This window comes from Arthrobacter sp. TJ-270, assembly GCF_058269075.1.
The window spans coordinates 457,877-513,813 of sequence record NZ_JBZCNB010000002.1 but is presented as its reverse complement, the minus strand read 5'-3'; the positions used below and the strand labels follow the sequence as shown (position 1 = coordinate 513,813).

The window sequence follows — 55,937 nt, the reverse complement described above, 5'->3', positions numbered from 1 at the left end:
GACGCCGGCGCTCCAGAAGGATTCAGGGCACCGCGTTCCGACGACGCCGCTAGTGCTCGGCACCCGCCGGGATCCGGTCGTCAGCCCCGGTTTCGGCGCTGGCGCTGGCGATGAGAACCAGTGCCGCGGCCATGTCCTGAATCGAGAGCCCAGGCGCGCCATGCACTTCGGCCTGCTCCGTGGAGAACGGGACATGGATGAAGCCGCCCCGCGTGCTCGACCCGTCCCGGGCCAGCAGGTCCATCAGCCCGTAGAAGACGTGATTGCAGACGTACGTACCGGCGGTTTGCGATACGGCGGCCGGCAGTCCGGCCTGCGTAAGCGCGCGCAGGGTGCGCTTGAGCGGAAGGCTGCTGAAATAGGCTGCCGGACCGTCGACCCGGATCGGATCGTCCACAGGCTGGTTCCCTGCGTTGTCGGGGATGCGGGCGTCGTCCACGTTGATGGCGACGCGCTCCAGCGAGACCACGGACCGCCCTCCGGCCTGCCCTACGCAGAGCACAAGCTCCGGCTGGTGGGTACGAACCGCGCCCATCAGAACGTCAATACTCGTGCCGAAGACACACGGCAACCTGACGGCTGCGGCCGGCTTGCCCTCGGCCAGAAGAGTGGCAGCAGCCAGCTGCGCTGCCTCCCAGGACGGGTTGACGGTCTCACCACCGAACGGCTCGAAACCAGTAAGCAGGATCATCCACCAAGATTAGCGCCGTGCCCTGAGCTCGGAGGATGCGAACGTATGTTCTAATAAAAGCATGCGATGGGATGCGCAAAAGAAGACGACGGCGGTCACCCTGGGTGTGCCGGAGCCGCTGTTACCTCTTGCCGGGCTGGTGCGGTCCGTACGGACTCCGGAGTTCGCCGGCATCACGTTCCACGAGGTGCTTGCCAAATCGGCCCTCAACCGCGTCCCGGCAAACTCCGGGATGCCTTTTTCCTGGACGGTCAACCCCTATCGGGGTTGTTCCCACGCCTGCGTCTACTGCTTCGCCCGGAAGACCCACAGCTACCTCAACCTGGACACCGGACTTGATTTCGATTCACAGGTAGTAGTCAAAACCAACATCGGTGAGGTACTTGGGCGTGAGGTGGCCAAGGCTTCCTGGAACAGGGAACACGTGGCAATGGGCACCAACACGGACCCCTACCAGCGGGCCGAAGGCCGGTACCGGCTGATGCCGGACATCATCCGTGCCCTGGCCGACAGCGGGACGCCCTTCTCCATCCTCACCAAGGGAACCCTGCTCAGCCGCGACATCCCGCTGTTGAAGCAGGCCGGCACGCAGGTCCATCTCGGCATGGGTATCTCCCTAGCCGTGCTTGACCCCGAACTTGCGCACGCCGTGGAACCGGGAACACCAACCCCGCGTGCACGCCTGGACCTCATCACCCGGCTGAGGGACGCCGGATTGCCCTGCGGAGTCATGGCGATGCCCATCCTGCCCTGGCTGACGGACAGCGACGAAGCACTGGACGCACTGTTCGGTGCTCTGGCCGCTGCCGGAGCTACCGGTGTGTCGGCCGGAGCGCTGCACCTGCGCCCGGGAGCACGCGAGTGGTACATGGAATGGCTGGCCAAGACACACCCTGGACTCGTTGGACGGTACCGGCGCCTGTATCGCGGCGGCACCTACGCCTCAGGCGAGTACCGCACGTGGCTTTCAAAGCGCATTGAGACGCACCGCCGTCGTCACGGGTTGTCCGCCGGTGCACGCTTCTTCCGTGAGGAAGCGGGAGGCCAGGCGCCGTCGTCGGGCTCGTTAATAGCGAAGGAGGTGACCGCCGAACCGACGCTTTTCTAACCGGGTCCTCTGCTAACAGGGTCTAGGTCAGGTCAGCAACCGGGATTACGGTGTCCAGCAGTGCATCGACGATCGGGCGGTCGGCAGGTATCCAGGGAAGATCTTTGAGTTCGCCGGTGTCCTGCAGGCTCACCCAGCGAAGTTCGTCATGATCTTGGAGCGCGGCCGGCACGCCGGCGGTGATGACCGCGAGCCAGACGCGCATCGCTGCCGAATCGTTGAGAGGCCAGCCGTCAGCTTCCGGACCTTCGAGTTCAGCACCGACCTGAACTTCCACACCCAATTCCTCACGCACTTCGCGCTTGAGCGCCTCGACGTCATCCTCGTCCGGCTCGACCTTACCGCCGGGAAATTCCCACTGCCCCGCGAACTGTTCAGGAGCGGTCCGGCGCGCTGCAAGCAGCCTCGATGGTGCAGTGAGAGAGTCCACAATGGCGGCGCCGACAATCTGTTTGCGCTGGAGTTCGGTCATCCAGCCAGTTTAGGGCGCTCTTTCGCAACTACAGCAAGGGTCAGAAGATCGCGTTGATGCCGTTCCAGCCCGAACCCAGAGGACTGCGCGGAAGCCAGCCGGACCGCCCGTTGCCGGGGTACAGCCAGAGGGCTCCGCTTGCGTCCCGGGCGGCGATGTCGGCGATGCGGTCGCCGTTGAGATCGCCTGCGCCGACGATCGCGGTCATCGAGTTCCAGCCGTGCCCGACGCGGACGCGCGGCAGCCACCCACCAGAGCCGTTCCCCGGATACAGCCACAGGAGGCCTGCGCCGTCCCGCGCGAGGATGTCGCTTGTCCTGTCGCCGTTGAAATCCCCAGGGCCCACGATTGCGGTCATGGAGTTCCAGCTACTGCCCACGCGGACGCGCGGCAGCCACCCACCAGAGCCGTTCCCCGGGTACAGCCACAGTGCGCCAGTTGCCCGCTCCCGTGCCAGCACGTCCATCCGCTGGTCACCGTTGAAGTCACCAGGGGCGACAATGCTGCTGAATCCGTTCCAGCCATGTCCTACGCGGATGCGGGGCAACCAGCCGCCGGTACCGTTTCCTCGGTAGAGCCACAGAACTCCGGTGGCTGCTTCACGGGCAATGACGTCGGAGGGGCCGTCGCCGTTGAAGTCACCGGGCGTCTCCAGGGCGTTGAAGATGCCCCAGCCGTTGCCGATACGCGTCCCCGGGTTCAGTCCGCCGACGCCGTTTCCTGCGTACAGCCTCAGGTCACCGGTTGCACCGACGCGTGCCAGGATGTCATTGCGCCAGTCCCCGTTGAACTCGGCGGTAGAGCCGGTCAGTGTCGAGGCCGGTATGCGCAGCGGGGTGAAGTTGTACGGTTCGCAGGTGCGGTTGTAGTCACGCACGTCGTCGTACCACTGTGAAATGTAGACGCGGCCAGCGGAAAAACTCGGCTGGAAGCAACGGTCAAGCGCTTCCGTCGGATAGTCCAGCCGTCCGGCGGTGGCCCAGACCGGCACACCCCGCAACCGCCAAGGGCCGACAATTTCCTGCCAACCGGCTGTATAGGAGTAGAACCCATAAGAGAACCCGGCGTCACGCAGCCCGCGCATCAGCCCTTCGATGACGTACCTGTTGTCCAGCCGTTGGGCGGCGGTGGCACCCGGCCAGGGCTGCGCAGGACGTGGTTCGACGTCAATCCACACCACTGGCGGCCGGAACCCGACACGGTTCAGACTTTGAACGGCGAACCGCGCTTCGGAGTACCCGACATTGGAGAGCCTGCCTGCGTGGGTTGCGGACGACCACGGCCCCTGTCCGCCGTAGGCGTTGAGCTGAGCGGCCGTAGGGTAGGTGCCCATGGAGTAGCCATGGGCCGGTTTGCGGTTGTTGCGCGCCCAGGCAACCTGGTCGGCCAGACACGGATTTTCGGTGAAGGCCAGTCCGCGGGTCAGCCCGATGATCACGAATTGGGATTCGGGCGGCGGAAGCGGCAGCCCGAATCCGCCCTGTGCCGTGGAGCATTGCGGCCAGGAAATGTCATGCCCGAACAGGGGCGCCGCCTGGGCCGCAGGAAGCGTTGTTCCGAGCATGCCCACAATCAGGCTGACCGTCAACAGGCAGACGGTAGTGACCCTGCGGACGAATGATGGGGGGCCGAGTGACTCACCGTAGTTCCGCCCGCGAGACGAATCTCGAGACGACAAGTCGGGAATTTTCACTGGCTCTGGGGATGTTCCATCCATGGCTCCGCGCTCCTCGTGCCCGTCCAATTTTAGAGCGGATGCCGGCGCCGCGGAATGTTCACAACGGGAGCGATTTGGCGACGATACGGTCTCAAACCCGTAAAGTGGAAAGCAGTGCTCAACGATGCGCGGCTGGAAAACAAGCGCCGACAAGCGCTTCCCGACATCGAAACGAGTCCTGTGTCTGCAACACCCACCCAGCGCCCAACCCGAAACCTGGTGCTGGCTATCCTTGCCCTGGCTATGGGGGGCTTCGGAATCGGAACCACCGAGTTCGCCATTATGGGCCTCCTGCCCGATATGGTGGCTGACCTCGGCGTCGATATCCCCGCCGGCGGACACGTGATCTCCGCCTATGCCCTGGGCGTAGTTGTCGGCGCCCCCCTGCTCTCAACCCTCGGTGCCAGGCTTCCGCACAAACGGGTTGCGTTGGCCCTGATGGCGCTGTTCACCGTAGGGAACCTTTCCTCCTACATCGCCGACGAGTACGGCTGGCTGCTGCTCTCGCGGTTCATCTCAGGGTTGCCGCACGGGGCTTTCTTCGGGGTCGCCGCCGTCATCGCCGCCTCGCTGTCCGCACCGACGCGGCGTGCCCAGGCGGTGGCCATGGTGATGATGGGCCTCAGCGTGGCGAACGTGGTGGGAGTTCCCTTCGCTACCTGGCTTGGACAGCAGTTCGGATGGCGGACCATGTTTGTCCTCGTGGGGCTTATCGGGATCCTCACACTGATCCTGATCGCGCGCTATGTACCGCACCAGACCGTGCGCGACGGCGCGAGCATCACCCGCGAGCTCGGCGCCCTGAAGCGCGGGCAGGTGTGGATGACTCTACTCATCGGCACGGTTGGATTCGGTGGGTTCTTCGCCGTCTATACCTACATCGCTCCCACTATGACCGAGGTGGCGGGTGTATCGGAAGCTGTGCTGCCGATCGTCGTCGCGCTCTACGGACTGGGCATGGTTGCCGGCAACATCGTGGGTGGCCGGCTCGCCGACATTTCGGTGCTCGGAACCATCTACTGGGTGATGGGCAGCATCTCAGCCTGCCTTCTGCTCTTCGCGTTGGCGGTCCAGTGGGCACCGACGGCGCTGCTTTTCGTGTTCCTCGTCGGAGCGATCGGTTCGTCGCTGATTCCCTCGCTGCAGGTGCGGTTGATGGATGTGTCCCCCGACGCACCATCGCTTGCCTCGTCGATGAACCACGCTGCGCTCAACACGGCCAATGCCCTCGGTGCTTTCCTCGGCGGGACGGTCATCGCCCTTGGGTGGGGCTACACCGCCCCGGCGCTCGTGGGTGCCGTGCTCGCGGCGTTCGGTCTGGGAGTGGCGTTGTTGAGCGGACGGATGGACCGCAGAACGGCCGCCACTGAGCCTGTGCCGGCGCCCGCCTCGGTGTGATTGGCAGGAACGCTGCCTGAAGTGGTGCCTATCGGCGCTGGGCGCGCGCGGAGGCGTACAGGCAGACCGTCGCGGCAGTACCGACATTGAGGCTTTCGGCGCTGCCATAGATCGGCACCGACACCCGGTAGCCCGCGGAGTCCAGTACATCCTCCGTCAGTCCCTTGGCCTCGTTGCCGAAGAGCCAGGCGGTGGGAGCCTCCAGGAGAGGCTCCGGGGTGTCCTGGCCATCGGCGCTCACGGGGGACGAGGTGAGACGTCGCGCGGCACTCGCGTCCTGGAGTTCGTCCAGGTTCCAGTCGCCGTAGCCGTCGGCTGCCAGCACTGTCACCGAGCGGTCTGCAAGCTCTGTAAGCAACGTCTGGGTACCGACGCCGAGTACCACGGGCAAGTGGAAGAGCGAGCCGACTGTGGACCGCACGGTCTTCGGATTGTAGAGGTCCACGCTTCCGCTGGTGAAGATTACTGCGTCGGCCCCCGCGGAATCGGCAGCCCGCAGGATGGTTCCAGCGTTCCCCGGGTCGCGTACCTCGACGAGGACGGCGATCAGTCGCGGACGGCGCTCAAGTACTGCGTTCAATGGGGAATCGATGAACCGGCAGACAGCCACGGCCCCCTGCGGCGTCACAGTCGAGCTCATCGCAGCAAGGACCTCGGCGGTCACCATCCGAGGAGGGACCACCGCCCCGAACTCGGGATAACGCTCGAGAGTGTCAGCTGTCAGGTACACGTCGTCGACGACGCCGGTTTCGCCTGCTGCGCGCCGCGCTTCATGGAGGTGCAGCGCTTCGCGCACCGCCTGGGGGCCTTCGGCAAGAAAGCGTTCCTGCCGCAGGCGCGCCGAACGCCCCGCAAGCTTCGCTACTTCCCGGACCCGATCGGCTCGGGGATTGGTCAGTAGCGGTGTCTGGGGGCGTTCGGGTGTGCTCATTAATTTGTTCAACCGGCCCGCAGAGCCGACTGGATGTGCTGGCTAGGCCTGCACCGGCGCAGACGTGTCGGACGGCAATGAGTCCTTCGCGATCTGAACGAGAGCGGCGAATGCGTTTGCATCAGTTACGGCGAGGTCGGCCAGCATGCGGCGGTCAACTTCAACGCCAGCGGCCTTCAGGCCCTGGATCAGACGGTTGTAGGTGAGGCCGTTTGCACGGGATGCAGCGTTGATGCGCTGAATCCAGAGCCGACGGAAGTCGCCCTTGCGCTTGCGGCGGTCACCGTAGCTGTAGACGAACGAGTGGAGCAGCTGCTCCTTGGCCTTGCGGTAAAGGCGCGAACGCTGACCGCGGTAACCTTTGGCGCGCTCGAGGATAACCCGACGCTTCTTGTGGGCATTAACCGCCCGCTTCACACGTGCCACGTGCGTACTCCTTAGATAGATCGTCCGGACGTGTTTCCCCCGCAGCAGTGCAGCCGCTCTTGGGGGTGTCCGAAAGTGGTAGGGGGTGCTGTGTTAGACGCCGAGCATCTTTTTGATGACCTTGGTGTCGGCCTTGGATACGATCTGGTCGCTGGCCAGACGGCGCGTCAGGGTGGAGGGCTTGTGCTCCAGGTAGTGACGGCGGTTGGCCTGCTGGCGCTTGAGCTTTCCGCTACCCGTCAGCTTGAAGCGCTTCTTGGCGCCGCTGTGTGTCTTCATCTTCGGCATGGAAACCGATCTCCTTTGGTCTCCGCCGGCACTTTGCCGGCGGCTCTTGCGGTATCCGCAGCGAACTGCGGTGCTTACGTGTTTGCCTCGCTGCCTGAACGGCAGCTGACTCCTAGCTGGAGCCGGAGGGCTTCGGTCTGCTCGGTGCACCCTTGGCTGGGGCCGCCTTGCCGGTTGGCTTTGGTGTAGCAGGCCTGGGCTTCGGCATTGCCGCCGGCTTGGGCGTTGCGGCGGGCCTCGGCGTAGCTGCCGGTGCCGCAGCTGCAGGGGCCCGCTTCGGTTCCGGTGCCGGTGCCTGCTCCGGTGCTGATGCTTCCGGCTTGGCCTCAGGGGCCTTGCTCTCCGCCTCAACTTCCTTCGCCTCTTCAGGCTCAGGGGCAGCGGGTGCCGGAGCCTCAGTCGCAGGAGTCTCTGCCTCTGAAGTTTCAGGTACTGAAGCTTCAGGCGCTGCGGTTTCAGGTACTGAAGTCTCGGGCGCTGAAGCTTCCGGCGCTGCGGTTTCAGGTACCGAAGTTTCTGTAACGGTTTCAGGAGCTTCGGGCGCTGCAGCTTCCGGGGCGGACGCCGTTCCGGCGGATCGCAGTTCCTCGGGAAGCAGATCCCCGATGCTCTGAGTCAGCGGCGCCTGGCCGGACGTGTCAACCTTGTCCTTCGGCGAGTCGTTCGCCGCCTTGGACTCGGCGCGCTGGGCAGCGCGGCGCGCTTCAGCCTTCGCTTCAGCCTTGTTCTTGACAGGCCCTATAACCATCACCATGTTGCGACCATCGATGCGCGGCGTCGATTCGACGACGCCGACCTCAGCCACGTCCTCCGCGAACCGCTGCAGGAGACGAATCCCCATCTCGGGACGCTGCTGCTCGCGACCGCGGAACTGAATCATCGCCTTGACCTTGTCGCCCGCTCCGAGGAAACGAATGGCGTGACCGCGCTTGGTCTCGTAGTCGTGGGTATCAATCTTCAGTCGGAAACGAATTTCCTTCAGCACGGTATTCGTCTGGTTCTTGCGCGCCTCGCGCGCCTTAACCGCGGCTTCGTACTTGTACTTACCAAAATCCATGAGCTTGGCAACCGGAGGTTTGGCCTGAGGTGCCACCTCAACAAGATCAAGGTCGGACTCAGCGGCGAGTCGGAGGGCGTCTTCAATGCGGACGATTCCAACCTGCTCGCCCGCAGGGCCTACCAACCGCACCTCTGGGACGCGGATACGATCATTGATTCTTGGCTCGCTAATGTGCTGCTCCTGATGTCCGTTGAAAACCTGGACCGCGTGCAAAAGGAGAAGGCCCCCAATTGCATGCGCAATCGAAGGCCTCGGGCATCAGCGCGTAGGGCAGACTGTAGAAGAATGCCTTGGCACCGACCTGAACCCGGCTGCCTGTAGTCGCCTCGGGGGCGACGGCGGCAATCGCGGGTGGGAGAGGACTCCGCTTGCATACTGGTGATCTTTTTCATGCCGTTCCCGGTCATGAAAAATAACGACCCTCAGTCGGTCTGTGACAAGCTTACCAGCATGAGTACAGCAGACAGCAATCCCGACGCCACCCGCCATACCTTTCCGGCCTCAGACGAAGGCGAAGTGAGCGGAACGCACGGCTCCGCCGACCATGTCCGGGATATAGCGGAGGTTCCGGCCGTCGAGGTCATCACAACATCGGCGGTCCATCTGATGAGCGCCGCGGCCGTCAAATGCGGGCTGGCCGAGGGATCCGATGCGGAGACCTACAAGGACCTCGACGAGGCACGGAAGCTGATTACCGCACTTGCAGGATTCATCACTGCAGCCGCACCGGAAATCGGGAGCCAGCATGCAGGTCCCTTGCGCGATGGACTGAGGTCGCTGCAGCTCGCGTTCCGCGAGGCGTCGATGATTCCCGATGCACCCGGCCAGGGACCCGGCGAGAAGTTCACCGGTCCCGTCAACTGACTGTCGCCGCCAGCGACTATACCTGCATCATCAGGCGGAGCGCCGTCGTCGTACCTGTTGCGCACCCAGGCACAGCAGGCTCATGGCGGCGGCAGCTGCCCCCACCGCAACGAAGCCGCCCCAGGGCCCCACGGAGTCGATCATCAGGCCCGCCAGCGGCGCACCCAGCGCCACGCCGGACGTAAGAGCCGAGCCGTACCAGCCCATGGCCTCTCCCCTGCGCTCCTCGACGACCAGATACGCAATCCGTTCCGATGCGGCTGAGAGCACCGGCGCGCACAGCAGTCCCGGAGCGATCGAAAACAGCGCGAGCATCGGGGTGCTGTCAGCAAACCCCATCGGGATGGTTAGTACGCTCATCAGGAGCAGAAGAACCAGAGGCGAGATCGGCCGGTGCATTGCACCGTAAACAAGCCCGCCGACCACAGAGGCTGAACACCAGGCGAGGAAGACCCACCCCAGCTCGAACGCCCTGTCATTGTTCTCGAGCACCGCGATGATACCGACGTCGGTGCCGGCAAGGACGAGTCCTGCTCCCGCTGCCACGATCATGACCACTGCCACAGGGAGCGTGAGCCATGTGAAGCTCTGTGCGAAACGCGCGCGGGCCCTTGCCGTCCTGGCGGGCCGCGCTCCGGGGACAAGTTCAGCCGATGCCTCGCTGACGCGCGCGGGCGCGGACGCCACCATCACTTCGACGGCCGCGGCATCGTCCTGGGCGGCGGACGGCGTGGCACCGGCAGCACCCGGCTGCGTGCTTCGGGTGGGCGGGTTGAACCACATCAGGAGCAAACCTGCGACTGCGGTGGAAAGCCCGACAACGGTCAGCCCGAATACCGTGGACACTTGCGTTGCGAGCACCGCACCGAGTGCCGGACCGCCCATGAAAATCACTTCGGTGCCGACCGCGTCAAGAGTGAACGCCGTCCGGCGCGAATCACCGGTGACCAGGACACCCAGGGATTGCCGGACCACAGAGAAGACGGGAAGCGTGAAAACGCCGCCGATGAGAGCCGCGATCAGCAGCCACTCGTAGGACAGGTGGGGTGCCACCGACCAGATGACTGCCTCCGCAATCACTGAGGGAATAAGCGCTACCCGCAGGCCGGCCATATCCACCCGTCGCCCGCGCCACGGCGCACCTACAGCAATGCCGATGGTCATTACAGCCGCAACCGCTCCGGCTTCGGCATAGCCCCGCTCCAGAGTCTGTACCACGTGCAGGGTGAGCAGCACCCCCGCAGCCGAATGCGGAAAGCGGGCGATCATGCCCACGATCAGCAGGCGGCGAACCGGGACAACCCTCAGCAGCTCCCGGTAAACAGCAAAGTTCAACGTTCGTCATCTTTCACGCGGGCTCCCCCGCGTGAAAGATCAACGAGTGAGCCGAATTTCGAGCGAGTCCACCCGCTCGACAAACTCCTGCAGATTCTGGAGGCGGTTTTGGAAAGCCGCCGTCGCTGAGCGGACATCCTCCTGCGAGAGGCCCGACTCCAATACGAGGGTCAGGCGCAGTTCCGGGCCGGCACCGCCGCCGCGGACCACTCTACCGTCAGCGGTACGGCTCGAGACACCGGGGCCGGGCGACAGCTCGACCCTGCGGATGGTGCCATGTTCGACGATGGCTTCGCTTACGAGGCGGGCCAGGTCGGGGTCCGCGTACGACGGCGTCCATTCCCTCTGCTGGGCCAGCGCCCACAGCGCGGGGCGGCGGATGACGAAAGTCACCTCTGCGCCGGGATCCACGACCATGAGTTCGGCATTCTCGGACACGGCCGCAAGGGCTGCGCGTGGCGCAAAGACCGCGACAGGCCGCGCCTCCGGATGCCAGCTTTCGAGGCGGGCTGTCGACGTGAACACCGGCAGGACACTTCGCCCGTCCGGCGCCTTCATGGTGACCAGGGCCATGTCCGCCTCCTTGTCACCCTCATGGTGGCGGTGCCCGGCCACTGCGGCTTCCTCCGCAAGTGCGTCCTGGCCTCCGAGCTGGGCGACCACCGGCACGAAGACCCTGACTCCGGCCAGCACGCTCACGACTGCCGTCTCGTCTGCGGCACCGTTCACCAGGTCGCGGACGGCGGCATCGTATGCAGCCGGCACCGCGCCATCGTCCTTGTCGAAGGCGTGAAGCGGGTTCCCGTCACCGGACAGGTCCCTGCCCTTCCAGGCACGCCCGGCCGAGTCAGCAACGTTGTGGTTGAGCGCCGCCTCGATATGGGCAGGGAGCCTCCGCTCGGTCATGCCTAGCGTTCCGGGTGTCCTGCGATGTCCAGCGCCTGCGGCAGCGTGAAAGCCCCCGCGTAGAGGGCCTTTCCGACGATGGCGCCCTCGAGTCCGTCGACGACGAGCTGCCGGAGCGCGGCAAGGTCATCCAGGCTGGAGATGCCGCCGGACGCGACAACGGGACGCTGGGTCTTCTCCAAAACGTCGCGGAGGAGCTGAAGGTTGGGGCCCCGCAGGGTCCCGTCCTTGGTCACATCGGTTACCACGTACCGTGCGCAGCCGGCATCGTCGAGGCGGGCGAGTACCTCCCAAAGGTCGCCGCCCTCCTCGGTCCAGCCGCGGGCAGCCAGCGTGGTTCCGCGAACGTCGAGACCGACGGCTATGGCGTCACCGTATCGAGCGATGGCGCTGGCAGTCCAGACCGGGTTTTCCAGTGCTGCGGTCCCGAGGTTGACGCGCTCGGCGCCGAGCTCGAGTGCCTGCTCCAGGGAAGCATCGTCACGGATCCCGCCGGAGAGTTCAACCTTGATATTGAGTTCCTTGACGACACGGGCGAGCAGGTCGCGGTTCGATCCGCGACCGAAGGCGGCGTCGAGGTCCACGAGGTGAACCCACTCGGCGCCGTCGTTCTGCCACTGCAGGGCAGCGTCCAGGGGGTCGCCATAGCTGGTCTCGCTACCGGCCGCACCCTGGACCAGACGGACGGCCTGGCCGTCCGCTACGTCGACAGCAGGGAGCAGCTCAAGGATGGGAGATTCGGTGAAGGGGCTCATACACGTCCTTTTGTTCAGGTGTTCGTGCCGGCACAGGTGGACGGCTTACGGGGTCAGGGTCAACAGGTAGGCAGCGAGCAGGGCCATCGCGGCGAGGACGCCGAAGCCAATGGTCAACGCCCTCGGCATCTGCTGGCGGTGGAACGAGACGACGCCGCCGATCAGCAGCCCCGCCAGCCCCATGAGGATCAGGCTCCACATCGGTCAGCGAAGACTGCCGGTCCAGTTGCGCAGCAGTTGGGCTCCGGCATCTCCGGACTTTTCGGGGTGGAACTGTGTGGCGGAAAGCGGGCCGTTTTCCACTGCCGCAATGAAAGGAGCGCCGTGGGTGGACCAAGTGACCAGTGGGGGGCGCATGGCGGGCTGGGTGACGTCGAAGTTCCATTCCTGGACTCCGTAGGAGTGCACGAAGTAGAACCGCTCGTCAGCCAGTCCCTCGAAGAGCACCGAACCGGCCGGCGGCTCGACTGTATTCCAGCCCATATGAGGAACCACATCAGCTTTGAGGCGCTCAACCGTACCCGGCCATTCACCCATGCCCTGGGTGCGCACGCCGTGCTCCACGCCCTCCTCGAACAGCACCTGCAGCCCGACACAGATGCCAAGAACCGGACGCCCTCCTGCAACCCGGCGCCCGATCATTCGCAGGGCGTCGACATCCTTCAGACCCTGCATGACTGCAGCAAAGGCACCGACACCGGGCACAACAAGTCCGTCGGCGTTCAGGACATCGTCGGCAGCCGCACTGAGTGTGACCTCAGCACCCACATGTTCGAGCGCACGCACAGCAGAGCGGATGTTCCCCGACCCGTAATCGAGCACGGTCACTTTCGGCGCACTCACAGCGCACCCTTGGTCGACGGGATGCCGGTGACGCGGGGATCCGGCTCAACTGCCGAGCGAAGGGCCCGTGCAAAAGCCTTGAACTGGGCCTCCACGATGTGGTGCGGATCCCTGCCCCCAAGGACGTTCATGTGAAGGCAGATCTGCGCATGCAGGGTGATGGCTTCGAAAACGTGGCGGGTGAGCGAACCGGTGAAGTGTCCGCCGATGAGGTGGTATTCCTGGCCGGCCGGCTCGCCCGAGTGGACGAGGTAGGGACGCCCGGAGATGTCGACGACAGCGTTCGCCAGAGCTTCGTCCAGCGGCACGGTTGCCTCGCCGAAGCGGCGGATTCCGGCTTTGTCACCGAGAGCTTCGCGCAGCACCTCGCCGAACGTGATTGCCACGTCCTCGACAGTGTGATGTACGTCGATGTGCGTATCACCGGTTGCCCTGACCGTGAGGTCGATCAGCGAGTGCTTCGCCAGAGCGGTCAACATGTGGTCGTAGAACGGCACAGAGGTGCTGATTTCAGAGCGGCCGGTGCCGTCGAGATCGAGTTCGACGAACACCGATGATTCGCTCGTGGTCCGCTCGCGTCGGGCAGCGCGTTGGACGGTAGCTTCCGCGGTCATGGGTTGTCCTTACGGTTGTAACGGCAACAGACGGGCAGTCGGCCCGTACGTGCATCCCCGTCTAGTTTAGGAGACGCTGGGCCGGATCAAAGATTCGAGGGTGTCAAGGAAGATGGTGGTCTCCTCCTGTGTACCGGCAGTAACCCGCAAGTGGTGCGGTATGCCGACGTCACGAATGAGGACTCCGGCATCAAGGAGGCCCTGCCACACTGCGCGCGGATCCTCGATGCCTCCAAACAGCACGAAATTGGAGTCCGACGGGGCAACAGGTAGACCCATGGCGGTAAGGCCGGACACAATGCGGTCCCTCTGCCGCTTGATCTCATCGACGTTGGCGAGCAGCTTCCCGGAGTGCGTCAGCGCCGCCACCGCCGTCGCTTGGGTGATCGCCGAGAGGTGGTACGGGAGGCGTACGAGCCGGAGGGCATCCGCGATTTCCGGCGCCGCGGCCAGGTATCCGAGGCGCGCTCCAGCGAGAGCGAACGCTTTGCTCATGGTGCGCGAGACGACAAGCCGTTCCCTCCCGGGCAGCAGATCGAGTGCACTGGGTGTGCCTGTGTGGGCGAACTCCGCGTACGCCTCATCCACAATAATGATCGCCTGGGCTGCTTCGCCTGCATCGTAGACCTCGGAGACAACGTCCAGGGAGAGGGCGGTGCCGGTCGGATTGTTGGGGCTGCACAGGAACACAATGTTCGCTCCTGTTGAAGCCACCTGCTCAGCGGTCGAGCGAACATCCTGGTCAAAGTTGTCCTGCCTCGTGCCTGCCAGGTACTCAGTCCCCGTAGACCCGGCCAGCAAGGGGTACATGGAGTAGGTGGGAGGGAAACCAAGAGCAGTTCGACCGGGGCCGCCGAAAGCAAGCAGGATGTGCTGGAGAACCTCGTTCGATCCGTTCGCTGCCCAGATATTGTCTGCGGTGAGGCCGTGCCCCAGATAGCTGGCGAGGTGCTCTCGGAGAAGCGTGAACTCGCGGTCGGGGTAGCGGTTGAGCCCTGCTACGGCTTCCTGCACCGCCTCAACGATCGCGCTCCGAACGTCCTCCGGGACCCCATGGGTATTCTCGTTGACGTTCAACAGGATGGGTACGTCTATCTGCGGAGCGCCGTACGGCTGGAGTCCGCGTAGGTTCTCTCGAATCGGCAGACGGCTGAGGCGTTCAAGCTGGTCGGTCACTACCAGAGTTTAAGGCCGTCGGATCCGCATTGAAGAATCCGTCGCGGGAGTGGAGCACTATTACGCAGTTCCGCACAAGCCTTTCACTCGTCATAGTCAAGATCTTCACCGGCTTCCGACAGGGATGTGGAGGGACTGGCCAGCCTGCACGGTGGAGGAGGCCAGAGCGTTCAGTTCGACGATCTCCTCGACTACAGCACGCGGATCCCGGTCAGGTGCATACTCTGCGGCGAGTGCCCATAGGGTCTCACCCGATGTCACATTGACGCGCACGGTGTTGGTGACTTCGCCCGCGCCTCCCGCGGCCTGTGCCTGCGAGGTGAAGAACGAACTGATGATGAGCAGCGCTGCGGCGAGAAGTGCGAGGGGTAGAGCGATCAGAACGATCCACCCGCGGCGCGTGAGATGCAGGCCGGATGGTGCGCCGTTTCCGCGGTTCGAACGCATTTCCAGCCGGAATGCTGGAACTGATCCTGCGATATGGAGCGTCGACATGGCGTCCACCTTTCTCGTTGTTTGGATGTCCCAACAGCTTTTTTCGAAGCTGTGTTCTATTCCTATCTGTTTATTCTTAGCATCTGTGCACTAATATTGTCGAGACTCGCTCGAACAAATGTTTGAAAAGGCGCGCCCCGTCCCATAGCGTTGCTGGCAAGGGTGACGGTCCGGCCGCTTCGAAAACCAGCTCATCACCCACCACTGACAAAACAGGTTGGCGAGCCGGCAGTCCGGGTCCAGCCAGAGGAAAGGGATGCATTCTCGTGGCAGATCTCAGTGCGGCGGAGGACATGACAGAGGTGTCTGATCCAGACGCCAAGCGCGGACGCGGGCGTCCGCGGGGCCGTGCCACACCAAAGGGAATGACACCCCGGCAGAAAAAGATTCTCGAGACCATTCAGCGGAGCGTCGCAGCGCACGGTTACCCGCCGTCCATGCGCGAAATCGGGGACATCGTCGGGCTTGCCAGCCTCTCAAGCGTCACGCACCAGCTCTCCCAGTTGGAGCGCATGGGCTACATCCGTCGCGACCCCAAGCGCCCCCGTGCCATGGAGATCCTGCTTCCCCTCACCCTCGGAGACGATGTACCGCGCATCCTGCCTTCCTCCGCTGAGGAAGAGGAACCAGCGCCGGTTTCGGCCGTTGACGCCGCCATGGTTCCGCTGGTCGGACGCATTGCCGCCGGCGGTCCTATCCTGGCGGACCAGCTGGTTGAAGACGTCATGCCGCTTCCCCGTCAGCTCGTCGGCCACGGAGAGCTTTTCATGCTGCGGGTGTCCGGCGACTCCATGATCGACGCCGCGATCTGTGACGGTGACTGGGTAGTGGTCCGCCGTCAGAGCAACGCGGAAAACGGAGACGTGGTGGCAGCGCTTCTGGATGATGAGGCCACTGTGAAGACGTTCCGGCAGCGGGATGGCCACACGTGGCTCCTACCGCAGAACACCAATTACGAGCCGATCCTCGGCGACCATGCCACCATCATGGGCAGAGTCGTTTCGGTGATGCGCGCCCTCTGACCGGCTCGCGAGCTAGACCGGTTGGGTAGCAGCAAGCCGGGAGAGAATCGCCAGCGCCGTCGCCCTGTCTGTCGTGGGCCAGAAAGGCGGGAGCGCGGCCCTGAGGAAGCCGCCGTAGCCGGCGGTTGCCAGGCGCGAGTCCAGTACGGCCACCATTCCCCTATCGTCCTGGGCGCGGATGAGCCGGCCCGCTCCCTGGGCAAGGCGGACCGCCGCATGGGTGGCGGAGACATGCATGAAGCCGTTCCCGCCAGCCTTCGCCACAGCACGGGTTCGCGCCGTCATGAGCGGATCATCGGGCCTTGGAAAAGGTATGCGGTCGATGGTGACCAGACGGCAGGAGGTTCCCGGCACATCGACGCCCTGCCATAGCGTCATCGTGCCGAAGAGACAGGTGTCGGGTTCCTCCGCGAACTGCTTCACCAGCGCGGACATTGAGGATTCGCCCTGGCAGAGGATTTCGACGTCGACCCTCTCCCGAAGCGCCTCAGCAGCATCTTCTGCTGCGCGCCTCGACGAGAACAGTCCGAGCGCCCCCCCGCGGGACGCCTTGATCAGCGCTTCGAGCTCGTCCAGCTGCTCCTCGGAGGTTCCGCGTCCTGGCTTGGGCAAGTCCTTGGCGACGTACAGAACGCCCTGCCGGGGATAGTCGAAAGGACTTCCGACGTCGACCCCGGTCCATGAAGGGGCGCCCTCGCCGGTGAGTCCCAGGGAGCCCGCGACCGGCCCGAACTCGGAACCGATCGCGAGTGTCGCTGACGTGAGCACGACGGTGTGATCCTCGAACAGGCCCCGCCTGAGACGCCCCGCAACGGAAAGTGGCGCGATGCTGATGGTAGCGGGTGAGGAATCGTCTGCTGCGGAGTATCCGGAGCCGGGGGTGAACGTGCTCGGACGGCTGGCCCACAGCACCTCTCCGGCGCCACCGGCTGCAACCATTCGCTCTGATAATTCGAGCAGCATCAGCAGACGCGAACGGGCCATCTGCCGACCGCCGTCCGCCGATTGCGCGGACCCGTCGGAGCTCGACTCGGATAGAGCCAGCCTGCAGGCTTCACGTAGTTGGACGAGCGCGAGTTCCTGCTGCTCGTCGAGCCCCCCGGCCATCAAACCGGTGGGTTGAGCGTCGAACGCGCTCTCGAAGGCGCTTTGCGCGGCATGCAGTATGTCAGCGTTCGTGCCCAGATGGCGCCGCGCCGCGGAGGCTGCCGCTCCGATCAGCGCTCCCGAGAGTTGGCCGGACACCGCTGAGGTTACGCGGTCGTGCAGCTCGTGTGCCTCATCGATGACCACCACGTCGTGCTCTGGGAGCACCGCGAGCCCCTCGAACGCGTTGATTGCCAGCAGGGCATGATTGGTGATCACGATGTCCGCCTGCCCGGCTTTCTCCCGTGCCCGCTCGCTGAAGCATTCATCGGCAACGGGACACTTCTGGGCGCCGAGGCATTCCATCGAGGAGACGGAGACCTGCCGCCAGGCACGGTCACTGACTCCGGGGAGGAGTTCATCGCGATCACCGGTTTCCGTATCCTCGGCCCAGTCCCGCAACCGGACGATCTCCCGGCCAAGCGGGGTGGACGGTCCAGCTGCGGGGTGCGGTGACGCGGTGTCGCCGTCAAGAGAAAACAGCGCTCCTGAATCATCTTCCTCAGGGAACCCGCCGTCAGTCTTGTGCCGGCATACGTAGTTACTCCGCCCCTTGAGTAACGCAACGTTCACGGTCCGCGGGAGTGAGCCGTGCAGGGTGTCGAGGAGTCTCGGCAGATCGCGGTTAACGATCTGCGCCTGCAGTGCCAGGGTGGCGGTCGAAACGATGGAGGTCGTGTCGCTTTTCACCGCATGCGCAATCAAGGGAAGCAGGTATGCCAGCGACTTCCCGGTACCGGTGCCGGCCTGCACCAGCAGATGGGTGCCGGTGTCGATCGCTTCCTCCACCTGGCGCACCATCTCATGCTGTCCGCTGCGCTGCTGACCGCCCATCGCTTCCACGACATGGTCAAGCAGTTGAAGGGGACTTACGTTCCCTTCAGCCATGCCTGACGAATGGCTCCAGTTCCGCGGCCAGTCCTTCCCGGACCATCACGTCGACCTGTGTACCGTCTTCGACGTGCTCAAGGCGGAGGATCTCCGCATCCGGCTGGTGCAGACGGCTGACGACATCGCCCCGCTGGTAGGGCACGAGCAGGGTTAGTTTGACGCTGGGCCGCGGGATGGCCTGACTGATCAGTTCGAGGAGCTCTGCGATCCCCTGGCCGGTGCGGGCTGAAACGATCGCGTGGCGGGGTTCCCTCTGGCGGAGCCGTTCGAGCACGAAGGGATCAGCCGCATCCGCCTTGTTCAGGACCACAATTTCCGGCACCTTGCGCGCGTCGACCTCTGTGAGCACTTCGCGTACCGCGGCGATCTGCCCCTCGGGATCAGGGTGCGAGGCATCCACGACATGCAGGATCAGGTCAGCGTCCGCGACTTCCTCAAGCGTTGATCGGAACGCCTCGACCAGCTGTGTGGGAAGGGAACGCACAAACCCGACGGTGTCCGCGAGTGTGAACTCAAGCCCGTCAGGAGTCTGCGCACGCCGAATCGTGGGATCCAGCGTGGCAAAGAGCGCGTTCTCAACCAGGACGCCTGCGTCGGTCAGCCGGTTGAGCAGAGACGATTTTCCGGCGTTGGTGTACCCGGCAATAGCAACTGATGGAACTTCGTGACGACGCCGGTTTGCCCGCTTGGTCTCACGGGCAGGCTTCATTCCGGCGATCTCACGGCGGAGCTTGGCCATACGGGTGCGGATCTTCCGCCTGTCGAGCTCGATCTTGGTTTCACCGGGCCCACGGGAACCCATGCCTGCACCCGCACCGCCGACCTGGCCACCGGCTTGGCGGGACATCGAGTCACCCCAACCGCGAAGGCGAGGGAGCAGGTACTCGAGCTGCGCGAGCTCGACCTGTGCCTTGCCCTCGCGCGACTTGGCGTGCTGGGCGAAGATGTCAAGGATAAGCGCCGTCCGGTCGATGACCTTGACCTTGACGATGTCTTCGAGTCCGCGGCGCTGCGACGGAGCGAGCTCACTGTCGACGACCACGGTGTCTGCACCGGTTGCCATCACGATGTTCTTCAGTTCCTCGGCCTTGCCCGCTCCAAGGAAGGTTCCAGGATCCGGTTTCAGGCGGCGCTGGATGATCCCGTCCAGCACTTCCGATCCGGCCGTTTCCGCGAGTGCAGCGAGTTCGCGGAGAGAGTTCTCCGCCTCTTCGACTGTGCCTTCGCCCCAAATGCCCGCCAGCACCACGCGTTCAAGGCGCAGCTGCCGGTACTCGACTTCGGTGACATCCTCGAGTTCCGTTGACAGGCCAGCCACACGCCGGAGAGCACGACGCTCCGCGAGGTCCTGCTGTTCGCCGTCGTACTCGGTATGCTCCTCGTCGAGTTCCGAAAGAGCCTGGGCTCGGCCGCTGGGGCCGTTATTGAAACGGCGGGGAACGCCGTTGGACGACGATGCGGGGTCTTTGGCAAGTATCCGGTCAATAACAGCCTGGATCTCATCCGGGCCCATTTCCGGCTCGGGCGTTGCCGACGCTCCGTGATGTGTGGTCATACTCTCCCTTGGTAACTGTCTTTCCATGGTAGTCCGTTGCCCCAACTGCGTGGGCAAGGTTCTCTCAGCGCGAAGACCGGCGCAGAACCGATCGACCGAAGCGGCGTCGTGGGTTGTATGTTGCCGACTCTATGTTCGCGGGCCGCGAGGAGCGCACTAGGCTTGAATACTATGGATTCGCAGCACTACTTCAGCGCCGCCCCTTCGGGACCGGATCGCCGCCGGCCGCTCCGCGTGACCCTTGCGGGCAGTGAGCGGGAGCTGGTGACGTCAGGCGGTATCTTCAACCCGGACGGCGTGGACAAGGGCACTGCGATCCTGCTGTCCGAGGTCCCGCCCCCAACAGGCTCAAACCTGCTCGACCTTGGCTGCGGATGGGGGCCGATCGCCCTGACCATGGCGCTTCAGGCGCCGCAGGCGAACGTCGTCGCAATCGATGTAAATGAGCGTTCGCTGGAACTGACCAAGGAGAACGCACGCCTGCTGGATCTGGCCAACGTCACCGCCGTCCTGCCCGACGACGTCAGTCCGGACATCTCCTTCGACACCATCTGGTCCAACCCGCCGATCCGGATCGGGAAAGACGCTCTCCACGAGCTCCTCCTGCGGTGGCTTCCGCGGTTGGCACCGGGCGGGATCGCTTGGCTGGTGGTGCAGAAAAATCTTGGTGCGGACTCACTGCAGCGGTGGCTTGCTGCCGAACTTCCCGCCGATTACGACGTCCACCGGGCAGCTACGTCGAAGTCCTTCCGCATCCTGCGGGTGGCCCGCAGAACCTAGGCGAAAGTACCGCTGGCTACAAGCACGGCCGGTCCGCTGAGGTGGACGTGCTCGGCTCCCCCTGGACTGATCGAGAAACGGACGCCGACAGTCCCGCCGGGGACTGTGACGCTCCAGACGTCAGGGGCGTCTTCTCCTGCCCAATAGCGCGTGGCGACTGCGGCCGCACAGGCGCCGGTACCGCACGAGAGCGTTTCTCCCACTCCGCGTTCGTGGACGCGCATGCTTAGCTGCCCCACGCCGTCGTGCATGAGGGGGTCGTGCGGGACGACGAACTCCACGTTTGTTCCGTTCGGCGGAACCGGATCGACGGAAGGTGCATCGAACAGACGGGTGGCACGCAGTTCGGCAATCTCAGCAAGGGCAACGACCGTATGCGGGTTGCCCATGCTGATCGACAGGCCCGGCCTGGCGACCTGCAGTCCGTCGGCCTCCACCAGGGAATCGGTTGCGCGCGCGGCGGCAGCATTCGGATAGATGAATTCCCAGGGACCCATGTCAACCGAGTACCCGTCGGCGGACCGCTCGACCAGCTTGATTCCGCCGCGAGTGCCAATGGCGACGGCAGCGCCCTCTGCCAGCTCGATCAGGCCGTGGCTGATCAGGAAATGGACAAACACACGGACCCCGTTACCGCACATCTCCGATAGTGAGCCGTCCCCGTTGCGGTAGTCCATGAACCATTGCGCGTTCGGATCCTGTTCCAGCAACGCCCTTCCCTCCGGCAGGAACGACGACGGCACCGCACGGATCAATCCGTCAGCTCCGATACCGCGGTGACGGTCACAGGCGATCGCGACGTCCGTTGCCGTCAGGTCCACGGAGCCGTCAAGGTCCGCAACGAGAATGAAATCGTTGCCGGTGCCGTGCCCCTTGGTAAAGGAGAGACCGGACAGTCCTGTACGGGCGGGCGATGCTGCTTGGGCGCGTGTACTCACCGTTCTAGGATAGGGGTCCGTGGCTGCGGACAATGCTCTCGGCTTTCGCGACAAGCTCCGGATCGCGCCAGTGGAGCCAGTGGACCCGCTGGTCGGCCCGGAACCAGGTCAGCTGCCGCCGGGCGAAACGCCGCGTAGCCGCAATGGTGTCTTCCGCTGCCTCCGCCGGTGACCATTCGCCGTCGAGCACGCGCAGGAACTGGCTGTACCCCAGGGCGCGTGCCGCCGTACGACCTTCTCGGAGACCCTGCTTATCGAGCGTGCGTACCTCGTCCAGCAGCCCACGCTCAACCATGGCATGCACGCGCTCGGCAAGCCGATCCTTGAGGATGTCCCGGTCGACCTGCAGGCCGATCTGCACGGCGGGCTGGTGATATATACGCTGCGGCATGTAGGAGCTGAAGGGTCTGCCGGTGATTTCGTGCACTTCAAGCGCGCGGATCACGCGGCGGTCGTCTTCCAGGCGCTCTGCTGAAACGGGATCGACGGCGGTGAGTCGCTCCCGCAGGGCAGCTGACCCGTACACTTCGTACTCGGATTCGAGGCGGGCGCGGACCAGGGCGTCAGTCGGCGGAAATTCAAGCTCGTCGAGGGCTGCGCGGATATACAGGCCCGAGCCGCCCACGAGGATCGGCACGTTGCCCCGGGAACGGACTTCCGCCATCACCTCGCGGCTGTGCTCCTGGTAGCGGGCAACGCTTGCTTCGTCCTGGACGTCGAGGATGTCGAGGAGGTGGTGCCGGACGTCTAAGCGATCCTCGACTGACAGCTTTGCGGTTCCGATGTCCATGCCGCGGTAGAACTGCATGGAGTCAGCGTTGATGACCTCGCCGCCGAGTGCCTGCGCCAGCGCGATGCCCAACTCTGATTTCCCCGACCCGGTGGGTCCGACGACGGCGATGAGCGGCAGCGTTCCCGCCGCTTCCGTCCCGCTCATCTCAGTGACGGCGGACGGGAAGGGAGGGCATGCCCAGTAAGACACCCTTGCCGCCGATACCTGCAGCACCCGGTGCCGGTGCCCCACAGGACTCTGCCTGTGCCCGGTCCCAGGCATCACCGGCACGTGACCGACGCAGGTGGTAATCCTCCGCCGAAGGGTCGGCGATCAGGTGGAAGGCGGCCGCCGCGGTGATGGGTACCGTGACGAGATCCCCGGGCCGCGGAGCCTCAGCGCCCTCCGGCACCGAGAAATGCACGAGCCGCTGGTCGCGGGCACGCCCGCTCAGGCGATGGGTCTCGTGCGCTTTGCGACCCTGCTGGGCGGTGACCATCACCTCCACCCGCCGGCCAACCTGTGCCGCGTTCTCCTCACCCGAAATACGGTCCTGCAAAGCCGTGAGCCGCTCGTAGCGCTCCTGTACAACTGCCTTCGGAAGCTGGTCGGGAAGATCCGCGGCGGGCGTACCGGGCCGTTTGGAGTACTGGAAGGTGAAAGCAGTGGCGAACCGCGACTGTTCCACGACGCGAAGCGTTTCCTGGAAGTCCTCCTCGGTCTCCCCGGGGAATCCGACGATGATGTCCGTCGAGATCGACGCGTACGGCATGCGCAAGCGGACCCGGTCGAGGATGCCGAGGAACTTCTCCGATCTGTAGGAGCGCCTCATCGCCTTCAGTATGCGGTCGGAGCCGGACTGCAGGGGCATGTGCAGTTGCGGAGCAACGTTCGGCGTCTCCGCCATCGCGTCGATGACGTCGTCGGTGAACGCGGCGGGGTGGGGGCTCGTGAAGCGCACCCTCTCGAGTCCCGGGATGTCGCCGCAGGAACGCAGCAGCTTGGCGAATGCGCCCCGGTCCCCGAACTCAACCCCGTAGGAATTTACGTTCTGGCCCAAAAGCGTGACTTCGATGGCCCCGTCCGCAACCAGTGCCTCAATCTCGGCAAGGATGTCGCCGGGACGCCTGTCCTTCTCCTTCCCTCGCAGGGAGGGCACGATGCAGAACGTGCAGGTGTTGTTGCAGCCGACGGAAATGGACACCCAGCCCGAGTACACCGCATCGCGTTTGGTCGGCAGGGTGGAGGGGAAGACATCCAGCGACTCGAGGATCTCGAGCTGTGCTTCGTCATTGTGACGGGCGCGTTCCAGCAGCGCCGGCAGGGCTCCGATGTTGTGTGTTCCGAAGACGGCGTCCACCCACGGCGCCTTGCGGAGGATGGTCTCACGGTCCTTTTGGGCGAGGCATCCACCCACGGCAATCTGCATGCCGGGCCGCGACTGCTTGACCGGTGCGAGCTGACCCAGGTTTCCGTACAGCTTGTTGTCCGCGTTCTCCCGCACCGCGCAGGTGTTGAAAACGACGACGTCGGCCTGGCCTCCAGCGGCGGAGACGTAACCGGCGTCTTCCAGGAGCCCCGCGATTCGTTCGGAATCGTGCACGTTCATCTGACAGCCGAACGTGCGCACTTCATACGTGCGCTGCTGGGCAGACACATGCTCTACCGGCTGTGCTGGGGAAGGGAAGGCAACTGTGGAACTCACCTGTTAAGGGTACGGCCCACCGCTCCCAGTCCCAATCCGACAGGGCGGCCATGGATGGTCGGCGGACGCGCGGTCCCACTACTGGTCCAGGAAATCCTGCTCGACGGAATCCTGCTCAAGCAAATCCTTGACGATCGAGAACGCAAGGGACGGGGCGTAACCCTTTCGCGCGAGCATTGCTACCAGTCGGCGCACTTGTTTATCGCGCTCGGCGCGGTCATTCGGATCAGCGAGCGGCCGCAACTTCCGGCGTACAAGGTCTTCGGCGGCAGCACGCTCGTCCTCATCAGTGCGCTGGGACAACGCCTCTTCAGCCAACTCCCCGGTGATGCCCTTGTCCGCGAGCTCTCGCTTGATAGCCGATCTGGCCAGTGACCGGGTTTGCGCTCGGCTTCTCACCCACATATGGGCGAACTCCGCGTCGTCAATCAGCTGGACCTCTTCGTAACGGTCCAGGATTTCCCCCGCTACCTGCTCGGACACACCCCGCTCGAGGAGCTTGGTGAGGAGCTGGCGACGGCTGCGCGGTGCCATGGAGAGCTGACGCAAGACGATTGAGCGTGCAACCTCGTGGGGATCCGCTTCCGCGGTGAGGTCAGCAGGTGAACCCGGCTTGGGGGCCTGATTTCCGTTCCTCCTGCCTGAACGTCCGGCGCCGCGTCGGGTCGCGGCGCCGGACACTGCGGAAAAACCACTCATGGACGGTTAGCCGGCCTCGCCACCGACGGCCTTCAGTTTGGGAGCATCCTGTTCCGGTGCGGGTTCCACCGCACCTCCCACTCCCAGCTTCTGCCGGATCCGCTGCTCCAACTCGTCAGCAAGATCGGGGTTGTCTATCAGGAACTTGCGGGCGTTCTCCTTGCCCTGCCCCAACTGGTCTCCGTCATAGGTGAACCATGCACCGGATTTCTTGACGAGGCCGTTCTCCACACCGACGTCAATGAGTCCACCTTCACGGGAGATCCCGAAGCCGTACAGAATATCGAATTCAGCCTGCTTGAACGGTGGAGCCATCTTGTTCTTGACGATCTTGGCCCGCGTCCGGTTACCGACCGGGTTGGTGCCTTCCTTGAGCGTTTCGATACGCCGCACGTCGATGCGCACGGACGCATAGAACTTCAATGCCTTGCCGCCTGTGGTGGTTTCCGGGCTGCCGAAGAACACGCCGATCTTCTCGCGAAGCTGGTTGATGAAGATGGCGGTTGTCTTGGTCTGGCTCAACCGGCCCGTGATCTTGCGCAGAGCCTGGCTCATCAACCGGGCCTGCAGACCCACATGGCTGTCTCCCATTTCGCCCTCGATCTCGGCGCGGGGAACGAGAGCGGCAACGGAGTCGATAACGACGATGTCGATTGAACCTGAACCCACGAGCATGTCCATGATTTCGAGTGCCTGCTCACCGGTGTCCGGTTGGGAAACCAACAGTGCGTCAGTATCCACGCCGAGCTTCTTGGCGTATTCAGGATCCAGGGCGTGCTCGGCATCGATGAACGCTGCAATACCACCATTCCGCTGGGCATTGGCTACCGCGTGCAGCGCCACCGTGGTTTTACCCGAAGATTCCGGACCATAGATTTCGACAACCCGGCCACGCGGCAAACCGCCGATCCCGAGCGCCGCATCGAGTGCGATGGAACTGGTGGAGATAGTCTCAATAGGCGCACGGATCTCGTCGCCCAGCCGCATGACTGAGCCCTTGCCGTACTGCTTGTCAATCTGGGCCAGCGCGGCCTCAAGAGCCTTTTCACGATTTGCTGGTACGGCCATAATTCACCTCGGTTTATTCGTGGCCACCTAAGGCCCGTTTTACTGTTCCTCTTGACCGTAACGTCCCCCTCCGACAGTTTGTCCGGCGGAGCGGCCGATGTGGACATCCTGCGCTGTTCAGCGGTTATGTGGAGGACGTGTGGCAGGGAATGTTTCTGGGTTCAGCATAGCCCGGTCCGAACACATATTCGATTGATTCGACCGGCGTGTTTGAGTCCCGGCTAACGGGGCTTGACGTCCCGCCCAAGCCGGCGATACTCGGGCACATCCTGCATTTCGCATACCGCCAGCCATATCGCCTTCGGATCGATTCCCGCCTTCAGGGCATGCGCGGGCGTCCGATCCCCGAGGCCGGATAAGTGAAGGGTTTGGGCCAGCGTCCGTGAGTAGGCCGGCCCGAACTCATCATCCATCAACCGCCAGAAGTCACTTGTGCGCATGCTACGCCCTCCTTCTCCTGATAACCCTAGAATGAAACGCATGACTGTAGACCGCCAGGAACCCGATGCTGCCGTCGATGCTGCCGTTCAGGCGCTGGAACAACAGCTCAGTATGCTGTGGCGGCGTGCACGGTCAAACTCCTACAAAGTAGCGCGGCGTGTCCACCCCGACATGGAGCCGGCCGCCTACGGGCTGCTGGTCATCTTACAGCGGGAGGGTTCCATGCGCCTGACTGACCTGGCGGCAAGTATCGGGGTAGGCAAACCATCCGTCAGCAGGCAGATCGCTATGCTCGAGCAGCTCGGCCTGGTCCAGAAGACAGCCGATCCCCTTGATGGCCGCGCGCAGTCCATCAGTCTCACCGACGATGGTTCAAGACAGCTTTCCGCCGCGCAGGAGGCCCGAAAGGAAGCTTTTCACCAATTGATGGAGGACTGGAGCCTGTCGGACCTTACGACACTCGGAAACCTCATTTCCCAGCTCAATCAGACCTACACCAAGGACAACTGGTAGCAGCAGAAAAAGAAGAGGCCCGCCGCATTCGGCGAGCCTCTCCTCAACACGTTGAGTTGAATTATGAGTTTGTACAGAATCAGTTCTTGGTGCCAGCAAGGCCCCGGCTGAAACCGTCCGTGAAGTCCTCAGGCATATCGCCGCCGAACTGCTGGGCGAATTCCTGGGGAACCGTGTCGGGAACGGCGACTCCTTCAGCTTCTGCCAGACGATCGCTGACCTCTCGCAGCATCAGTGACAGCGGCACATCAAGTGCTGAGCAGATTGAGGACAACAGCTCCGAAGACGCTTCCTTTTGACCTCGCTCGACCTCGCTGAGGTAACCGAGGGAAACCCGGGCGCTGTGCGACACTTCCCTGAGCGTACGGCCCTGGCGCTGGCGGACGTCCCGCAGGACGTCTCCGATCTCGTGGCGTAAAACGACCATCTTGCGCTCCTTCGGCTTACGTTGCGGATCTTCTGCCAAACCCACATCCCGCCAACGGATAACACCGTTCACGGATACGGGTTGCTTTACCATGTGGATCGCCTAACTCCCTTGTGCTGGTTGCTGTGCAACCATCTGATTTAAGCCTAGCCCGTCTCAGGTCTACGTGCTGGATACTATTGATAACTATTGCGGAACTCCGTTTGTTCCCCCGGTTCGCCTTGAAGCGTCTCTACCAGCAGTTTCACTGCCGCGTCACAGGTCGATTCCCGGATCTCCTCCCGGGTGCCGTCGAACCGGAATTCCCGGACTACACTACCGTCAACCGTAGCAACAGCAACGATGACGGTGCCCACCCCTTTGCCTTCATGAGGCTCCGGGCCCGCTACACCGGTCGTAGCCACGCCGACGTCAGCACCGCAGGCAAGCCTTGCCCCCCGCGCCATCTGCTCGGCTACTTCACGGTCGACGGCGCCCACGCGCGCAAGGAGCGCCGGGGAGACTCCGAGCAGGCCTGCCTTGACCTCCCGGTGATAGGAGACCACACCGCCCCGCAGGACTGCCGAAGCACCCGGGACCGTGGCCAGCGCGGCGGCAACCATTCCGGCGGTCAGCGATTCTCCCGTAGCGATGGTCAGGCCGCGTTCACGAGCAAGCGCGACTGCCTTTTCAAGACTCGCGGGACGGGCCTGCCCGCCGTTCGACCGGCAGTCCGCTGTTGTTGGCTGGTCTGCCTTCACAGCGGTGGGTTGGGTGCCGTGCGACGAAGACGGACGGCCTGCATGACGTAGTCGACGCCAGTCACCACGGTGATGGCCAGAGCAGCCATCATGACGACGACGGCAGGCCACCACGCCCAGGCCCCGAGGGCCGGCACCAGCAGGTAAAGGAAGATCGCGAGAGTCTGTACAACTGTCTTGAGCTTTCCCCCGCGCGAGGCCGGCATGACCCCGTAACGGATAACCGCAAACCGGAGCAAGGTGATGCCGAGCTCACGAACGAGGATCACTATGGTGACCCACCACCACAGCTCCCCGAGCACGGAAAGCAGGATCAGCGCGGAGCCGATGAGCAGCTTGTCCGCGATGGGGTCGGCTATCTTACCGAAATTCGTGATGAGGCCGCGGCTACGGGCGATATCTCCATCAAGCTTGTCGGTGTAGATGGCGACTGCGAACGTTGTGACAGCGAGCCAGCGGAACATGCCGCCCTGGCCTGCATCGGCCAGGAGGAACCACACGAAGAACGGCACCAGCACGATTCGCACGACCGTCAGCACGTTCGCGACGTTCAGGACTGGTACCGCTCCGGCGTCAGAGTTGCTCACGGATAAAGGCTACCTGCCTGTCAGCGACCAAGCGTCTTCCGAGCCGTCTTCGTCGTCGTCATGGTAGTCAGCTGCCTGCGCACGGGAGGCCAGATCCTCCGCGACCAGATCGGTGCCGCCACCGGGCGGGAAGCTCTGATCAGCTTCGGGCTCCGCCGCCGCTGCTGCGGGCGGATCATCGCCCCGCATCGCAGCGAGGACCGGACCGAGGTCATCAGGCTTCACCAGAACATCACGCGCCTTGGAACCCTCCGAGGGGCCAACCACTCCCCTCGATTCCAGCAGATCCATCAGGCGTCCGGCCTTGGCGAAACCAACGCGAAGCTTGCGCTGCAGCATCGACGTGGAACCGAACTGCGTGGTGACGACCAGTTCCGTGGCCTGCAGCAGAACCTCGAGATCGTCTCCGATGTCATCATCAATCTGCTTCTTGGGCGCCTCCACCGCAACGTCATCACGGTAAACCGCTTTCAGCTGTTCCTTGACGTGCTCCACCACCCGGTGGATCTCGGACTCAGTCACCCAGGCACCCTGAACGCGCATCGGTTTGGAAGCACCCATGGGGAGGAAGAGGGCGTCGCCCTGTCCGATCAGTTTCTCGGCGCCCGGCTGGTCAAGGACAACCCGCGAGTCGGTTACCGACGAGGTGGCGAACGCCATGCGCGACGGTACGTTCGCCTTGATCAGACCTGTCACGACGTCGACCGACGGCCGCTGGGTTGCAAGAACAAGGTGGATGCCCGCGGCACGCGCCAGCTGGGTGATACGGACGATGGAGTCTTCGACGTCCCTGGGCGCAACCATCATCAGGTCCGCGAGCTCATCGACGATGACCAGCAGGTACGGGTAGGGCCGCACAACGCGCTTTGAGTCCGGCGGTGGCACGACTTTCCCGTTCCGCACCGCCTTGTTGAAGTCATCGATGTGCTTGTAGCCGTAGTTGGCGAGGTCGTCGTAGCGGGTGTCCATCTCGCGGACAACCCACTGCAGGGCCTCAGCAGCCTTCTTGGGGCTGGTGATGATAGGGGTGATGAGGTGCGGCACACCTTCATAGGCCGTCAGCTCAACGCGCTTCGGATCGACCATGATCATCCGCACCTCATCGGGGGTAGCCCGCATGAGGATGGACGTGATCATTGAGTTCACGAAGGAGGACTTACCCGCGCCGGTGGCGCCCGCAACAAGAAGGTGCGGCATCTTGGCGAGGTTCGCGACGACGAAGCCGCCCTCAACGTCCTTGCCGACGCCCATGACCATGGGATGGTCCGTCTTCCGGGCGTTTCCGGAGCGCAGGACATCGCCCAGCGACACCGTCTCGCGGTCGGTGTTCGGAATTTCGATGCCGATAGCGGACTTGCCGGGAATCGGAGACAGAATCCGCACGTCCGAACTGGCGACCGCATAGGAAATGTTTTTGGACAACGCGGTGACCCGCTCTACCTTGGTGCCCGAAGCCAGTTCGATCTCGTAGCGGGTAACTGTAGGTCCGCGCGAGAAGCCGGTCACCTTCGCGTCGACGTTGAACTGCTCGAGGGTATGGGTAAGCGCCGCGACGACGGCGTCGTTGGCCTCGGAACGCTCCTTCGGCGGAGTGCCGGCGGGCAAATAATCTGACGGCGGGAGCGTGTAGGTCACGTCCCCGGCGAGGGAGAGTTGCTCGGTCCGCTGTGGAATCGGCGTTGCGGGGGCCTGCGGCTGGACGGGGTTCGATGGAACGTGGACCGGCTGGGCGGCGGGTGCGCTGGTCTGCGGCAGGACCGCCATTGCCTCGGTGGCCGGCTCTGCCTCTTCCAACCCCTGGTTGCGCTTGATCTTCTCAGTGGCAAGCTCCTGCTGGGTGGGACGACGCACGCCCGGAGGGATGGCCGGCGGCGCAGGGACGGGGTCGCCGTCGTCGTCGAGTACAGCGCGTTCGAAGGCTTCGTCCCCGACGTAGCCGTCCAGGTCCTCTTCCTGCTTCGAGTCCTTCTTCCCACCGAAAAGGCGCGACTTCTTCTTCTTCGGCTTGGCCTCCGCTCGTTGGCGGTCCGACAGGTAGCTCTGGTCGTGCTCGTCGCTGTGCTGGCCGCCGCTGTCTTGGCCGCCGTCGTTCAGGTCCTGACCCATGAGGTGCTCGTAGAGCTTGCGCAGGCGGGTCGGGATATGGCGAAAGGGCGTGGCAGTGACGATGAGAATGCTCACGAACAGCAGGAAGGCAAGCACAATAGCCACGGGCCAGGCGGAGAGTATTGCAGCGGCAGGCCCGGCAACGAGATACCCGACCACGCCGCCGGCCCGCCACAGGGCGTCGAGACCCGCGGCAAGTTCGGGTTGTCCGCCCACCAGATGCGCAATGCCCGCACCGGCGAATGTAAGAACGGTGAGGCCGATCCCAATGCGGTTATTGGCGCGGGGGTTTTCCGGGTAGCGAAACAGGCGTACCGCCCCGATCAGCAGAATGAAGGGCAACAGCAGCGCCATCCAACCCACGGAACCACCGGCGACAGCATGCACGACGTCGGCTACCGGACCCGTCAGCGCCCACCACTCAACCGTTGCCACCGCGGCTGCGCAGAGGAAGAGGAAGAACCCCGTACCGTCCCTGCGGAGGTCTTTCTGCGGCTGCACGTCGTGACCGAATTTTCGGATGGCGCCGGCGACCAGGTGGGCCAGCCCCATCCAGAACCCACGAACGATGCGCATGGGCCACGGAAGTTTTTCTTCTGTCGCAGCCTCCGGCTGGGCCTTGCTCGAACCGCGGGCGGTCGATCCCCGGCCAGCGGCAGTCGATCCCCGGCCAGCGGCTGAGGTGGTGCGGGTGCGCGGCTGTTGCGAACCTCGCGGCTGTTGACCCCGCGAAGAAGGAGGGGAAGTACGAGTCGCCATACTCGCTACGCTACCCGATGGTGCCCCCGGATCCCGGGATTAGCGCGCCCGCTAGGCCTCGAGGACGACCGGGATAATCATCGGGCGGCGGCGGTGACGGCGGTTGACCCAGGTACCCACCACGCGCCTCACCACCTGCTGGAGCTGATGGGTGGTGTGGTCCTTGTTGCTCATGACTGCTTCGGCCAGAGCTGCGCTGATCTTCGGCTTGATGTCGTCGAATACCGAATCGTCCTCGGCGAAGCCACGGGCGTGGATGTCCGGCCCGGAGACGATCGTTCCTGTGCTGCGGTTGACCACGGTGATGATCGAGATGAAGCCTTCTTCGCCGAGGATGCGGCGGTCCTTCAGGTCAGCGTCAGTGATCTCGCCGATGCTGGAGCCGTCCACATACACGTATCCGCATTCCACCGCTCCCACAATCCGGGCCACGCCGTCCTTCAGGTCCACGACGGAGCCGTCGTCGGTCTGGAGGACGTTCTCACTCGGGATGCCCGTCTGGATCGCAAGGTTCCCGTTGGCGATCAGGTGCCGCGTCTCGCCATGGACGGGCATGACGTTCCTCGGCTTGAGGATGTTGTAGCAGTACAGCAATTCACCGGCGGCTGCGTGGCCCGATACATGCACGCGGGCGTTGCCCTTGTGGATGACATTGGCGCCCAGTTTGAGGAGCCCGTTGATAACCCGGAAGACGGCGTTCTCGTTGCCTGGGATGAGGGAGGAAGCGAGGATGACAGTGTCCCCCTTCCCGACCGTGATCGGGTGGTCTCCGTTCGCCATCCGTGACAGCGCCGCCATCGGCTCACCCTGCGAGCCGGTCGACATCAATACGACCCGGTCATCGGGCAGGTTGTCCACGTTCTTCACGTCAACCAGGATCCCGTCCGGCACACGCAGGTAACCGAGTTTGGCGGCGATCGACATGTTGCGCACCATCGAGCGGCCCGCGAAACAAACGAACCGGCCGTGGGCTGCCGCGGCGTCGAGGACCTGCTGTACGCGGTGGATGTGGGAGGAGAAAGAGGCAACAATGACGCGCTTCTTGACCTGGCCGAAGAGCCGGTCGAGCTCGGGGCCGATCTCACGCTCCGCCGTCGTGAAGCCGGGCACGTCCGCGTTTGTGGAGTCAACCATAAACAGGTCCACTCCCTCTTCACCCAGCCGTGAGAAGGCACGCAGATCCGTGATGCGGCCGTCGAGGGGCAGCTGGTCCATCTTGAAGTCGCCGGTGTGCAGCACCGTACCGGCTTCGGTGCGGATGAATACAGCAAGCGCGTCTGGAATGGAGTGGTTGACTGCGACGAACTCACATTCGAAGGGGCCGAACTGCTCAATCTGGCCCTCGGCAACGGTGAGGGTGAAAGGCCGGATCCGGTGTTCCTGGAGTTTCGCCTCGATCAGTGCGAGCGTCAACTGCGACCCGATCAGCGGGATGTCATTCTTGAGGCGCAGAAGATAAGGCACCGCACCGATGTGGTCTTCGTGCCCATGGGTCAGCACCAGGCCCACGACGTCGTCCAGCCGATCCTCAATGTAGGAGAAATCCGGCAGGATCAGGTCGACGCCGGGCTGCGTCTCCTCGGGAAACAGAACCCCGCAGTCCACAATCAGCAGCTTTCCGCCGATCTCGAAGACGGCCATGTTGCGGCCGATCTCACCGAGACCACCCAGTGGAACAACCCTGAGGGTTCCTTCGGCTAGTGGTGGAGGCGGAATGAGTGCGGTTCCTGCGAGTTCTGTCATACGTCGGCCTTTCGGATGCTAGCGGTCGGTGCTCGCGGAAAAGTCCCAGCCCGCTTCGGCGAGGTCCGCCAGTACCGGTTCCATCTCGACAGCGGTGGGATCAACCAGCGGCAGCCTCACCACGGAGTTGGAAAGTACGCCCTGCAACCGCAGGACTTGCTTGGCCGAGACTGCACCGGGGATGTGCGTCATGACAGCGCGCACAACCGGGTCCAGTTCGAAGTGAATCTTCCGCGCTGTGACAAAATCTCCGGCAGCCGCTGCGTCGACGAGGGCACGGAATTGCGCGGTGGCCACGTGTGCACTGACGCTGACGACGCCGACGGCACCGGCTGCCATCCATGGCAGCGTCAGTCCGTCATCCCCTGCATAGACATCCAGCGTTGTGTTGGCGAGCACGCGGGTCACCTCCGCGTAATCCGCCTTGGCGTCTTTCAGAGCAAGGATCTTCGGGTTGTCGGCCAGACGGATCATGGTCTCCGTGCTGATCGCGATGCCAGACCGGCCGGGGATGTCATAAACCATGATGGGCAGGTCCGACGCACCGGCCACCGCGTCGAAATGCGCCAGAACACCAGCCTGCGTCGGCTTGTTGTAGTACGGGGTCACTACCAGCTGCGCGTCCGCGCCGGCTCGCTGGGCCCGCTTCGCCATCTCCACGGAGTGTGAGGTGTGGTTGGTGCCGGTGCCGGCAATCACTTTCGCCCGTCCGCCGACTGCCTCTGCGACAACCCGGAAAAGGTCTTCCTTCTCCTGGTCTTCAAGGGTGGATGTTTCGCCGGTCGTACCGGAGACTACGAGCCCGTCACACCCGTCTTCGACGAGACGGACGGCAAGCGCGGCCGTCGCTTCGAAGTCCACAGCGCCGTCGGCGGTGAAAGGCGTCACCATGGCGGTGACGAGAGAGCCGAACGGGAGCGGGCGAATTTCGGAGGCAGCCATAGGTCAAACTTACCCGTTGCAGCGGGCGTGAGAACATTCCATCATGGCCACCACACAAAGCTCGGGCCGGCTCAGCGGCATCGACGCAGCCCGGGGTATTGCTCTCTTCGGGATGATGTCCACCCACATCTTCCCCCTCTATGTGGAGGGCACCTCGGAGGCGTCGTGGATAGGGGCCACCTTCTCGGGACGGTCGTCTGCCCTGTTCGCACTCGTCGCAGGTATTGGACTGGCGCTGTTGAGCGGCGGCAACAGGTTGCACGACCAGGTCGGAATCTCCCGCGACCGGCGCGGGATCGCAGCACGCGCCGTTGTCATCGCGATGGTGGGGCTGATGCTCGGAGGACTCGAGACCAACATTGCGGTGATCCTCTTCCACTACGCCGTCCTGTTCCTGATGGCATTGCCCTTTGTCAGCCTGCCATTACGGCAGCTCGCCTGGTGGGCGGTCGGATGGACCCTGCTGTCCCCGGTCGCAGCTTTCCTTCTGCGGCCGTGGATTGAGGCAACTGTCGATCCCTCAAATCTGGACGGCAACCCCGCGCTTGAGCACTTTGGGCAGCCCGTGACACTTCTCGCTGACATCCTCGTGACCGGCTTCTACCCCGCGCTTCAGTGGTTGAGCTATCTGCTCCTCGGCATGCTGATCGGCCGCCTGAACCTGCGGGCGTTGGGTGTACAGATTGGCCTGCTCCTTGCCGGAGTCGGGGTCGCAGGTTCGGCCAAGTTCATCAGCGCTCTACTCCTCGGGCCACTCGGCGGAATGGCCGTACTGCTCGAGACTCCGGAGGGACGCGGCCATGACATTGAAGCGATGCTCACGGTCATCCTTACGGGTATCGACCAGAGCGGCACCTGGTGGTGGCTGGCGGTCAGCGCGCCGCACTCGGGGACGCCGCTGGATCTGGCGCACACAGCGGGAACTGGCGCCGCCGTCGTCGGGCTCTGCTTTCTTGTGGGCAGGCAGCTGCCGTGGCTGCTGCTGCCGCTCTCTGCTCCCGGTGCCATGACACTGACCCTTTACTCGCTCCATATCTGGATCATGAGCATCGTCGATCAGCAGGACGTTCCACTGGACCCGGCACTGGTCTACTGGGTGCAGGTCGCGCTATTCCTTGCGGTCGGGTTGCTGCTGTGGAAACTCAACGCCCGCGGTCCGCTCGAGTATGTGGCGTCCGGCGCAAGTGACGTGGCCCGGTCGACGGGAACGGTGCGGAAGCGTTAGCTAGTCGGCGTGCCCGCGGAACAGCTTCGCTGCGTGCCGCATGGAGCGGCGTGCGCGGGTGCGGTCCCCAGCGGCGTCATACGCGCATGAGAGCCGGAACCAGGAACGCCAGTCGCCGGGATTGGCTTCTGCCTCGGCCTGATAGGCCGGGAACTGGGCGTCCGCTGCCTCCCGCACGATCCGGCCGGCAGGTGTCCGCGGCAGGTCATCGACCGGCAGCCCGCCCTCAGCATGCAGCGTGGTGGCCATCCGCTCTGTCTGGGCACCGAACGACAGTTCGCGAACCAGCGCCCATGCTCCGATCGCCGGAAGCAGCAGGTATGCGACTCCGAGTGCTTTCGCCACGGGATCCGGATCGGTCAGCAGGATGACGCTCCGTTGCAGGGCGACAACGAGCCAGAAGGCGAGCAGGACAGTGACGAAGATTACGCCGATTTTTACGCGATATTTCTTCACTATCTCCACGGCGTTCCTCACGCCTGCAGGTCCAGGTAGCCGTCCAGGCCAACAGTGAGTCCCGGGCGGGAACCGACCTCCCGGACACCGAGCAACACACCGGGCATGAAGGACTCACGGTGGAAGGAATCGTGGCGGATGGTCAGCTGCTCTCCGACGCCGCCGAACAGGACCTCCTGGTGCGCCACCAGACCGCGCAATCGCACGGAGTGAACCCGCACGCCGTCGATATCGCATCCCCGGGCGCCGTCGCGCGACGTACGGGTAGCATCAGGGCTCGCCGAAAGACCGGCTTCCCTGCGCGCTTCGGCGATCAGCTCGGCCGTTCGCTCGGCGGTGCCGGACGGGGCGTCCACCTTGTCCGGGTGGTGCAGTTCGATCAGCTCGACTGATTCGAAGTACTTCGCTGCGCGCGCGGCGAAGGCTGTTGCCAGGACCGATCCGAGCGCGAAGTTCGGCGCGATCAGAACGCCCACCTCAGGGTTCCCGGCAAGCAGCTCCCGGAGCCGGGCGAGCCGCTCCGCATCCCACCCGGTGGTACCGACAACAGCGTGGATACCGTGTTCGACGGCGAATGCAACGTTCTGTACCGTGCTCTCCGGCACCGTGAGGTCCACGACTACCTGCGCCCCGGCTGCCACCACATCGTCAAGGGAATCCTGCCTGCCCAGCGCAGCGACAAGCTGAAGGTCATCGGCTGCGTCGATTGCCTTGACGGCCTCGGAACCCATGCGTCCGGACGCGCCAAGGACGGCGACGGAGGTCAGTTGTGTCATGGCTCCAAGGGTACTGTCAGCCATCCACACCGACCCATTCCACAGTGCCGTCGGAGAAGAACTGTTCCTTCCAGATCGGAGCGCGCGCCTTCACGGTATCCACAAGTTCAGTGCAGGCAGCGAAAGCCTGGCCCCTGTGGCCGGACGCGACGGCCGCGACAAGGGCCGGATCCCCGATCTCCAGCGGGCCGGTCCGGTGCGCCACCCAGATCCGCACGCCGTCGTACTTCTCAGCGATCTCCGTGGCGATCTCCGCGATTACGCCGCTGGCTGAGGGGTGGGCGCTGTAACCGAGACGATCAACCTGGCGGCCGCCGTCGTGATTGCGAACGACTCCGCCGAAGCCCACCACCGCGCCGCAATCGGCAGAACCGACAACGTCCAGGGCATGGTTCAGGTCGAGCGGCTCGGTGGAAACTCCCGCGTGCAGGACGGTGCTAGTGCTCATGTCTTCCCTCTAGTTGCGCGCAGATGTGGTCGAGAATGGGTTCCAGGACGGCCAGGCCGTCCTGGACTGCCCCCGGTGAGCCGGGGAGGTTGATGACGAAGGTGGAGGCCGAAACCCCGGCGTACCCCCGGCTCAGCGCGGCCATGGGTGTTTTTGCCGCACCTGCCCGGCGTACTGCCTCCATGATCCCCGGCAGGGAGCGTGTGAGGAAGGGCTCGGTGAGTTCGGGGGTGACGTCGTCGGCGCTCAGGCCGGTTCCTCCGCTGGTGATGAGCACGGAGGGCTTTCCGTCGAGGCACCCGGCAAGGGCGTCGCGCACGGCGTCCCCATCGGGAACCACTTCGGCGCGCTGAACGGCGTAACCTTTACCGGCCAGCCAGCGCTGAATGAGCGGCCCGCATTCGTCCTCGTAGACGCCCGCTGCCGCGCGGGTTGACGCAATAATGAGAGCTGCCGTTCTGGGCGTACTCATGCGACCCAGTCCCCGCTCTTCCCACCCGATTTGACCAGCACGCGGATATCGGTGACGACGGCGTGTTTGTCCACGGCCTTGATCATGTCGTACAGGGTGAGGGCAGCGACGGACGCTGCGGTCAGCGCCTCCATCTCGACGCCTGTCACCGCAGTGGTCTTCACCGTTGCGTTGACGACGACGGCGTCACCCTCAGGTTCAAAATCGATGGTCACCTTGCTCAACGGCAGCGGATGACAGAGCGGGATCAGCGTCGAGGTCTGCTTCGCCGCCATGATGCCAGCGACCCGGGCAACAGCGAGAGCATCACCCTTGGGGAGGTCCCCGTCCGCGATAAGCGCGATGACATCCGGTCTTGTCCGCAGGATGCTCTGTGCTGTGGCCTGACGCGCAGTGACAGACTTCTCAGACACGTCCACCATGTGGGCGGAGCCGTCGTCGCGGACGTGGGTGAGCCGGGAATTGGATTCGGTCATGTCAGCGCCTCTCGGTTGGGGTTGCTGGGATGAAGAGGCTGAATGCCTCCACGGAGTTCGGTGAGCAGCCACACGGCGACCGGGGTTCCTGCCTCCACGTTTCCGGTGCCGACAGGCAGGTGCACGAGCGCATTTGACCCGGCGAGGGCGTGCAGCAGGTGGGAGCCGGGGCCGCCAAGGAGTGTGACGTCGCCAATTCCCTCCCCCTGGCCGGAGCGGTCGGTGTAGACACCGCGGCGGACCTGGTGCTTGTTCTCCGGTGACTGGATGTCTTCGGTGAGCCGTGCCGGCAGGCAGACCCGGTTACCCGGTATCCCGGTGACCGTACTGAGCGCCGGGCGGAGGAACATCTCGAACGAGACCAGCGCACTCACCGGATTGCCGGGGAATCCCAGAAAGGGGACCCCGTTGATGGTGCCGATTGCCTGCGGTCCACCCGGCTGCATCGACACAGACAGGAATTCCACGCTGCTGTCGGCCAGCGCCTGCTTCACGACTTCGTATGCACCCTGGCTGATGCCGCCGGTACTCAGGATGAGGTTGACGGGCCGGCCTATGGACTGGAGCGCCCGCCGAAGCACCTCAGGGTTGTCCGCCACGATACTGTGCAGCTGGACCTCGGCTCCCGCCTCTTCCAACGCCGTCGTCAGCAGTGTTGTGTTGGCGTCGAAAATCCGTCCGGGAGCGAGCTCAGTGCCGGGTTCCTGAACCTCATCGCCCGTGCTGAGCAGCAGCACAAGGAATCGCGGACGCACGCGTACGGTCGCCAGCCCGCAGGCAGCGATCACGCCAAGCTGAGCAGGTCCCAGTAGTGTGCCCGCTTCGAAGGCAACGCTTCCCATCACCAGGTCGCTGCCGGCAGGCCGGATGAACAGACCTTCCTCGACCACCGGCAGTTCAACGGTGAGGGATTCCTCGTCGCGGTACCGGTCGGCGGTGGGAAACAGCGCGGGCACAGCCCTCTCAATGGGCACGACGGCGGCGGCCCCCTCCGGGATCATCGCCCCGGTCATAATCGGGGCGGCGTGGCCGGGCTGGAGGGCGGCAGGCTCCGTACCGGCCGGCACCGGCCGGGACACAGCCAGACGCAGCGGGCCGGCGCCCGCGAGATCATCGCGGTGCACCGCATAACCGTCCATCTGGGAGTTGTCGAACGGGGGCAGGCTCACCGGCGTCGTCAGGTCCTCGGCGAGCACACGGCCGCGGGCTGCTGCCAGCGACAGGGTCTCGGCCGGTCCGTCGGCGAACGCGCTGCTGTAGCGCAGGAGCCCGAGTACGGCCTGCTGATGTTCCTCAACTGTTCGTGTCATTGTGCCCCGTTGTATCAGCCCGCCCCGACATTTCATGTGTTGCGGCATCGAATGCTGCAGCTACCAGCCTAGTCGGGCTTCGCCCGTCATCTCACTGCACATGTGGTGGCAACCGATAGAGTCACCGGGGCAAAGGGCGTAACCTCGAACTATGGCAATCCGACTTGGCAGCCCAACCTTCCGCGCGGGCGCGTCCGCACCCCATGCCGGGCTGCTTGACTCCTACGGCCGCCGGGCCACGGACATGCGGCTCTCGCTGACAGACAAGTGCAATCTGCGCTGCACCTATTGCATGCCTGCCGAGGGTCTTCAGTGGCTGCAGAAGGACCAGGTGCTCTCGCGCGAGGAGATCGTCAGGCTCGTCGCCATCGGAGTTAGTCTTCTGGGCATCCGCGAGCTGCGGCTGACCGGTGGTGAGCCGTTGGTGAGAGCGGACCTCGTGGACATCATCGCCGATATCCGCGCACAGCACCCGGACCTGCCGGTGTCCCTGACAACGAACGGTCTCGGTCTGGACAAGAAGGCGCAACGGCTCAAGGACGCAGGCCTGACCAGGATCAACGTCTCGATGGATTCGCTTCACCCGGATACCTTCGCGCAACTGACGCGTCGCCCGTTCCTGGACCGGGTGCTTCGCGGCATAGAAGCGGCTGCCGCCGTCGGGCTTGGACTGGTGAAAATCAACGCCGTGCTGATGCGGGGCATCAACGACCACGAGGCGCCGGATCTGCTTGAATGGGCTGTCTCGCGTGGCTTCGAACTGCGTTTCATCGAGCAGATGCCCCTTGACGCCGATCATGGCTGGACCCGTGAAGGGATGATCACCGCGGCGGAAGTTCGTGAGCGCCTTTCCGAACGCTTTGTGCTCACGCCGGACCCCCGGAACCGGGACGGTGCCCCCGCTGAACGGTGGGAGGTGCGCCGGCCGGAAAAGCCCGACGTCGTCGTCGGCACTGTCGGCATCATCGCCTCCGTCACGGAGCCATTCTGCTCCGATTGCAAGCGCACCCGCGTCACGGCCGAAGGCAAGATCATGAGTTGCCTTTTCTCCCGGGAGGAGACGGACCTGAGGGACCTGCTCCGGTCAGGAGCCGACGACGCCGCCATAGCCCTGCGCTGGCAGGAGGCTATGTGGGCCAAGCCCAAGGCGCACGGCATGGGTCATACCGGGCTGGGAGCTGCCGACTTCGTACAGCCCGACCGCTCCATGAGCGCGATCGGCGGCTGAGGTGCTCGTTCGATACTTCGGCGCGGCCCAGGCGGCCGCGGGCGTCCCTGAAGAACGCCTTGAACTGGACGGCGTGGGTCTGACAGCGGTTCTTGAGGAGATCCGCGAGCGACACCCCGAGGGTGACCCATCGATGGCACGGGTGCTGGAGCGGAGCAGCTTCCTCCTGAACGAGGTAGCGCTGCGTGACCGGAGCGAGCCGATCGGCCGTGACGACGTGCTCGATGTCCTGCCGCCGTTCGCCGGAGGCTGAGGCGGCAGGACATTCACCCCGGACTACAGTCCCAGGTCGGCTTCGCTGTCGAAAGGTCCGACGACGGTAGTTGTGCGCGGGGCGTCGGCCAGTTGCCGTGCGAGGCGCTGCACCTGCTCGGCCGTCACGGCCCGGACCCGCTCAAGGGTCAGGTCCAGCCCCAGGAACTCACCGCTGACGAGCTCCGCCCGGCCCAGCCGGGTCATCCGCGAACCGCTGTCCTCAAGTGAGAGCACCATGCCGCCGGACAGCTGACCCACGGCGCGCCGCAGTTCCTCGTCACTCACTCCATCCGACGCCAGCCGTTCCAGCTCTGCACTGAGCAGGCTGATGACCTGGCCGGTCTTCGCCGGACTGCACCCTGCATACATGGCGAAGTAGCCTGCGTCGGCGTAGGACGCCGAGAAGGAGTAGGTCGAGTAAGCGAGTCCGCGCTTTTCCCGAATCTCCTGGAAGAGACGTGAGGACATCCCTCCGCCGAGCACCGCGTTGAGGACGCTCATCACGAACCGCCGGTCATCGGTGGCAGTCAGCGCAGGACAGCCAACCAGTACATTCGCCTGCTCGACGGCTCGACGGATGACCTGCACTCCCCCGGCAGCCTTCAGCACGGCCGGCTCGGGTGCGCGCCTCGGCACGGGCGCTGCGTCCGCCGCCAGGGCCCACCCTGCCCGTTGAAGCGCCTGAATAACGAGCGAGCACACGACGTCATGATCGAGGCCGCCGGCCGCAGTGACTACCAACTCTTCGGGGCGGTAGTAACGGCGGTAGTGCTCGAGAACCGAGTCACGCGACACAGATTTGATCGCCTCGGGCGTTCCTCCGATGGGACGGCCCAGCGGATGTGAGCCAAGCACGGCTTCCACGAAGTTCTCGTGTGCCACGTCGGAGGGATCGTCGCTGTCCATCGCGATCTCCTCAAGAATGACGTGCCGCTCCTGCTCCAGCTCCTCGGGATCGATGACAGCCGAGGTCACCATGTCCGCGATGACATCGATCGCCATGGGCAGGTCTGAGTCGAGAACCCTCGCGTAGTAGCAGGTGTTCTCCTTGGCCGTCGCAGCGTTCGATTCGCCCCCGACCTCGTCGAAAGCGGCGGCGATGTCCAATGCAGTCCGGCGCTGCGTCCCCTTGAACAGCAAATGTTCAAGGAAGTGCGTCGACCCGTGCTCCCCGTCAGCTTCGTCACGGGAGCCGACCCCTACCCAGAAGCCGATGCTTGCCGAGCGCTGGCCCGGCATCGCCTCCGTTAGCACACGAACACCACCGGGCAGCACCGAGCGTCGGACCACTGCTCCGCCCTGCGTTCCCGCAACCAGCATGGACGAATTTTCCAAGCCGCCCGGCGTCAGCGGGAGCACTACGGGTGAACCCTGAACTGTTTCAGTCATATCCTTCTCCTCAACGCCAGCGGCTCCACGGCGAACTCTGTTCGCCGTGGAGCCGGTGGATTGTGCTTGTGAGCGTGTGCGCTAGTTGTCGTCGCCCTCAGCGGAATCCTGGGCGTCGGCAGGCGAAGCGTCTTCGGCAGCTGATTCGCCGGCTTCCTCTGCGACCACCGGAGAGAGGGACAGCTTTCCGCGGTCGTCGATCTTGGTGATCTCAACCTGGACCTTCTGGCCTACGGCCACGACGTCATCGACGTTGTCCACCCGCTTGCCGCCGGCGAGTTTGCGCAGCTCCGAGATGTGGAGCAGGCCGTCCTTGCCCGGAGTCAGCGAGACGAACGCGCCGAAGGTGGTGGTCTTTACGACGGTGCCCACGTAGCGCTCGCCGATTTCAGGAACCTGCGGGTTGGCGATCGCGTTCACCGCGGCGCGCGCGGCCTCGGCGGACGAGCCGTCCGTGGCGCCGATCAGCACAGTACCGTCGTCTTCGATCGAGATGTCGGCGCCGGTGTCTTCCTGGATCTGGTTGATCATCTTGCCCTTGGGGCCGATAACCTCGCCGATCTTGTCGACAGGGATCTTCACCGAGATGATGCGCGGAGCGAACTCGGACAGCTCATCCGGAGTGTCAATCGCGGCCTCGAGCACACCGAGGATGTGCAGGCGTGCTTCGCGGGCCTGCTTCAGGGCTGCAGCCAGCACCGAAGCGGGAATGCCGTCAAGCTTGGTGTCCAGCTGGATCGCGGTCACGAATTCCGAGGTACCTGCAACCTTGAAGTCCATGTCACCGAACGCGTCTTCCGCACCGAGGATGTCGGTGAGGGCTGCGTAGCGGGTCTGGCCGTCGACCTCGTCGGAAACGAGGCCCATGGCGATACCGGCAACCGGAGCCTTCAGCGGGACACCGGCGTTGAGCAGGGAAAGCGTGGAGGCGCAGACGGAGCCCATCGAGGTGGAACCGTTGGAGCTGAGCGCCTCGGAGACCTGACGGATGGCGTACGGGAACTCCTCGCGGCTTGGCAGCACCGGAACGAGTGCACGCTCCGCGAGGGCGCCGTGTCCGATTTCGCGGCGCTTCGGGGATCCGACGCGGCCGGTCTCGCCGGTGGAGTACGGCGGGAAGTTGTAGTTGTGCATGTAGCGCTTGCGCGTCACCGGCGACAGCGAGTCAATCTGCTGTTCCATCTTCAGCATGTTCAGCGTGGTGACACCCATGATCTGGGTTTCGCCGCGCTCGAAGACTGCCGAACCGTGAACGCGAGGCAGAACCTCCACCTCGGCGGTGAGCTTGCGGATGTCGCTGAGGCCGCGGCCGTCGATGCGAACCTGGTCGCGGAGGATGCGCTGGCGCACAACCTTCTTAGTGACCGAGTTGAATGCGCCCGCGATTTCCTTTTCGCGGCCTTCGAACTGGCCGGCAAGGGACTCGATGACCTCGGAACGGTAGGCGTTGGCCGCGTCTTCGCGCTCCTGCTTGTCAGCGATGGTGAAGATCTCAGCAAGGCGTGAGCCGGCTGCGCTCTCGACGGCCGAGAAGACGTCCTCCTCGTAGTCCTTGAACACGGGGAACTCGACGGTGGGCTTGGCAGCGCGGCCGGCGAGGTCGGACTGAGCTTCGCACAGTGCACGGATAAAGGGCTTTGCGGCCTCAAGACCGTCGGCGACGACCTCTTCGGTGGGAGCGGTGGCACCGTCGTCCTTGATCAGGGACCACGAATTGTCGGTGGCTTCCGCCTCGACCATCATGATGGCGACGTCATCTCCGACGACGCGGCCGGCAACGACCATGTCGAACACGGAGTTCTGAAGCTCGGAGTGCTTCGGGAAAGCGATCCACTGGTCCTCACCCGAGCCGTCGGAGACGAGGGCAACGCGTACGCCGCCGATCGGGCCGGAGAACGGCAGACCGGAAAGCTGCGTGGACATGGAGGCAGCGTTGATGGCAACGACGTCGTAGCGGACGTCGGGGTTGATGGCCAGCACGGTGACGACGATCTGGACCTCGTTGCGCAGGCCTTTCACGAAAGCGGGGCGCAGCGGGCGATCCATGAGGCGGCAGGCAAGGATGGCCTCGGTGGACGGACGCCCTTCGCGACGGAAGAACGAGCCTGGGATGCGGCCGGCAGCGTACATGCGCTCTTCGACGTCCACGGTCAGCGGGAAGAAGTCAAAGCCTTCACGCGGGGACTTGCCGGCGGTGGTGGCGGAGAGGAGCGCGGTGTCCTCGTCGATGTAGACCATGGCAGCGCCTGCTGCCTGCTGGGCGAGACGCCCGGTTTCGAAGCGAACAGTGCGCTGGCCGAAGCGACCGTTGTCAATAACGGCTTCGGCGAACTGGATTTCGGGACCCTCCAAGAGAGTCACCTCCGTTTCTTTGGTGGCGGAGGCAGGCGGCGTCTTGCTGGTCAACGCCGTTAGGACGGGTTGTGGCACCCGGTCTTCGATCGAGGTCCACGGGAGACCATCACAAGATGGTGTCCCGGAGACCACTACCGAGGACCGCGAATGCCTGCTTGTCCGCCTGGCTCCTGGTTATGAACTTGGTACTTCATGCATTCTTGCGAACGCGTCGCTTTGCGGCACACGGCCGGCAAAGATGGAAGGCGGCTCCTCCCCGAGGGAAGGCGCCGCCTCACAGTCTAACTAACGGCGCAGGCCGAGGCGCTCGATGAGCGTACGGTAGCGCGTGATGTCGGTGTCGCGCAGGTAGTCGAGCAGACGACGACGGCGACCCACCAGCAGAAGCAGGCCACGACGGGTGTGGTGGTCGTGCTTGTGCTTCTTGAGGTGTTCGGTCAGGTCGAGAATGCGGCGGGAAAGCATCGCGATCTGCACCTCAGGCGAACCGGTGTCGCCCTCAGAGGTTGCGTATTCCTTGATGATTTCCTGCTTCAGAGCGGCTTCAAGTGCCACAAATAACTCCTATGAGTTGTACCGTGAACAAAATGATGCCGGTTCCCCTCGCAGGCGAGCGGAGCTCCGGCGGTGGCCAAGCAACCACGGACTGCAGCCGGACCGCAGTCAACTTTACCCGTACGTACGCTGTTCTGTCGAAAGCACAGCTCGCGTCTGGTCGACGTCCAGCCGCATCTGTTCGATCAACGCTTCCGGCCCCCGGTAGGCAACCATTCCCCGCAGCCGACGCACGAACTCCACGATCACCGTCTGCCCGTACAGGTCGAAGACGTCGATCTCCTCCTTGGGCCGGTCAATCACGTGAGCCTCGACCTGCCTGCTGACCCCTTCGAACGTCGGATTGGAGCCGACGGAGATCGCTGCCGGCCAGCGCACCTGGCTGCTGTCGATGAGCCATCCGGCATAGATCCCGTCCGCGGGGATGAAGCCGGTCGATTTCGACGACAGGTTGGCGGTCGGGAATCCCAGAGCCCTTCCGCGGGCCGCTCCGTGGACCACTTCACCCCGCATGCGGTGGGGCCTGCCCAGGATCCGGGCGGCGGTGGTGACGTCACCGGCAACGAGTGCTTCCCGCACCCAGGTGGAGGAACAGCGGCGCTCTCCTCCGGCCGTCGTGCTTTGCAGGCTCGAGCCGTAATCATCGATGACCACCACGTCGAAGCCCAACTGGCCTCCGAGCGCCTGCATGGTTGAAAGGTCACCGGAATTGCCACGCCCGAAGCGCACGTCGTGACCGATGACGACTGCTTTCGCGCGCAGGCCTTCAACGAGGACGGAACACACGAACTCCTCAGGAGTCTGCGCCGCAAGGTCAAGCGTGTAGTGCATCATCAGGAGGCCGTCGATGCCTGTGTCGCAGAGGGTCTCGACCCTGTCCTGCAGGCCCATAATCAGCTCCGGCGCGCTGTCCGGACGGTGGACCTGGGCGGGATGCGGTTCGAACGATATGACGACGGCGGCTGCGTCCCGTTCGCGTGCCGCTGCGACGAGCTGCTGGAGCACACTCTGGTGGCCCCGGTGAACACCGTCAAAGTTCCCGATGGTGACAACTGTCGGACCGAAACCCTCCGGCACATCGGCCAGGTCTCTCCAGTAGAACACGCATCTCCTTGGCGGTTGGACGGGTAACGGCACCCTTCGTTGTTCCTTCATTATGGCCGATGGATGCAGGCGGTCTCGACGACCCCGTCCGCGAACTGTGTCTTTCCCTCCACACACTCACCAAATGGGGCGGGTTATGCACATGAGAATGAGAGCGCATCCAACCACCGCCAGGGGTAGCGACGATGGTTTCTGTGGGCTGCTCCCGCTGGCTTCGGCGCGGCCCTGAACCCCTGATCTGGAGGACATCCGTGCCATCTTCTTCTTCTCACTCCCCGCGCCGGGGCGTCCTGCGGGCCGCCGGTGTCTGGCTGTTGCTCGCGGCTCTGCTGTGGCTGCCTAATATCTCACCGTCGCAGGCCGCTCCCGTGGGAAGCGAGTGGACGCGTGCGGCAGGCGTGCACGCCGCCGAGCATTTCGTGGGGCAGTACAGGGACTCACGCGGCCAGGTGGCTTACTGCACTGACTTCGAACGTCTCTCCCCGGAGAACGCAGCCGGGTACGACAACGGCCATTCGGGCGGATTCGTCCGGAGTGACGGCAGCGCGCTGACGGCGACGGAAAACGCTGCCCTGTCCTACCTGCTGCACCGGTGGGGCGCGACGAAGGACAGTGCCATCGCGGCGTCCGTCCAGTTGGCTGTCTGGGCGATTACCTCCCCCGGAATGGCCTGGGACTCCCCCGGGATGAATGCCGTCCTCCGTGCTGAGGGGCTGCCGGCTGACGTCATCGAGCAGGCGCGCTCCATGACCAGAATTGCGTTCGACGGAGCCGGACCCTACAAAGTATCGATCGAGCTGGAGCCCGTAGGGGAGGACGGGACGATCACCGCAGTTATTGGAGTGTCGGGAGCCAACGGCCGACCGGCCGCCGGCCTGACAGCCTCCGTGGAACTGACGGGGCCGTTCGCGCTGGCGGAGAAGGCAGAGTCCACCTGGACAAGCAGCGAGGAACCGCACCGCCTCAGTCTGCGACGGACCGGGTTGGGCAGCGGGTCCATGGCTGTTGCGGTCCCCCGCACGCCTGCCGCTGGCGTGAGCTGGCTGGTGCCGACGGGCGGGGATGTACAACGGCTGCTTTTTGCCGCAGTTGTCGAACCGCGCGATGCCGCTGCAGCCATCTCGGACCTACCGGCTTTCCAGCCGGCGGTCACAACGAAGACTTCCGCTGCCCGAACCGGGGCGGGCACTACCGTCCATGACGTCCTCACGGTCAGCGCTACTCCCCCAGCAGAGGACGGTTCACCTGTGTCGGCTCCATGGTTGTCCGTGCCCGGCAGCGCGACGCCGGTCTCCGTGGAAGTGGTTTCCACTCTCTGGGGACCGCTTGATGCGAAGCCTGTCCTGCAGGAGTCGGTACCGGAGGGCACACCGAACGTCGGCACGGTCACTACGCGGGTGGATGGTCCCGGCACCTACAGCACTGCGGGCCTGGCTGTGCCATCGCCCGGATGGTACGTCTGGACGGAGTCGATCGCCCCCGAAAGTGCTCTTCCGGCCGAAGCGTCCAGCTACGTTCTCGGGTGGCAGGGTCAGTACGGCTTGGAAGCCGAGACAACATTCGTGCCGTGGACGCCGAAGATCAGCACCCAGCTCTCCGCTCACGATGCACTTGTCGGTGACCGAGTCACCGACACAGTAACCGGAGTTGGCTTCGGGAAACCCGCGACCGACTCCGGAGGTACCATCACACTCTCAATGTATGGTCCACTCCCCGAGCGGCCTTCTCTCGCGGCAAAGGTTCCTCCAAATGCCCGGCTACACTCCGAGATGACCGTGCCTGCTCTGAACGGAAGCCAGTCCAGCGAACGCTTCGCCGCCTTCAGCGAACCAGGCTGCTATACCGTCGTGGCGACCTACCCCGGTGACGAGCACAGCGACCCCTTCACGTCCGCCTTTGGCGAACCGTCGGAAACAGTGTGCGTTGAGGCGAAGGCGGTTATGGCGCCCCCTGAGACGGTTGCGGAGGAAGCACCTGCCACTCCCGCCGCGGACACCGGTACTGCAGCACCGGGTCCTCTGCAGCACCGCGAAGAGCTGGCCCAGACAGGCGTCCGTACGGAGGTCACCGCCGGAGCGGCGCTGGTGCTGCTCGGTGTCGGCCTGGCCTGTCTCCAGCAGAGCAGAGCGGGCAGGCCGGGCAATCACCGCCGAACCTAGGAGCGGGCGCCGTACTCCCTGCGGAGCTCGCTGGTCTTGGCAATGTACCGGTGCCAGACAAGCAGCGCTGCGGGGAAAGCCAGCTCGACAACCATCAGGATGATCAGGAGGTAGTGCGGAGTTCCAGAGAATGCCCAGGAGAGGACGCGCCCGATGCCGCCGATGAACACCATGAGGCAGACGAGCCACAGCATATTTGCCCACTGGAACTTGATGGCGATGGTCACGAAAGCGGCGCCCACACCGACCATCATCGCGGCAAAGAAGCGGAACTGGTTCTCCAGTGTCGGGTTCACCGAACCATCTCCGGTCTCCGGCAGTCCGGTCGTACCCGTGATCAGGTAGTACCCGCCGAACCCGGCGATAATGAGTCCCACGAGCACCACGACGGTACGGAAGACACCCCAGTCGTTACCGGACTTGGCTGACTTCCCGGAGTCCTTCTTCGTGGTCTTGGAGGTGGCTTGCCCGGAAGATGGTTGCCTCGAGGTGGCTTGCCCGGACGATGGTTGCCTCGAGGTGGACTGTCCGGACGATGGTTGCCTCGAGGTGGACTGTCCGGAAGCGCTCGTTGCGCCTGTCGGTCCGCTCGCGGTGCCTCCGGATCCGCGTCCTGCATCCGTGGAAGAACTGCGACGATCCGGCTGCGTGTTGTCAGGGGTGTTGCTGTTCATGGTGTTCCTCTGTGGTCGACGATGCGCGGGCCAGGCCCTGTCAACTCATCCTCTCACTCCTGAAGTCCCTGCGCGCGTCAGCGATGCTAGCTTATGGCGCGGTGGCGGTATAACCACCACAGACCCACCGCGGGCAGGATCAGCGGGACAAACCCGTAACCACTGCCGTAGCCAGACCACACCGTGTCCGCAGGAAAGAGGATCGGGTCAACGAGGCTTAGTGTTCCGACAGCGATTACCCCAACCAGTTCCAGACTCACGGCAGCGACGGACAACCGATACCAGCCCGGCCCCGAACGGCTCAGGGAAACTGTAGCGAATACGTACACAAGGGCGGCTACTGCGGTCAGCGTGTAGGCCAAAGGAGCCTCGCCAAACTTGGTCGCAATCTGGAAAGCGGCGCGCGCGGTGGCCGCCAGCGCAAAGACGCCATACACGGCGATGAGAAGACGCCCGGGTCCCCGGCTCAACTTACCGTCGGTCGCAACAAGCCTCCGAGCGCCGTCCGGCGCGCCGGAACGATCCGGTTGCCCGGGTGTCTGTCCCGCTCCACCGCGCGTCACGCCGGCACTGCTCCGTCCCATATCTGCTCCATCCGATACAGCATCACGAAGATCGTTACTCCCACTGCGCCCAAAACCAGGTTGCTCCACCACGAACGCTCGAGAATCGCCCACCAGAATGCGCCCACCGGGATCACCAGTGCCGTCAGCAGGTATCCCCAAAACTCCCATACCTCACCGGTGACGGGCTCCCCTCCAGCCTGACGGAAGATCCCAGCCACTAGGTACACCAGCAGGAACAGTTCAACGGCGGCCACCGCGAGGATGGTTACGTCGTTGGGAGGCTGCCTGATGACAGCTGCGCCGAGGCACAGCAGGGTCGAGAGAAAACACACAACGGTGCCTGCAATGAAGAAGCCGTCGACCACCATTAGTTGCCCGCCTGCCCCGGCGCGAAGACCAAAGCCGGTTTCGCCTCCCCGCCCCGATTTTCAAGAAGGGCGATCAAAACACCGCTGGGAGCGAAAGCGGCAACGGGACGCTGGTCGGAATTCCCGGATAACACGTCCGCGTCCGTATCGGCACTGATCCGGCGGCCGTGCGAGAGGTCCTCGGCTTCACCAGCGCTCAACTCACGGACGGGGAACAGCGCGCGGGCGGCTTCATCGATACCGAGGAGCCTGAAATCCTGGGCCAGCTCATCCAGGGTGGAGGACTGGGCGAGCGTATACGGGCCCACTTCGGTGCGGCGCAAGGCTGTCAGGTGACCACCCACGCCGAGGGCCGTCCCGAGATCACGTGCCAGGGCGCGAATGTACGTTCCGGAACTGCACCGGACCGTCACATCAACGTCCTGGACCACCCCGCCGTTCAGGTGGCGGATATCGGAGATGTCGAAGCTGTGCACCGTCACCGGACGAGGCGGCAGCACCACGTCCTCGCCTGACCGAACGCGGTTGTAGGCCCGTTCACCCTTCACCTTGATGGCGCTGACACTGCTGGGGACCTGCTGGATGGGGCCGGTGAGGCCCGCAACGGCCTCCCGTATGGCGGCCGTTGGGACGGCAGCAGCTGAGGTTTCGGCGATGACGTCGCCCTCGGCGTCGTCAGTAATCGTGGATTGCCCCAGGCGGATCGTGGCGGTGTAGGTTTTCGACGTGCCGACGATATACGTCAGAAGGCGCGTTGCCCTGTTGATTCCCACCACCAGGACGCCTGTAGCCATGGGATCGAGGGTTCCTGCATGTCCCACTTTCCGGGTCCCTGCGAGCCGCCGCATTCTTCCCACCACGTCATGGCTGGTCCAGCCCTGCGGCTTGTCCACTATTACCAGTCCTGAGTGGACCTGCCCGGAATTCACGCCTTTCAGTATAGATGTCGGGAACTCGCCATCCCGCACCGCTACTATGCCCCTATGCCGTCCATTCCCAAGCACGTCGAAGAGCTTCCCTCCAACCAGATCCGGGAGATCACCCAGGCTGCGTGGGCCACTCCGAATGCGATTGTGCTCAGCATCGGCGAGCCGGCATTTCCCGTTCCACGTCACATTCTTGATGCTGGAATAGCGGCGCTGGACAGGGATGACACCAACTACACACCCAATGAAGGCATCGCTCCCCTACGGCGGAGCTTCGCGACGCGGTTCGGCAGCCGCAACGGCATGGAGGTCGATCCGTCCAGGGTTTATGTGACTGCCGGGGCCCAACAGGGCCTGCACCTGGCCATGAGTATGCTGCTCGACGCCGGGGACGAGGTGTTGATCCCCAACCCGGGATATCCCACATTCACCATGACCGCACAACTCGTGCACGCCCGGCCGGTAAGCTATCCGCTGCGCCCCGAGAACGGTTTCCAACCGAGAATCAGCGACCTTGAGCAGCTCGCAGGCTCGAGTACCCGCCTCCTGGTATTGAACTCCCCATCAAATCCGCTCGGAGCCGTCTTCAGTGAGCAGCTCACCCGCGACCTCGTTGATTTCGCCGAACGCCACGACCTCTGGATCCTCTCGGACGAATGCTACGAAGCGTTCACCTACGAAGTGCCGCACGTCAGCCCTGCGCGCTTCGACACCACGCCGCAGCGTGTACTGACCTCGCTCACCCTCTCCAAAACCTTCGGACTTACCGGATTGCGGATCGGCGCGCTGGTGCTGCCGAGCGGTCTCGGCAAGGAGTTCAACACCGTAATGGAGTCAATCGTGTCCTGCGTGGGAGCGTCGCCGCAGTATGCAGCCGTAGCCGCCCTGACAGGACCCACTGATTACATCGAAACCGCGTTGCACCACTATCGCTCGAACCGGGACGCAGCGACGGCGGTACTTGCCTCGCTCAACATCCCTTACCTTGACGCTCAGGGGGCGTTCTACCTCTGGGCCGACATGTCCCACGCCACAAGCGGCGATGTACGCTCCTGGGGCCGGACTTTCCTGGCGGAGGAGGGTGTCGCCGTCGCGCCCGGAACGGCGTTCGGCTCCAACGGTGAGGGCTGGATCCGGATTGCACTCTGCACCGACAAGGAAAGCCTGCTCACCGGATTGAGCAGGCTACCCGGGCGTTAGGGGTTCAGCGCGGTTCCAACATCCTGCGCAAAAGCCGTGGGCCGCTGCCCTGTCGTTCAAACGACCGCTCCGAATGTCTATTTACGTGGTTGTCCATCGGGTCTAATCTTTGAATGGCTTCGGCGCTGCGCCGCTTGACGGCGTCATTTCCGGTTATGGGCAGGCACTGGACGCAGGGTCGGAGAAGGTCTCGCTTTGTACTGGTTCTACGAAGTCGAGGAGATCACAGTGAAAAGATCACTGCTTGCCGCCGCCACCACGGTGGTTATAACACTGGGGGCAGGAATTACCCCCGCTCAGGCCCATGGCGGTGATGAGCCGTCCCCGCCAACTGTGAAAGAAGTGACAACCGTTGCTGAAGGGTTGGTGTCACCGTTGCGCCTCGCCACAGGCCGAGGCAAATCAATCGATGTTGCGCAGAGTTTCGCGGGCATCATCACTCGTATCGCCAGGGACGGCACTACCGAGACTCTTGACTCTGCGGAGGGGTACTTCTCCGGCTCTGTATCCCGTTCCCATGGCACCACCTACTACACGATGACGAGGGGCGCCGGCCAAGGAGACCCATCGGCCAACGAGTCCCTCCTGAAATCCATCGACTGGCATGGGAATATCAGCACCATTGCCGATATCGCCGCCTATGAGCGGACTGCCAATCCAGACAAAGACACGCGCTACGGCTTCCGGGACCTGGATCAGACATGCCTGGACCTGCAAACGGCGGTGCTGGGTCCGCAAGCGAGTTACACCGGCCGGCCCGACTCCAACCCCTACGCCACAGTGGCGTACCACGACCACGTGCTGGTAGCCGATGCCGGAGCCAACGCCATCTTCCGGGTGGACCATTGGGGCAACATCTCAACGGTAGCCGTCCTACCGGCGATCCCGGTGGTGATAACCGAGGCGATAGCCACTGCGCTCGAAATTCCACTATGCGCCGTGGGCTCCACCTACTACCTCGAACCTGTACCCACCGATATGGAGGTCGGTTGGAAGGGCAAGCTCTATGTCACGTCGCTTCCCGGCGGCCCTGAGGATCCAAGCCTGGGAGCACAGGGATCAGTGTTTACTGTCAATCAGTGGAGCGGGGAGACCACCCTGCTTACGTCAGGGCTAGTCTCGCCCACGGGTCTGGCACTCGACCGAAAGGGCAATATCTACGTCGCTGAATTGTTTGCCAACCGGATTTCGGTCATTCCGCGTGGATCAACCACTGCCAGCACTCTGCTGGAAGTCAACCAGCCCGCTGAGGTGGAGATGCAGAAAGGCAACAGGCTCTACGCCACCACCGATGTACTTTCACCGCAGGACGCACCCCCTGCCGGCAAGGTGATCAGTATCAAACTGATGCGCTCGAGGCACTAAACGTCCGCTGGCAGGAGACTGTACGAGGACGAACAGGAGGGGCGGTTCGGATTCCACCGAGCCGCCCCTCCTGTTTTCCGTCCGTATGATCTACGGCCGGTTCTACTCCTCGTCGTTCTCGCCGGGCTTGCGGTAAGGATCCGCGTCGCCGGCGAAAGCGGCCTTCCTTGCAAGTTCAGCGACCTCGGCATCGCGTTCCTTAGCGGTGCGAAGCAGTTCTTCGAGGTGGTTCGCGTTGACGGGAATCTCGTCCGGAACGAATTCCAGCGTGGGCGTCAGTCGTGCGGTGATGTTTCGACCCACCTCGGAGCGGAGCACACCCTTCGCGGACTCGAGCGCCTTGTGCACTGCCGCCTGCTCCTCGGACTCGCCGAACACTGTGTAGTAGATCGTGGCGTGCTGCAGGTCATTGGTGACCCGTGCATCAGTGACCGTGACCGCTTCCAGCCGGGGGTCTTTTACCCGACGGCGGAGGGCTTCGGCGACAATGACCTTGATGCGCTGGGCCAACCGTGCAGCGCGTGCGGCGTCTGCCATGACTTCTCCTTACTTCCTCCCAGTGGGAGCTATAACGCCGACTGCGGCATGTGCCTCGCGGTCGGTATGGGCAGGAGGCGGGGCCGCTGCATGCAGCGGCCCCGCCCGATACGAACCCTAGACCCGAGGCTTCTCGCGCATCTCGAAGGTTTCAATGATGTCGGCTTCCTTGACGTCATTGAACGATCCGAGGCCGATACCGCACTCGAAGTCGGTGCGGACTTCGGTTGCGTCGTCCTTGAAGCGCTTGAGCGATTCCACGGAGAGGTTGTCCCCGATGACCTTGCCGTCGCGCAGGACACGAGCCCTTGAGTTGCGTCGGATGATGCCCGAGCGGACGATCGAACCGGCAATGTTGCCGAACTTCGAGGAACGGAACACCTCACGGACCTCTGCGGTACCGAGCTGCACCTCCTCATACTCCGGCTTGAGCATGCCCTTGAGGGCGAGCTCAATGTCGTCGATCGCGGCGTAGATGACCGAGTAGAAGCGCATGTCCACGCCTTCACGCTCGGCCAGGTCCGCCACGCGCTCAGCGGGTTTGACGTTGAACCCGATAATGATCGCGTTATCCACCGTTGCCAGGTTGACGTCGTTCTGCGTGATTGCACCGACTCCGCGGTGGATGACGCGCAGCTGCACGCCTTCTCCGACGTCGATCTTGAGCAGCGAGTCCTCCAGTGCTTCAACCGCACCGGAAACGTCACCCTTGAGGATGAGGTTGAGGGTATCAACCTTGCCCTCGGCGACGGCCTGGTCGAAGTCTTCCAGGCTGATGCGCTTGCGGCGCTTCGCCAGTGCCGCGTTGCGGTCTGCGGCTTCACGCTTCTCAGCAATCTGTCGGGCAGTGCGCTCGTCGTCGGTGACGAAGAACGTATCGCCTGCACGGGGCACGTTGGAAAGACCCAGTACCTGCACCGGGCGCGAGGGTTCAGCCTTGGTGACGACATCGCCGTTCTCGTCGAACATCGCACGGACACGGCCGTGGGCCGTGCCGGCGACGATGGTGTCTCCGACGTTCAGCGTTCCGGACTGGACGAGGACCGTCGCGACGGCACCGCGTCCACGGTCAAGGTTGGCCTCGATCGCGATACCGCGGGCGTCCTTGTTCGGGTTGGCCCGCATATCCAGCGCCGCATCAGCGGTGAGCAGGACAGCCTCGAGGAGCTCATCGATGCCCATGCCCTGGAGCGCGGAGACGTGGACGAACATGGTGTCGCCGCCGTACTCCTCGGGCACCAGTCCGTACTCGGTGAGCTGACCCTTGACCTTGTCCGGGTTCGCGCCTTCCTTGTCCATCTTGTTGACGGCCACGACGATCGGCACGTTAGCCGCCTGTGCGTGGTTCAACGCCTCCACGGTCTGTGGCATGACGCCGTCGTCCGCAGCAACAACGAGCACCGCGATGTCCGTGACCTTCGCACCGCGGGCACGCATGGCTGTGAATGCCTCGTGACCAGGGGTATCGATGAAGGTAATCGGACGGTTGTCGCCCTCATGCTCGTGGTCGATCTGGTATGCACCGATGTGCTGCGTGATGCCGCCGTGCTCACCGGCTACAACGTTCGACTTGCGGATTGCATCCAGCAAGCGGGTTTTACCGTGGTCGACGTGACCCATGACGGTGACTACCGGGGGACGTGCCTCAAGCTGCTCGTCGCCTTCGGCTTCCAGCTCGGCATCGAAGTCGATGTCGAAGCTGCTGAGGAGCTCGCGCTCCTCGTCCTCGGGCGAGACGACCTGGATCTTGTAGCCGAGCTCGGTACCGAGCACCTCGAAAGTGTCCTCGTCCAGCGATTGCGTTGCCGTGGCCATCTCACCGAGGTGGAACAGCACCGTGACCAGTGCGGCCGGGTTGGCTTCGATCTTGTCGGCGAAGTCCGTGATCGACGAACCACGACGCAACCGGACGACAGTATTGCCGTCACCGCGGGGAACGCTGACGCCGCCCAGCGACGGGGCTGACATCTGCTCGAGCTCTTGCCGCTTCGCCCGCTTCGACTTGCGCTGCTTGCCGCGACCGGCTCCACCCTTGCCGAAAGCACCGGCGGTGCCGCCGCGACCGCGGCCGCCCTTGCCGAAACCGCCGCCGGCAGGGGCTCCACCACCAGTACCAGCACCGGGAGCTCCCCCGGGGCCACGCCGGGGTCCTGCGCCAGCCGCTCCACCACGACCGGGCG

Annotated in this window: 58 protein-coding genes (2 of these 58 running past the window's edge); 13 read left to right on the top strand and 45 right to left on the bottom strand. The window is 64.1% G+C overall.

The genetic code is table 11. From position 1 onward, the window contains the following. Positions 1-53 carry the 3' portion of a hypothetical protein gene (locus AC4D2M_RS07105; protein ID WP_490890905.1) on the top strand. It extends 430 nt beyond the left edge of the window, so 53 of the gene's 483 nt are visible here — the last part of the coding sequence; its start codon lies off the left edge, out of view; it ends in the stop codon at positions 51-53. Here the strand turns inward: AC4D2M_RS07105 and pcp are convergent. Further along, on the bottom strand, positions 50-691 hold the full coding sequence (gene pcp, locus AC4D2M_RS07100; protein ID WP_490890904.1) for a pyroglutamyl-peptidase I: 642 nt from the start codon (positions 689-691) through the stop codon (positions 50-52). The two genes, AC4D2M_RS07105 and pcp, sit on opposite strands and share 4 nt — an antisense overlap. Positions 692-752: 61 nt before the next feature. Here pcp and AC4D2M_RS07095 point away from each other — a divergent pair, with 61 nt between their 5' ends. After that, complete coding sequence (locus AC4D2M_RS07095; protein ID WP_490890903.1) at positions 753-1,799, top strand: Rv2578c family radical SAM protein; 1,047 nt, start codon at positions 753-755, stop codon at positions 1,797-1,799. A gap of 22 nt (positions 1,800-1,821) precedes the next feature. Here AC4D2M_RS07095 and AC4D2M_RS07090 read toward each other — a convergent pair whose 3' ends face one another. Together AC4D2M_RS07090 and AC4D2M_RS07085 are read right to left on the bottom strand one after the other, a co-directional pair. Beyond that, positions 1,822-2,271: a (deoxy)nucleoside triphosphate pyrophosphohydrolase gene (locus tag AC4D2M_RS07090; protein WP_490890901.1), complete on the bottom strand. Its 450-nt coding sequence runs from the start codon at positions 2,269-2,271 to the stop codon at positions 1,822-1,824. Between the two features lie 40 nt (positions 2,272-2,311). After that, on the bottom strand, positions 2,312-3,859 hold the full coding sequence (locus tag AC4D2M_RS07085; RefSeq protein WP_490890900.1) for an FG-GAP-like repeat-containing protein: 1,548 nt from the start codon (positions 3,857-3,859) through the stop codon (positions 2,312-2,314). Positions 3,860-4,153: 294 nt separating this feature from the next. Between AC4D2M_RS07085 and AC4D2M_RS07080 the strand changes: the two genes are divergently transcribed. Further along, a complete protein-coding gene (locus AC4D2M_RS07080; RefSeq protein WP_490890951.1) occupies positions 4,154-5,386 on the top strand; it encodes an MFS transporter in 1,233 nt (410 codons plus the stop codon). A 28-nt stretch (positions 5,387-5,414) separates the two neighbouring features. Here AC4D2M_RS07080 and AC4D2M_RS07075 read toward each other — a convergent pair whose 3' ends face one another. The 4 genes from AC4D2M_RS07075 to infC form a co-directional block, all read right to left on the bottom strand. Further along, positions 5,415-6,317 carry a TrmH family RNA methyltransferase gene (locus tag AC4D2M_RS07075; RefSeq protein WP_490890899.1) on the bottom strand — a complete coding sequence of 301 codons (903 nt, stop codon included), beginning with the start codon at positions 6,315-6,317 and terminating at the stop codon, positions 5,415-5,417. Positions 6,318-6,359: 42 nt separating this feature from the next. Then, positions 6,360-6,743: a 50S ribosomal protein L20 gene (rplT, locus tag AC4D2M_RS07070; protein ID WP_490890897.1), complete on the bottom strand. Its 384-nt coding sequence runs from the start codon at positions 6,741-6,743 to the stop codon at positions 6,360-6,362. Between the two features lie 93 nt (positions 6,744-6,836). Next, positions 6,837-7,031 (bottom strand): 50S ribosomal protein L35, encoded by a 195-nt coding sequence (rpmI, locus tag AC4D2M_RS07065; protein ID WP_026545492.1) that lies wholly within the window; start codon positions 7,029-7,031, stop codon positions 6,837-6,839. A gap of 112 nt (positions 7,032-7,143) precedes the next feature. Next, on the bottom strand, positions 7,144-8,220 hold the full coding sequence (gene infC, locus AC4D2M_RS07060) for a translation initiation factor IF-3 (RefSeq protein ID WP_490890895.1): 1,077 nt from the start codon (positions 8,218-8,220) through the stop codon (positions 7,144-7,146). A gap of 321 nt (positions 8,221-8,541) precedes the next feature. Between infC and AC4D2M_RS07055 the strand changes: the two genes are divergently transcribed. Beyond that, positions 8,542-8,955 (top strand): DUF1844 domain-containing protein, encoded by a 414-nt coding sequence (locus AC4D2M_RS07055; protein ID WP_490890892.1) that lies wholly within the window; start codon positions 8,542-8,544, stop codon positions 8,953-8,955. 30 nt (positions 8,956-8,985) lie between these two features. Here the strand turns inward: AC4D2M_RS07055 and AC4D2M_RS07050 are convergent, their stop codons facing one another. The 8 genes from AC4D2M_RS07050 to AC4D2M_RS07015 form a co-directional block, all read right to left on the bottom strand. Then, the gene (locus AC4D2M_RS07050; RefSeq protein WP_490890891.1) at positions 8,986-10,290 is read right to left on the bottom strand and encodes an MFS transporter; all 1,305 of its coding nucleotides are present in this window, start codon (positions 10,288-10,290) and stop codon (positions 8,986-8,988) included. A gap of 39 nt (positions 10,291-10,329) precedes the next feature. Beyond that, positions 10,330-11,196 (bottom strand): SseB family protein, encoded by an 867-nt coding sequence (locus AC4D2M_RS07045; RefSeq protein ID WP_490890890.1) that lies wholly within the window; start codon positions 11,194-11,196, stop codon positions 10,330-10,332. A 2-nt stretch (positions 11,197-11,198) separates the two neighbouring features. Beyond that, positions 11,199-11,951, bottom strand: a complete 753-nt coding sequence (gene priA, locus AC4D2M_RS07040) for a bifunctional 1-(5-phosphoribosyl)-5-((5-phosphoribosylamino)methylideneamino)imidazole-4-carboxamide isomerase/phosphoribosylanthranilate isomerase PriA (RefSeq protein WP_490890889.1) — start codon at positions 11,949-11,951, stop codon at positions 11,199-11,201. A gap of 45 nt (positions 11,952-11,996) precedes the next feature. After that, complete coding sequence (locus tag AC4D2M_RS07035) at positions 11,997-12,152, bottom strand: hypothetical protein (RefSeq protein ID WP_490890888.1); 156 nt, start codon at positions 12,150-12,152, stop codon at positions 11,997-11,999. Between the two features lie 3 nt (positions 12,153-12,155). Beyond that, on the bottom strand, positions 12,156-12,794 hold the full coding sequence (gene hisH, locus AC4D2M_RS07030; RefSeq protein WP_490890887.1) for an imidazole glycerol phosphate synthase subunit HisH: 639 nt from the start codon (positions 12,792-12,794) through the stop codon (positions 12,156-12,158). Further along, on the bottom strand, positions 12,791-13,408 hold the full coding sequence (hisB, locus tag AC4D2M_RS07025; RefSeq protein ID WP_490890886.1) for an imidazoleglycerol-phosphate dehydratase HisB: 618 nt from the start codon (positions 13,406-13,408) through the stop codon (positions 12,791-12,793). Before hisB ends, hisH begins: the two co-directional genes overlap by 4 nt. Positions 13,409-13,474: 66 nt before the next feature. Next, on the bottom strand, positions 13,475-14,584 hold the full coding sequence (locus AC4D2M_RS07020; RefSeq protein WP_490890885.1) for a histidinol-phosphate transaminase: 1,110 nt from the start codon (positions 14,582-14,584) through the stop codon (positions 13,475-13,477). A 105-nt stretch (positions 14,585-14,689) separates the two neighbouring features. Next, positions 14,690-15,079, bottom strand: coding sequence for a LysM peptidoglycan-binding domain-containing protein (locus AC4D2M_RS07015; protein ID WP_490890884.1), 390 nt, complete (start codon positions 15,077-15,079; stop codon positions 14,690-14,692). Positions 15,080-15,372: 293 nt separating this feature from the next. Here AC4D2M_RS07015 and lexA point away from each other — a divergent pair, with 293 nt between their 5' ends. Next, positions 15,373-16,101: a transcriptional repressor LexA gene (gene lexA, locus AC4D2M_RS07010; protein ID WP_490890950.1), complete on the top strand. Its 729-nt coding sequence runs from the start codon at positions 15,373-15,375 to the stop codon at positions 16,099-16,101. Between the two features lie 12 nt (positions 16,102-16,113). Here the strand turns inward: lexA and AC4D2M_RS07005 are convergent, their stop codons facing one another. Beyond that, entirely contained in the window at positions 16,114-18,135 is a 2,022-nt protein-coding gene (locus AC4D2M_RS07005) for an ATP-dependent DNA helicase (RefSeq protein ID WP_490890883.1), read from the bottom strand. Further along, positions 18,128-19,693 (bottom strand): GTPase HflX, encoded by a 1,566-nt coding sequence (gene hflX / locus AC4D2M_RS07000; RefSeq protein ID WP_490890882.1) that lies wholly within the window; start codon positions 19,691-19,693, stop codon positions 18,128-18,130. Before hflX ends, AC4D2M_RS07005 begins: the two co-directional genes overlap by 8 nt. Before the next feature lie 171 nt (positions 19,694-19,864). Here hflX and AC4D2M_RS06995 point away from each other — a divergent pair, with 171 nt between their 5' ends. After that, the gene (locus AC4D2M_RS06995) at positions 19,865-20,473 is read left to right on the top strand and encodes a class I SAM-dependent methyltransferase (RefSeq protein ID WP_490890881.1); all 609 of its coding nucleotides are present in this window, start codon (positions 19,865-19,867) and stop codon (positions 20,471-20,473) included. Here the strand turns inward: AC4D2M_RS06995 and dapF are convergent. From dapF to AC4D2M_RS06965, 6 genes are all read right to left on the bottom strand, one after another. After that, positions 20,470-21,411, bottom strand: a complete 942-nt coding sequence (dapF, locus tag AC4D2M_RS06990; protein WP_490890880.1) for a diaminopimelate epimerase — start codon at positions 21,409-21,411, stop codon at positions 20,470-20,472. The two genes, AC4D2M_RS06995 and dapF, sit on opposite strands and share 4 nt — an antisense overlap. A gap of 4 nt (positions 21,412-21,415) precedes the next feature. Next, a complete protein-coding gene (gene miaA / locus AC4D2M_RS06985; protein WP_490890879.1) occupies positions 21,416-22,348 on the bottom strand; it encodes a tRNA (adenosine(37)-N6)-dimethylallyltransferase MiaA in 933 nt (310 codons plus the stop codon). A 1-nt stretch (position 22,349) separates the two neighbouring features. Further along, the gene (miaB, locus tag AC4D2M_RS06980; protein ID WP_490890949.1) at positions 22,350-23,840 is read right to left on the bottom strand and encodes a tRNA (N6-isopentenyl adenosine(37)-C2)-methylthiotransferase MiaB; all 1,491 of its coding nucleotides are present in this window, start codon (positions 23,838-23,840) and stop codon (positions 22,350-22,352) included. A gap of 126 nt (positions 23,841-23,966) precedes the next feature. Beyond that, entirely contained in the window at positions 23,967-24,587 is a 621-nt protein-coding gene (locus AC4D2M_RS06975) for a regulatory protein RecX (RefSeq protein WP_490890878.1), read from the bottom strand. 6 nt (positions 24,588-24,593) lie between these two features. Next, positions 24,594-25,655: a recombinase RecA gene (recA, locus tag AC4D2M_RS06970; RefSeq protein WP_490890877.1), complete on the bottom strand. Its 1,062-nt coding sequence runs from the start codon at positions 25,653-25,655 to the stop codon at positions 24,594-24,596. A 221-nt stretch (positions 25,656-25,876) separates the two neighbouring features. Further along, positions 25,877-26,095 carry a DUF3046 domain-containing protein gene (locus AC4D2M_RS06965; protein ID WP_490890876.1) on the bottom strand — a complete coding sequence of 73 codons (219 nt, stop codon included), beginning with the start codon at positions 26,093-26,095 and terminating at the stop codon, positions 25,877-25,879. 40 nt (positions 26,096-26,135) lie between these two features. Here AC4D2M_RS06965 and AC4D2M_RS06960 point away from each other — a divergent pair, with 40 nt between their 5' ends. Further along, a complete protein-coding gene (locus AC4D2M_RS06960) occupies positions 26,136-26,609 on the top strand; it encodes a MarR family winged helix-turn-helix transcriptional regulator (protein WP_490890875.1) in 474 nt (157 codons plus the stop codon). 79 nt (positions 26,610-26,688) lie between these two features. Here the strand turns inward: AC4D2M_RS06960 and AC4D2M_RS06955 are convergent, their stop codons facing one another. The 6 genes from AC4D2M_RS06955 to dapA form a co-directional block, all read right to left on the bottom strand. Further along, positions 26,689-27,129, bottom strand: coding sequence for a helix-turn-helix domain-containing protein (locus AC4D2M_RS06955; RefSeq protein WP_490890874.1), 441 nt, complete (start codon positions 27,127-27,129; stop codon positions 26,689-26,691). 83 nt (positions 27,130-27,212) lie between these two features. Next, positions 27,213-27,776 (bottom strand): CinA family protein, encoded by a 564-nt coding sequence (locus tag AC4D2M_RS06950; protein WP_490890873.1) that lies wholly within the window; start codon positions 27,774-27,776, stop codon positions 27,213-27,215. Beyond that, positions 27,773-28,363 carry a CDP-diacylglycerol--glycerol-3-phosphate 3-phosphatidyltransferase gene (gene pgsA / locus AC4D2M_RS06945; protein ID WP_490890872.1) on the bottom strand — a complete coding sequence of 197 codons (591 nt, stop codon included), beginning with the start codon at positions 28,361-28,363 and terminating at the stop codon, positions 27,773-27,775. The genes AC4D2M_RS06950 and pgsA overlap by 4 nt, the downstream gene beginning before the upstream one ends. 9 nt (positions 28,364-28,372) lie before the next feature. Further along, a complete protein-coding gene (locus tag AC4D2M_RS06940) occupies positions 28,373-31,228 on the bottom strand; it encodes an FtsK/SpoIIIE family DNA translocase (protein WP_490890871.1) in 2,856 nt (951 codons plus the stop codon). A gap of 51 nt (positions 31,229-31,279) precedes the next feature. Further along, positions 31,280-32,971 carry a ribonuclease J gene (locus AC4D2M_RS06935; protein ID WP_490890870.1) on the bottom strand — a complete coding sequence of 564 codons (1,692 nt, stop codon included), beginning with the start codon at positions 32,969-32,971 and terminating at the stop codon, positions 31,280-31,282. Positions 32,972-32,989: 18 nt separating this feature from the next. After that, positions 32,990-33,913 carry a 4-hydroxy-tetrahydrodipicolinate synthase gene (dapA, locus tag AC4D2M_RS06930; protein ID WP_490890869.1) on the bottom strand — a complete coding sequence of 308 codons (924 nt, stop codon included), beginning with the start codon at positions 33,911-33,913 and terminating at the stop codon, positions 32,990-32,992. A 43-nt stretch (positions 33,914-33,956) separates the two neighbouring features. On the opposite strand from dapA, the gene AC4D2M_RS06925 reads away from it, so the two are divergent. Next, complete coding sequence (locus tag AC4D2M_RS06925; RefSeq protein ID WP_490890868.1) at positions 33,957-35,138, top strand: heparan-alpha-glucosaminide N-acetyltransferase domain-containing protein; 1,182 nt, start codon at positions 33,957-33,959, stop codon at positions 35,136-35,138. Here AC4D2M_RS06925 and AC4D2M_RS06920 read toward each other — a convergent pair whose 3' ends face one another. The 6 genes from AC4D2M_RS06920 to AC4D2M_RS06895 are packed head-to-tail and all read right to left on the bottom strand — an operon-like array spanning position 35,139 to position 39,076. Then, positions 35,139-35,594, bottom strand: a complete 456-nt coding sequence (locus AC4D2M_RS06920) for a hypothetical protein (RefSeq protein ID WP_490890867.1) — start codon at positions 35,592-35,594, stop codon at positions 35,139-35,141. It lies immediately after the preceding gene. 17 nt (positions 35,595-35,611) lie between these two features. After that, positions 35,612-36,370 (bottom strand): 4-hydroxy-tetrahydrodipicolinate reductase, encoded by a 759-nt coding sequence (gene dapB, locus AC4D2M_RS06915; RefSeq protein ID WP_490890866.1) that lies wholly within the window; start codon positions 36,368-36,370, stop codon positions 35,612-35,614. Positions 36,371-36,386: 16 nt separating this feature from the next. Then, positions 36,387-36,818 (bottom strand): molybdenum cofactor biosynthesis protein MoaE, encoded by a 432-nt coding sequence (locus AC4D2M_RS06910; protein WP_490890865.1) that lies wholly within the window; start codon positions 36,816-36,818, stop codon positions 36,387-36,389. Next, positions 36,808-37,290, bottom strand: a complete 483-nt coding sequence (locus tag AC4D2M_RS06905; RefSeq protein WP_490890864.1) for a MogA/MoaB family molybdenum cofactor biosynthesis protein — start codon at positions 37,288-37,290, stop codon at positions 36,808-36,810. Before AC4D2M_RS06905 ends, AC4D2M_RS06910 begins: the two co-directional genes overlap by 11 nt. Beyond that, on the bottom strand, positions 37,287-37,766 hold the full coding sequence (gene moaC / locus AC4D2M_RS06900; protein WP_490890863.1) for a cyclic pyranopterin monophosphate synthase MoaC: 480 nt from the start codon (positions 37,764-37,766) through the stop codon (positions 37,287-37,289). Before moaC ends, AC4D2M_RS06905 begins: the two co-directional genes overlap by 4 nt. Next, positions 37,763-39,076: a molybdopterin molybdotransferase MoeA gene (locus tag AC4D2M_RS06895; RefSeq protein ID WP_490890862.1), complete on the bottom strand. Its 1,314-nt coding sequence runs from the start codon at positions 39,074-39,076 to the stop codon at positions 37,763-37,765. Before AC4D2M_RS06895 ends, moaC begins: the two co-directional genes overlap by 4 nt. A gap of 151 nt (positions 39,077-39,227) precedes the next feature. Between AC4D2M_RS06895 and moaA the strand changes: the two genes are divergently transcribed. Both moaA and AC4D2M_RS06885 read left to right on the top strand, forming a co-directional pair. Beyond that, positions 39,228-40,304: a GTP 3',8-cyclase MoaA gene (gene moaA, locus AC4D2M_RS06890; protein WP_490890861.1), complete on the top strand. Its 1,077-nt coding sequence runs from the start codon at positions 39,228-39,230 to the stop codon at positions 40,302-40,304. A 1-nt stretch (position 40,305) separates the two neighbouring features. Further along, positions 40,306-40,557, top strand: coding sequence for a MoaD/ThiS family protein (locus tag AC4D2M_RS06885; RefSeq protein ID WP_490890860.1), 252 nt, complete (start codon positions 40,306-40,308; stop codon positions 40,555-40,557). Between the two features lie 23 nt (positions 40,558-40,580). On the opposite strand, the gene AC4D2M_RS06880 is transcribed toward AC4D2M_RS06885, so the two are convergent. The 4 genes from AC4D2M_RS06880 to AC4D2M_RS06865 form a co-directional block, all read right to left on the bottom strand. After that, positions 40,581-41,948 carry a M16 family metallopeptidase gene (locus AC4D2M_RS06880; protein ID WP_490890859.1) on the bottom strand — a complete coding sequence of 456 codons (1,368 nt, stop codon included), beginning with the start codon at positions 41,946-41,948 and terminating at the stop codon, positions 40,581-40,583. Between the two features lie 81 nt (positions 41,949-42,029). Further along, positions 42,030-44,300 (bottom strand): polyribonucleotide nucleotidyltransferase, encoded by a 2,271-nt coding sequence (locus AC4D2M_RS06875; protein WP_490890948.1) that lies wholly within the window; start codon positions 44,298-44,300, stop codon positions 42,030-42,032. A 288-nt stretch (positions 44,301-44,588) separates the two neighbouring features. Continuing rightward, positions 44,589-44,858 (bottom strand): 30S ribosomal protein S15, encoded by a 270-nt coding sequence (gene rpsO / locus AC4D2M_RS06870; protein ID WP_026545461.1) that lies wholly within the window; start codon positions 44,856-44,858, stop codon positions 44,589-44,591. Positions 44,859-44,972: 114 nt separating this feature from the next. After that, on the bottom strand, positions 44,973-46,013 hold the full coding sequence (locus AC4D2M_RS06865; RefSeq protein ID WP_490890858.1) for a bifunctional riboflavin kinase/FAD synthetase: 1,041 nt from the start codon (positions 46,011-46,013) through the stop codon (positions 44,973-44,975). Positions 46,014-46,213: 200 nt separating this feature from the next. On the opposite strand from AC4D2M_RS06865, the gene AC4D2M_RS06860 reads away from it, so the two are divergent. Further along, entirely contained in the window at positions 46,214-48,121 is a 1,908-nt protein-coding gene (locus AC4D2M_RS06860; protein ID WP_490890857.1) for a hypothetical protein, read from the top strand. Here AC4D2M_RS06860 and AC4D2M_RS06855 read toward each other — a convergent pair. The 4 genes from AC4D2M_RS06855 to truB all read right to left on the bottom strand — a co-directional run bounded on the left by AC4D2M_RS06855 (position 48,118) and on the right by truB (position 50,658). After that, a complete protein-coding gene (locus AC4D2M_RS06855; RefSeq protein ID WP_490890856.1) occupies positions 48,118-48,795 on the bottom strand; it encodes a DUF4345 domain-containing protein in 678 nt (225 codons plus the stop codon). The genes AC4D2M_RS06860 and AC4D2M_RS06855 overlap by 4 nt on opposite strands. Positions 48,796-48,881: 86 nt before the next feature. Further along, the gene (locus tag AC4D2M_RS06850) at positions 48,882-49,379 is read right to left on the bottom strand and encodes a hypothetical protein (RefSeq protein ID WP_490890855.1); all 498 of its coding nucleotides are present in this window, start codon (positions 49,377-49,379) and stop codon (positions 48,882-48,884) included. After that, entirely contained in the window at positions 49,355-49,729 is a 375-nt protein-coding gene (locus AC4D2M_RS06845; protein ID WP_490890854.1) for a hypothetical protein, read from the bottom strand. Before AC4D2M_RS06845 ends, AC4D2M_RS06850 begins: the two co-directional genes overlap by 25 nt. Continuing rightward, entirely contained in the window at positions 49,729-50,658 is a 930-nt protein-coding gene (gene truB, locus AC4D2M_RS06840) for a tRNA pseudouridine(55) synthase TruB (protein ID WP_490890853.1), read from the bottom strand. Before truB ends, AC4D2M_RS06845 begins: the two co-directional genes overlap by 1 nt. 54 nt (positions 50,659-50,712) lie before the next feature. On the opposite strand from truB, the gene AC4D2M_RS06835 reads away from it, so the two are divergent. Both AC4D2M_RS06835 and AC4D2M_RS06830 read left to right on the top strand, forming a co-directional pair. After that, positions 50,713-51,855, top strand: coding sequence for a pyridoxal phosphate-dependent aminotransferase (locus AC4D2M_RS06835; protein WP_490890852.1), 1,143 nt, complete (start codon positions 50,713-50,715; stop codon positions 51,853-51,855). Positions 51,856-52,083: 228 nt separating this feature from the next. Then, positions 52,084-53,220 (top strand): ScyD/ScyE family protein, encoded by a 1,137-nt coding sequence (locus tag AC4D2M_RS06830; protein WP_490890851.1) that lies wholly within the window; start codon positions 52,084-52,086, stop codon positions 53,218-53,220. 102 nt (positions 53,221-53,322) lie between these two features. Here the strand turns inward: AC4D2M_RS06830 and rbfA are convergent, their stop codons facing one another. Both rbfA and infB read right to left on the bottom strand, forming a co-directional pair. Beyond that, positions 53,323-53,757 (bottom strand): 30S ribosome-binding factor RbfA, encoded by a 435-nt coding sequence (gene rbfA / locus AC4D2M_RS06825; protein ID WP_490890850.1) that lies wholly within the window; start codon positions 53,755-53,757, stop codon positions 53,323-53,325. Positions 53,758-53,874: 117 nt separating this feature from the next. Beyond that, a protein-coding gene (gene infB / locus AC4D2M_RS06820; RefSeq protein ID WP_490890849.1) for a translation initiation factor IF-2 crosses the window boundary here: on the bottom strand, positions 53,875-55,937 show its 3' portion. 853 nt of this gene lie beyond the right edge of the window; only the last 2,063 of its 2,916 coding nucleotides appear in the window; the start codon falls outside the window, past its right edge; its stop codon occupies positions 53,875-53,877.

Coding starts and splice junctions, on each gene's coding strand:
- AC4D2M_RS06865 (WP_490890858.1), bottom strand. CDS start 46,013: ATGAAGGAACAACGAAGGGTGCCGTTACCCGTCCAACCGCCAAGGAGA.
- AC4D2M_RS06850 (WP_490890855.1), bottom strand. CDS start 49,379: ATGGGACGGAGCAGTGCCGGCGTGACGCGCGGTGGAGCGGGACAGACA.
- AC4D2M_RS07055 (WP_490890892.1), top strand. CDS start 8,542: ATGAGTACAGCAGACAGCAATCCCGACGCCACCCGCCATACCTTTCCG.
- AC4D2M_RS06955 (WP_490890874.1), bottom strand. CDS start 27,129: ATGGTAAAGCAACCCGTATCCGTGAACGGTGTTATCCGTTGGCGGGAT.
- AC4D2M_RS06935 (WP_490890870.1), bottom strand. CDS start 32,971: ATGACAGAACTCGCAGGAACCGCACTCATTCCGCCTCCACCACTAGCC.
- hflX (WP_490890882.1), bottom strand. CDS start 19,693: ATGACCACACATCACGGAGCGTCGGCAACGCCCGAGCCGGAAATGGGC.
- miaA (WP_490890879.1), bottom strand. CDS start 22,348: ATGAGCGGGACGGAAGCGGCGGGAACGCTGCCGCTCATCGCCGTCGTC.
- AC4D2M_RS06995 (WP_490890881.1), top strand. CDS start 19,865: ATGGATTCGCAGCACTACTTCAGCGCCGCCCCTTCGGGACCGGATCGC.
- rbfA (WP_490890850.1), bottom strand. CDS start 53,757: ATGGCAGACGCCGCACGCGCTGCACGGTTGGCCCAGCGCATCAAGGTC.
- moaC (WP_490890863.1), bottom strand. CDS start 37,766: ATGACCGAATCCAATTCCCGGCTCACCCACGTCCGCGACGACGGCTCC.
- AC4D2M_RS06880 (WP_490890859.1), bottom strand. CDS start 41,948: ATGACTGAAACAGTTCAGGGTTCACCCGTAGTGCTCCCGCTGACGCCG.
- rpmI (WP_026545492.1), bottom strand. CDS start 7,031: ATGCCGAAGATGAAGACACACAGCGGCGCCAAGAAGCGCTTCAAGCTG.
- dapA (WP_490890869.1), bottom strand. CDS start 33,913: ATGGCTGCCTCCGAAATTCGCCCGCTCCCGTTCGGCTCTCTCGTCACC.
- AC4D2M_RS06895 (WP_490890862.1), bottom strand. CDS start 39,076: ATGACACGAACAGTTGAGGAACATCAGCAGGCCGTACTCGGGCTCCTG.
- AC4D2M_RS06845 (WP_490890854.1), bottom strand. CDS start 49,729: ATGGTGGTCGACGGCTTCTTCATTGCAGGCACCGTTGTGTGTTTTCTC.
- AC4D2M_RS06835 (WP_490890852.1), top strand. CDS start 50,713: ATGCCGTCCATTCCCAAGCACGTCGAAGAGCTTCCCTCCAACCAGATC.
- AC4D2M_RS06905 (WP_490890864.1), bottom strand. CDS start 37,290: ATGAGTACGCCCAGAACGGCAGCTCTCATTATTGCGTCAACCCGCGCG.
- priA (WP_490890889.1), bottom strand. CDS start 11,951: ATGAGCCCCTTCACCGAATCTCCCATCCTTGAGCTGCTCCCTGCTGTC.
- lexA (WP_490890950.1), top strand. CDS start 15,373: ATGACAGAGGTGTCTGATCCAGACGCCAAGCGCGGACGCGGGCGTCCG.
- AC4D2M_RS06960 (WP_490890875.1), top strand. CDS start 26,136: ATGACTGTAGACCGCCAGGAACCCGATGCTGCCGTCGATGCTGCCGTT.
- AC4D2M_RS07075 (WP_490890899.1), bottom strand. CDS start 6,317: ATGAGCACACCCGAACGCCCCCAGACACCGCTACTGACCAATCCCCGA.
- AC4D2M_RS06975 (WP_490890878.1), bottom strand. CDS start 24,587: ATGAGTGGTTTTTCCGCAGTGTCCGGCGCCGCGACCCGACGCGGCGCC.
- AC4D2M_RS07090 (WP_490890901.1), bottom strand. CDS start 2,271: ATGACCGAACTCCAGCGCAAACAGATTGTCGGCGCCGCCATTGTGGAC.
- hisB (WP_490890886.1), bottom strand. CDS start 13,408: ATGACCGCGGAAGCTACCGTCCAACGCGCTGCCCGACGCGAGCGGACC.
- AC4D2M_RS06910 (WP_490890865.1), bottom strand. CDS start 36,818: ATGAGCACTAGCACCGTCCTGCACGCGGGAGTTTCCACCGAGCCGCTC.
- AC4D2M_RS07045 (WP_490890890.1), bottom strand. CDS start 11,196: ATGACCGAGCGGAGGCTCCCTGCCCATATCGAGGCGGCGCTCAACCAC.
- AC4D2M_RS06940 (WP_490890871.1), bottom strand. CDS start 31,228: ATGGCGACTCGTACTTCCCCTCCTTCTTCGCGGGGTCAACAGCCGCGA.
- AC4D2M_RS07035 (WP_490890888.1), bottom strand. CDS start 12,152: ATGTGGAGCCTGATCCTCATGGGGCTGGCGGGGCTGCTGATCGGCGGC.
- AC4D2M_RS07095 (WP_490890903.1), top strand. CDS start 753: ATGCGATGGGATGCGCAAAAGAAGACGACGGCGGTCACCCTGGGTGTG.
- AC4D2M_RS06965 (WP_490890876.1), bottom strand. CDS start 26,095: ATGCGCACAAGTGACTTCTGGCGGTTGATGGATGATGAGTTCGGGCCG.
- dapB (WP_490890866.1), bottom strand. CDS start 36,370: ATGACACAACTGACCTCCGTCGCCGTCCTTGGCGCGTCCGGACGCATG.
- AC4D2M_RS07005 (WP_490890883.1), bottom strand. CDS start 18,135: ATGGCTGAAGGGAACGTAAGTCCCCTTCAACTGCTTGACCATGTCGTG.
- recA (WP_490890877.1), bottom strand. CDS start 25,655: ATGGCCGTACCAGCAAATCGTGAAAAGGCTCTTGAGGCCGCGCTGGCC.
- AC4D2M_RS06925 (WP_490890868.1), top strand. CDS start 33,957: ATGGCCACCACACAAAGCTCGGGCCGGCTCAGCGGCATCGACGCAGCC.
- moaA (WP_490890861.1), top strand. CDS start 39,228: ATGGCAATCCGACTTGGCAGCCCAACCTTCCGCGCGGGCGCGTCCGCA.
- pcp (WP_490890904.1), bottom strand. CDS start 691: ATGATCCTGCTTACTGGTTTCGAGCCGTTCGGTGGTGAGACCGTCAAC.
- AC4D2M_RS07015 (WP_490890884.1), bottom strand. CDS start 15,079: ATGTCGACGCTCCATATCGCAGGATCAGTTCCAGCATTCCGGCTGGAA.
- AC4D2M_RS06855 (WP_490890856.1), bottom strand. CDS start 48,795: ATGAACAGCAACACCCCTGACAACACGCAGCCGGATCGTCGCAGTTCT.